The sequence below is a fragment of the Caulobacter hibisci genome (assembly GCF_016135805.1).
GTDB classification, from domain to species: Bacteria; Pseudomonadota; Alphaproteobacteria; order Caulobacterales; family Caulobacteraceae; genus Caulobacter; species Caulobacter hibisci.
Window position 1 is genome coordinate 56,458 of the sequence record NZ_JADWOX010000022.1, and the last position, 41,125, is coordinate 97,582.

Here is a 41,125-nt window from a genome sequence, read left to right on the forward strand (position 1 = left end):
GTCGAGAAACTGCTGGAGATCCTGCCCACCGCCGCCATCGCCCGCCGGGCCTGGGAAAGCTTCGGCCAGGTGATCCTCGCCGACAGCGACGACGAGATGGTCGAGATCGCCGACCGCATCGCCTCCGAGCACGTGCAGGTGATGACCAGGGACCCGGACTACTTCCTGAAACACATGACCAACTACGGCGCGCTGTTCCTGGGGCCGCGCACCAACGTCTCCTATGGCGACAAGGTCATCGGCACCAACCATACCCTGCCGACCAAGCTGGCGGCCCGCTACACGGGCGGCCTGTGGGTGGGCAAGTTCATCAAGACCTGCACCTACCAGAAGGTGTTGACCGACGAGGCCAGCGCCCTGGTCGGGGAATACTGCTCGCGCCTGTGCGCCCTGGAAGGCTTCGCCGGTCACGGCGAGCAGGCCAATATCCGCGTGCGCCGCTATGGTCATCGCGAGGTGCCCTACGCCGGCGCGGCCGCGCCCGTGCTGGCGGCGGAGTAGGGCGTGGACCTGCCCCCTCTTGCCTTACCAAGCACGCCGTCGTTCCGGCTGGACGGCCGCCGGGCCCTGGTCACCGGCGCGGGCCGGGGCATCGGCCTGGCCGCCGCCGCGGCCCTGGCGCAGGCGGGGGCGGCGGTGACGCTGGTCGCCCGCTCGGCCGACGAGATCGAGGCGGCGGCGCAGGCGATCCGCGAGCAGGGCGGAACGGCGGAAGCCCTGGTGCTGGACGTGAGCGACGTCGAGGCGGTGAAGGCGGCGTTCGCCGCCCGGCCGGCCTTCGACATCCTGGTGAACAACGCCGGGACCAACCGGCCCAAGCCGTTCGGCGAGGTGACGGTCGAGGACTACGACGCCGTGCTCGACCTCAATCTGAAGGCGGCCTTCTTCGTCGCCCAGGCCGTGGCGGCGCGGATGGTCGAGGCCGAATGCAAGGGCTCGATCATCCACATGACCTCGCAGATGGGCCATGTTGGCGGGCCGCGCCGCAGCCTCTACTGCGCCTCGAAATGGGCGCTGGAGGGCCTGTCCAAGGCCATGGCGCTGGACCTCGCCCCGCAGGGGATCCGCGTCAACACCATCGCCCCGACCTTCATCGAGACGCCGCTGACCAAGCCCTTCTTCGAGGACAAGGCGTTCCTGGCCAGCGTGCTGGCCAAGATCAAGCTCGGGCGCCTCGGCCGGGTCGAGGACCTGATGGGGGCGGTGGTGTTCCTGGCCTCCGACGCCTCGGCCCTGATGACGGGCTCTTCGCTGGTCGTCGACGGCGGCTGGACGGCCGACTAGATCGCTACTGCAGCGGCGTGACGTTCAGCGCGCGGCCGAACGAGCGCTTCTCGGCCAGGATCCGCTCGGCCTTCATCTGGGCCTCGATCTCTGCGGCCACCGCCTTGGCGTCCAGCGTGGCGACATGCTGATTGAGGATGTTGGCCAGTTCCCGCAGCGTGCGCAGGCTGATGACCAGCCGGGCGACTTCGGCGTTGGTGACCACGCCCTGTTCGATCGGCCCGCTGGGCGTGGCGACCCGGATCATGGCGGTTTCGTCCGCGAGCGAGACCTCCAGGCGGCTGGCGTAGGTGGCTTGAACCATTGTGCTGTTTCCCTTGCGTCAGGGGTGACGTTATGACGCATCGGTTGCAAAGCTCTGAACAAGCGTCGCCATACGCGCAGGAGGTTGCGTCGGTCCCAGGGGGCGGGCTCGACGGACAAAGCCCTCTGGGCTAATCGTCGCTGACCAGCGCGGGCATGGCGAAACTGGTAGACGCAGCGGACTTAAAATCCGCCCGGAGCAATCCGATGCCGGTTCGACCCCGGCTGCCCGCACCAAACAAAATCAATGGCTTAGTGCGGGGTTAGCGATATGGAATGGCCCATCTACCCATTTTGTTAGCCTTCCCAGAGTTTTTACACAGATCCGAGCGCGCAGCCTCTGCACTAGGGTTCCGCTCAGGTCCTGCCTTGGACTCGCCTCCGGTTCAGCCGCAGACTTCATAGTACGGCATTGCCGTTGACACATATACGGCATTGCCGTATATGTGTGTGAATGGAAACCGTCGTAGAGACACCCGCTTATCTGCGCCAAGCCAAGGTCATCGGCATGACCAAGGCCGAGATGGATGAAGCGGTAGCGATCGTTTCGGTCAACCCTCTCGCTGGAGATCTTCTGGTCGGTTCGGGCGGGTGTCGGAAGGTTCGCGTTGGCGGCAAGGGTAAAGGAAAATCAGGAGGCTATCGTGTTGTCACCGTCATCGGCGGAGGCGACCTCCCCGTATTCATCCTCTGGGTTCTCTCCAAGGGCTCTACCAGCGCCCTGACGAAGGCCCAGACCAATGCTCTTAGCGCGGCAGTCAAGGACCTCCAGCAGAGCTATTCCACCAAGTCGGCTTAGCCGGCCTACTGCGTTTTCGCCGAACGCAACGGAGACACTCGATGAAAAATGACGACTTTAACGGGATCATGACGGGCTTGGCCGATGCGAAGGCCTTCGTCGACAATCCTGCATCTGCCGCTGGCTATCGGGTTCACGTGCCTCACGACGTCAATGTGAAGGCGATCCGCCAGCGTCTGGGGCTCAGCCAAGCGGGCTTTGCCGCTCGGTTCGGCTTTCCACGCGCTACGATCGCGGACTGGGAACAGCAACGGCGGAAGCCAGAGGCCAGCGCTCGTGTTCTGCTCACGATCATTGATCGCGAACCAGAAGCGGTCGAGCGTGCATTGACCGCCGCCTAACCGTCAGCGGGGGAGAACCCGCTCGCTGGCGCTGTGCCCCGCGCGGGCGGTGTGGCCGGTCGTCGTGGCCGACCTTCCCGACAATGAATCTAAACGGCGCCACGGTTCGATCGATCAGCTCAAACTCCGTGAGGTTGGCCAGCGCCAGACAGCTCGGCCGATCTGGCGCTGGCCCTAGCTCGTTGGTCTAGAGCTCGCCGTTGCGTACATGACGATGAACCGACGCCATCGAGCCACCGGTCGAACATTCGTGCCTGGTGACGACGGAACCATGTGCGCCCCCTCGAAAATTACGATTACCGCAATCCTCGCGACCTAAAGTCGCAATCGCTCCCGCCCGCCTGCCAGCGGTGGGAGCACCGGCCGGCTCCGTCGATCCCCAGAACCGGAGCCGGCCCCCCTCTGCCTCAAGCGCGGGCATCGGCATAGATGATGTCGGAGACGGCCGCTTTCCGCCGCGCTTGTGCGCCAGCGCACAGATGACAACGGCGAGTCCGGCGAGTTCGGCGTGTCTGTCCTCCACTCCACAACCCGGATGGACGTCGACCGGTCCGGCCGCTCCACGGTCGGGCCGGTCACCCTTCGCGGCGAACGCGTCTGCGCCATGCCAGGGCCGCCAGGCCGATGGCGAAGGCCACGAGTTCGGCGTAGCTCCACAGGTAATAGGCCGAGAAGAAGCCCCACTGCTTGAGCGAGCGGTCCATGGCGAAGGCTATGTGGGTCAGGACGATCAGCAGCTGGAAGGCGGCCATGAACAGCAGCCAGACGCGGCGGTCGAAGACGGCCAGGCCGGCCAGCACGCCCAGATAGACCACGTCGACGGCGAAGATGCCCCACTGGGTGATGCTGTGGTCCTGGATCTCGACGAAGGCCGAGCCAACCCAGGCCAGGATGGTGGCCACCGCGAGGCCGCGCTCCAGCCGGCCGCCGATCCACAGGGCGACCCCGCAGACGACGAACATGGCGCCCGCCCCGAGCTGGGTCGGCAGGATTGTGAACATGCGGCCCCCGAACACTGTCCGGGGGCCATCATCGCGACGAATCGTTTCGTCGGAAAGCCGACTGAGTCTTCAGGCCGACTTGACGATCTCCAGCTGGCCCGTGCGCGGGGTGTCCTCCTCGGCCTTGTCGCCGCCGCCGACCAGGGTGACGCGGCGCAGGCCGATCTGGTCCTTGGCGTCGGACAGGGCGCCGTGGGCGGCGATCAGCGAGCGGCGGACCTCGGCCAGGCCGGAGGCGGCTTCCATGACGTGGTCGACGGCCTGTTGGCCTACCCCGGCGGCGACCCGGGCCTGGAGGCGGGCGCGGGGCATGGCGGCGATCAGCTCGCCCATGGCGGCCAGCGTGTTGTCGACGGCCTCCTCGGCGGTGAACAGGCGGGTGGCGAGATGCTCGGCGACGATACGGCGGTTCATGTGGGGATCCCCTCGAAAGGGTCCGGCGGCCCCGGCAGGCCGCTGCGGACATGAGCGAAGGCGCCGGCCGAGCGCCTTCTTGGGGAAAGGCCGCTTCAGCCGTGGCGCAGGTTCTGGAAGAGCTCGACCACCTGGCGGGCGCTGAGCAGCCCGCCGATCAGCATGGCGAAGCCGAGCGCGATGGCCAGGACGGCCAGCAGGCGGAAGGCGGGGGTCAGAGCATGGTCGAGTCCTCCGCGCATTTCTCGCGAAAGCCCTCGTCCAGCACCGTCGCGGTGATGGTCAGGATCTCCCTCAACACCATCTCGGCCGGCTTGGCGGCCGATTCCTTGCGGATCGCCGAGACCAGGTCGGTCACCAGCGGGGCCAGCTCCGGCGGGGCCAGGTCGGTCAGCTGGCGCTGCAGCTGCGACCAGCCGAAGGCCGGGATCGGCGGTTCCGGCGGCAGGGGCGGCCAGGTCTGCTCGAAGGCCGTCACCGCCTGGCGAATCTGGCGCGCCTTCCAGACCAGCAGGCCCAGGCGATGCTCTTGAAGGTCGGTCAGGCTGGCGGTCTTCAGGTCGGAAATATCGGATGTCACGGTCGTCGTTCGCCTCGGTTCCTAGCGAGGTCGACGGTGGCGGGGCGGACGGGGCGCCGGACAGTCCCATTGGGTCGGGGTGGGATTGAATCCCATAGTCGCCGGGGGCGCCCGGTCCCCCCCGTTCGTGCTCGGTGAGCACCCGGGCGGCGGCCCGGCGGCCGTTGACGCCCAGCTTGCGGCAGGCGCTTTCCACCAGGGCGTCGGCGCGCGACTTGGAGACCCCCATCAGCGGGCCGATCTCCTTGGAGAGGCGGTGCTCGCCGACCAGGCGCAGGGCTTCGCGCTCGCGCTTGGTCAGCAGCTCCAGGCCGGCGGCGGGGGGGCGGACGGGTCCATCGGAGGCGAGCGAATGGAGGCTACTCGATCTAAGAGGGAAGTGCGTTGCGGCTTGTCACGGCCAAGTCGATAGATAGCCGAGTTCTTTGCACTTCGGACAAGCCTCGATGACGCCAGCCGGCCCTGACCCCATCGACCTCGCTGTCGGAACCCGCATCCGTATTCGCCGCCGCTATCTTAAAATCAGCCAGGACGACCTGGCCGAAGCCCTCGGCCTGACCTTCCAACAGATCCAGAAGTACGAGCGCGGCGAGAATCGCGTCTCGGCCTCGATGCTGGTGCGAATCGCCGCCCGGCTGGAGACCACGGTCGCCACCCTGGTGGGCGAGGACGCCCCGGCCGAGGAGAGCGCCGGCATGCTGGCAGCCCTGACCCTGCCGGGCGCGCTGGACCTGCTGAACGCCTACGCCAAGGCCGGCCCCAAGACCCAGCGGGCCATGGTGGGCCTGGCCCAAGCCATGCTCGAGGGCGGCGAGGAGGACTAGGCCTCCAGCCGCTCCACGCCGGTGACGCCAAGATCGGCCAGGGTCTTCTCCAGCTCGACCGCCGCGGCTTCCACCTCGGCCGGATCGCGGCCGCGGATCACCAGGCTGGCGCCGTAGACGTCCGGCGGGGCGAAGAACGGGTAGCTGCCGATCGACAGGTCCGGGTGGGCCTTGGCCACGGCTTCCAGCGGCGCGGCGATCGTGCCCTCGCCGGTGCCGGTGACGCGCACGGTGGTGGCGACCACCACGGCCCCGGTGCGCAGGCGCGGGCCGACGTCGTCGAGCATGCCGCGCATGATCGCCGGCACGCCGGCCAGCACGAAGACGTTTTCCTTCTGGAAGCCGGGCGGGCCCTGCACCGGGTTCTTCACCAGCGTCCCGCCCTCGGGCACGTGGGCCATGCGGCGGCGGGCGGCGTTGGGCTCGCCCCAGCGCTCGCGCAGCAGGGCCATGATCTCGGGATGCTCGGGCGCCGTCACCCCGAAGGCCTTGGCCACCGAGTCGGCGGTGATGTCGTCATGCGTCGGGCCGATGCCGCCGGTGGTGATGACGTAGTCGTACTTGGTGCGCAGGGCGTTGACCGCCTCGACGATCTCCTGCTCGATGTCGGGCACCACGCGGGCCTCGGCCAGGTCGACGCCGTAGGTCGCCAGGTACTTGGCGATGGCGTTCAGGTTCACGTCCTGGGTGCGGCCCGACAGGATCTCGTCGCCGATGATCAGCACGGCGGCGGTGACGCGATCGACCATACGTCAGGACTCCTTGCAGCGTCCTCGCCCTTCGACGGGCTCAGGGTGAGGACGAATGTGGCGGCCGTTCGTTCAAAGTCCTCATCCTGAGCTTGTCGAAGGACGAGGACTTTGCGCAAAGCAGCTCAGGTTCACGTTCCGACTTAGGCTCCGCATGCTTCTGCCGCAACCGCTTACCCACGGCCGCATCGTTCAGCGCTACAAGCGCTTCTTCGTCGACCTGGTGCTGGACGACGGGCGCGAGGTCACCGCGCACTGCCCAAACTCCGGCGCCATGCTGGGGGTGAACCTGCCGGGGCAGGGGGCGTGGGTGTCGTGGTCGGACGATCCCAAGCGCAAGCTGGCCTGGACGCTGCAGCTGGTCGAGGCGGCTGGGCCGGACGGGACCGGCCTGGTGGGCGTCAACACCATGCTGCCCAACAAGCTGGTCGCCGAGGCCCTGGCCACCGGGACGATCCCCGAACTGACCGGCTACGCCAACATCCGCCCCGAGGTGAAGTACGCCGCCGCCAGCCGGGTGGACTTCCTGCTCACCGATCCCGACCGGCCGCCGTGCTGGCTGGAGGTCAAGAACGTCCACCTGTCGCGCACCGCCGGCCTGGCCGAGTTCCCCGACTGCAAGGCCGCCCGCTCGACCCGCCACCTGGAAGACCTCGCCGCCCAGGTCGCCGAAGGGCACAGAGCCGTGGCCCTGCTCGTGGTGCAGCGCGAGGACTGCGAAGAATTCACGGCCTGCCGCGAGCTGGATCCAGCCTTCGCCCGAGGGCTGGACGTCGCCGCCGAGGCGGGGGTGGAGGTGATGGTCTGGGCCTGCGCCATGAGCACGGAAGAGATCAGGATCGCGCGGCCGATCGCCTGGCGGCGCTAGCGGGAGGCGGGCATGGGCGCGGCCGGGCACGATCCATACGGGGCCTTTCCGTTTCGCCTGATGATCGAAGGCGTCACGGTCGCGGCCTTCACCCGCGCCGCGCTGCCCGTCGCCGAGGCCGGCGTTCTGACGCTGTCGCTGGGCGTGGCGCTCTCCTCCTATCTGCATGACTGGCGGGCCCTGGCGGTTAAGGCCGGTCCCGACGCGCCGGGCGTCCGCAGGTCCGGCGTCTTGTGTCTGATCGACCATGACGGCGACGAGGGCGCGCGGTGGACGGTGCGCGACGCCTGGCCGATCAGGTGCGAAGCGGCGTCTGGCCTTGGTTCGGACGGCGCGGCCGCGATCGAGGCGCTCGAGCTTGGCCTCTCCAGCCTCAGCCGCATCGTCTAGGCGAACTTGCCGGGGCGGACGCGCATTGAACTTTCGTGCTATAGTGGCGACATAAGCCCGACCGACACCCGTATCCCGGCGCGCCCTCGCGGCCGCGCCGCCGCTTTGAGACCGGACCGCCCATGACCCTCGACGACGCCTTCGAGATCGAGACCGAGACCCGCACGGGCCAGATCAAGATCCACAAGCCCGAAGATTTCGAGGGCATGCGCAAGGCTGGCCGCCTGGCCGCCGAGTGCCTGGACATGCTGATCCCGCACGTCGTGCCGGGCGTCTCGACCGATCACCTGGATACGCTGGCCCGCGAGTTCATCCTCGACAACGGCGCCCTGCCGGCCTGCCTGTTCTATCGCGGCTATCCCAAGACCGTCTGCATCTCGCGCAACCACGTGGTCTGCCACGGCATCCCCGGCGACTGGACCCTGCGCGAGGGCGACATCGCCAATATCGACGTCACCGTCATCGTCGACGGCTGGCACGGCGACACCTCGCGGATGTACGGCGTCGGCGACGTCGGGCCGCGCGCCCGTCGTCTCGTGGACATCACCTATGAGAGCCTGGCCCGCGGCCTGGCGGTGGTGAAGCCGGGCGCGACCCTCGGCGACATCGGCCACGCCATCCAGTCCTATGTCGAGGCCCAGCGCTGCAGCGTCGTGCGCGACTTCTGCGGCCACGGCCTGGGCAAGGTGTTCCACGACGCCCCCAACATCCTGCACTTCGGCCGTCCGGGCCAGGGCGCGGTGCTGAAGGCGGGCATGTTCTTCACCATCGAGCCGATGGTGAACCTGGGCAAGCCGGCGGTGAAGGTGCTGGGCGACGGCTGGACGGCCGTGACCCGCGACAAGTCGCTGTCGTCGCAGTGCGAGCACTCGATCGGCGTCACGGAAGACGGCTGCGAGGTGTTCACCGCCTCGCCGACCGGCCTGTTCCAGCCGCCGATGCAGGGCGTTTAGAACCCGCGCGCCCTTACGGGTGCGTAGCCACTAGGCGAAACTGACATTTCAGCTTACCTATCAGTCCGAAGACACAACCTTCGGGAGCCTTTTCGTGCGCCAGCCCTCGGTCCCTCGCGCCCCTGACGACGCCCCTTACAACGTCGCTGGGGGCGGCGCCCGCTCGCGGATGCTGGTGCTGGACGTCTGCTCGTCGTCGGGCCTGGAAGACTGGTCGCCCGACCTGCAGAAGGCCAAGGTCTACGAGAAGATCCTGCTCGACCTGATCCTGGGCGAACTGGCGCCCGGCGCACGGCTGGACGAGCAATCGCTGGCGGCGCGCTACGACGCCGGGCTCGCCGGTGTGCGCGACGCTCTGGGGCGCCTGGCCCTGGAAGGCCTGGTCATCCGCCGCGCCCGCTCGGGCACCACGGTGGCGCCGCTGGACCTCGTCGACCTGCGCCAGGGCTACGAGGCCCGGGCCCTGATCGAGCCGCACTGCGCGGCCCTAGCCGCCCGCAACGCCTCCAAGGCCGACATCGCCGCCCTCAAAAGCGTGTTCGACGGCGCCGAAGAAGCCGCCAAGGCCCGCGACCTGCCGGCCCTGGTGGCCATGGACCAGCGCTTCCACGCCGCCGTCGCCCGCGCCGGCGGCAACCTGGCCCTGGCCCGGATCCTGATCCCCCTGCAGCACAAGGCCGCCCGCTTCTGGGTGTTCTCGTTCGGCGGGGCCACCGAGGCCGAACTGATGGCCGACATCGACCAGCACCGCGAGGTCGCCGCCATCATCGCCAGCGGCGACGTCGAAGGCTCCAAGGCCGCGATGATGCGGGTGCTGAGCGTGACGCCCGAGGCCGTGCAGCGGCCGCAGGTCGAGGCCTGACCCGTATCCCATAAGGGGAAACCAGCGCGCCCTTACATCCAGTCCAGATTTGGACTATATTCCGATCTGGATGGAGACTTGGATGCCCGTCGCCAAACGCCAACCCGTCGAAGTCGCCGCCGGTCCGGACGTGCTGGACCTGTCGCGCTTCTCGCCCGCCAACCGCCGCCGGCTGAGCGGCCCGGGCTTGCGCACCTTCCTGGCGATCGCCGACCTGTGGGGCCTGTCCGAGGACGAGCGCCTGCTGGTGCTGGGCCTGCCGTCGCGGTCGACCTACTACAACTGGGTGAAGGCGGTGCGCGCGCATCGCGACGTCACGCTGGACCTGGACATGCTGGTGCGGATCTCGGCCGTGCTCGGCGTTCATCAGGCCCTCGGCGTGCTGTACGCCAGCGAGCGGGACGGCGTCGCATGGCTGCGCGCGCCGCATGCCGCGCCGCTGTTCGGAGGGCGGCCGCCGCTGGCGCTGCTCGCCTGCGGAACCCAGGACGGGCTGATCAGCGTGCGCCGCTTCCTCGACGCCGCCCGGGGCGGGCTCTACATGCCGCCGGGCGAGCTCGACCGCGACTTCCGCCCCTATGACGACGCCGAGATCGTCTTCTCGTGAGCGAGCCCCACGCGGCGCCCCAGCCGAGCTATCGCCTGATCCCGTCGCGCTTTCCGCCGATCGGCCTGTTCGACACGGTGGCGACGACGGCCGACCTGGAGGCGGTGATGGAACTGGCCGGCTGGACCAACGACCGGCTGGTGGCCGAGCGCATCGCGCGGCTGCCGGTGGCGGAGCGGGTCTATGGCCGGCTGAACGCCAGCATCGTCATGGCGTCGTTCCTGCACGTGGCGCCAGGCGGCATGCGTTTCAACGGTCCTGACCTTGGCGCCTGGTACGCCGCCGCCAAGCTGGTCACGGCGGTGGCCGAGGTGGCCCACCACCTGCGGCGCGAGGCGGTCGCTACCGGAGCCGGCGTGCTCAGCCGCCAGTACCGCGTCTATTCGGCCAGGCTGGAGGGTGACTATCTCGACCTTCGCGGCCTGCGGGCGGCCCGGCCGGACATCTATGCCAGCGACGACTACGCCGCCGGCCAAGTTCTGGGGGAGGCCGTGCGGGCGTCCGGCGGGGCGGGGATCCTGTTCGACAGCCTGCGGCACGCGGGCGGCCTCAACGTGGTCGCCCATCGCCCGCGCAATGTTCAAGACGTCGTCCAGGGCGATCACTACGACCTGCGGGTCGAGGCCGGCTCGCGCCGCATAGAGGCCCGTCGGCTGGCGGCCTGAGGCCCGGTGTGGCGCGCCGGCGACAGCCGGCGGAACATCCCGCCAACAGTGAGGCTTTCGCGACACAGGGCATTCGCAATCTAATGTAAAATGTCAGAACGCATTTTGACGAACGGCGTATCGCCACCATTTGGTGCGGTGCAGCGGGGCTTCCCGCTCGCCGGAGTTCGCCCACCATGTCGCCTCGCGCCGTCCTTCTCGTTTCCGTAGCCCTCGGCGCGCTGGCCCTGGGCCAGGCCGCCCAGGCCGCCGACCAACTGACGGAAGTCGATGCGGTGGTGGTGACGGCGCGTGATCGCAATGCGGGGCTGCTGGAAAAGCGCCCCAACGACACGGTGTTCGGGCTGGACAAGCCGCTGATCGAGACGCCGCGCTCTGCCAGCTTCGTCTCCGACCTGACCCTGCAACGCTATGGCGTTGCCACCATCGACGACCTGACGGCGGTGTCGCCGGGAACCTACACGGCCAGCTTCTACGGCGTGCCGGGCGCCCTCAACATTCGCGGCACCCTGGCGGAAAACTACTTCCGCGGCTTCAAGCGCATCGAGAACCGCGGCACCTATTCGACGCCGATCGGGGCTGCCGAGCAGATCCAGATCGTCCGCGGCCCGCCGACCCCGATCTACGGCTCGGGCAAGGTCGGCGGCATGCTGAACTTCATCCCCAAGTCCGGGAAGGGCGAGGGCGGCTATCTGGAGCGGCCCGAGGGCGAGGTCACCCTCACCTACGGCAGCTACAACGCCAAGGACGCCACCGCACAGGTCGGCCTGCCGGTGAACCTGGGCAAGGTGATCGGCGGGGTCCACCTCTATGGCGAGGTCGAGGACAGCCACAGTTTCTACCACGGGATCTATCCCAAGCGCCGGACTGGGCAGGTCTCGGCCGACTTCGACCTGGGGAACGGCTGGAGCACGGCGCTGGGCGGGATGATCTATCGCTCCAACGGCGACGTGCAGACCGTCGGCTGGAACCGCCTGACCCAGGACCTGATCGACAACGGGACCTACATCACCGGGCGGGATACGAGCCTGGCCGACAGCGACGGCAACGGCCGGCTGACGCCCAGCGAGATCGGCTACTACCCCTACGCCAGCGCCCTGTACCTGGCCTATTTCGGCTATCCCGACAGCGACGCCAAGCACACGCTGGACACCGGGTTGGGCACGACCAAGCTGTCGCCGCGCACGGTCTATGTTTCCAAGGCCGACTTCTCGAAGACGGCGACCGACACCCTCTATTTCGACATCGGCCGCAAGCTGTCGCCCGACAGTTCGGTCAAGCTGCAGCTGTTCTACGACGCCCTGGAGAACAAGCGCTTCGTCTCCTACGGCTATCCGGCCTGGTTCGACAGCGACGTCTGGGAGGCTCGCCTGACCTGGGACTTCCGCAACGAGGCCTTGGACGGTGCGGTGCGGGCCCAGTCCTTCGTCGGCGCGTCCTATCACAGCTTCGACGGCCGCCGGCGCGAGAGCTTCAACAGCGGCCTGATCGCCCTGGACCGCCGCGACCTGTCGGCCGGCGCATCCGCCACCGACATCATCGGCAGTCCGTTCAATCCCGGCGACGGGGTTCAGTGGGAGAACGACAACCACTCCAACTGGACGCAGGCCGGCGTGTTCTTCACCACCGACATCGCTATCGGCGACAAGCTGAACCTGATGCTGGGTGGCCGCTACGACGACTACGACGTGACGTCGGAAGACACGGGCTTCCTGTCCTACACCGTCGCAGGCGTGCAGAAGGCGGCCAAGGGCAAGGGGACCTATACGGCCAGCGCCAGCTACAAGGCGCCCTTCGGCCTGATGCCCTACATCACCTACGCCGAAACCTCGGCGCTGGAGATGAGCCAGGCCGGCGACATCGCGCCGGGCCTAGTCGCCGACGCCAGCGACGCCTGGCTGTCGGACAGCGACCTGGCCGAGGCGGGCGTCAAGTTCCAGTGGCTGAAGGGGGCGCTGATCGGCTCCCTGGCCGGCTATCGCCAGAACCGCACCCAGCTGACCGGGATCAACGCGACGCCCACCGGCACGCGGGCCAAGGGCGTCGAGCTGGAGGTGCGCTGGCTGGCCAGCGACCATTTCAGCTTCACCTTCTCGGGCAACAGCCAGCACACGACGGTGAAGGGGCCGGACAAGTCGTTCCAGTACATCCCGGTCTATACGGCGGGCGTCAGCGGCGCGAACGGCTATGGCGGGGCCTATGTGGTCTGGGACTTTTCCAGCATCCGGCCGGGCGACTACGACTACACCCTGATCCCCAAGTCGGTGGTCAGCCTGTATGGCGCCTACACCTCGGACCAGCATGACTGGGGCAAGATCTTCGCCACGCTCGGCGTGACGCACGTGACCAAGACCTCGGGCACGGTTCCCGACGCGGTGGTCTATCCGGCCTATGCCGTCGTCAGCGGCTCGGTGGCCTACGAGTACGGCCCCTATACGGCCACGCTCAACATCGACAACCTGTTCGACGAGCTCTACTTCACCCCTGTCGCCGACACCTACGCCAACCTCGCGGCCTTGCCCGGCAAGGGGCGGGAGTGGCGGGTCACCCTCGCGAGGCGCTTCTGATGGCCCACGTCCGGATCCAGCATCGCCCCTGGCTGCTGCTGGGCGCCTTTTCGCTGCTGCTGTTCCTGATCACGGCGGCGACCTATTCGTCGCTGGGCGTGGTGATCCCGTCCATGGTTCCGCAGCTGGGCTGGAGCTGGGAGCACGCCTTCCTCGGCTTTTCGGTGATGGGCGTGGCCACCGGGGCCTCGTCCTGGCTGCCGACGATGCTGATCCGCCGCTGGGGCGTGCGCGCGACGCTGGTGGCCGGGGCGGCGGTGATGGCCCTGGGCCTGGCCCTGCTGGCCAGGGTGCAGAGCCTGCCGGCCTATTTCCTGGCCACGGCCCTGCTGGGCGTCGGCTTCCAGGCCGCGGCCCTGATCCCGGGCACCTATGTGCTGTCGGCGATCTTCCGCCAGCGGGCCCTGCCGTTCGGCATCTATTTCACCAGCGGCGCCCTGGGCGGCGTGGCCGGACCGCTGATGGTGCTGGCCACGCTCGGCGCCTTCGACGGCCAATGGCGGGTCTATTGGGCGCTGCAGGCGGCGGTGATCGGCGTGCTGGGCCTGGTCTGCGCCGCCGTGGTCGGCGGTCCCAAGTGGCTGGAGGAAGCGGGCGCGGCCATGGACCGCCTGACCGCGGCCGAGGCCAAGTCGGCCCCGGCCCATCCGCGCGTCTATCGCACCGACCACGACTGGAGCGTCCGCGACGCGGTGCGCACCCCGCAGTTCGCGATCCTGGTGGCGGCCTATTTCAGCCATCTGCTGGCCGGCGTCACCGCCGCCAGCCTGACCCAGGCGCACCTCACCCAGTTGGGCGTGGCCGGCGTGGTGGCGGCCGGCGCGCTGAGCGCCGAGGGCCTGATGCAGGTTGTCGCGCGCCTGGCCGGCGGCGCCGTGGGCGACCGGGTCGATCCGCGCTGGCTGCTGGCCCTGGCCCAGGGCCTGCTGGTCGTCGGCCTGCTGGCCCTGTCGCGGGCCACGACCCTGCCGTTGCAGGCGCTCTACGCCGTGGGCGTGGGCCTGGGGTTCGGCCTGACGGTGCTGGCGGTCAGCCTGCTGCTGCTCAACTATTTTGGCCGCAGGAACAATGTCGAGCTGTTCTCGCTGGTCTGCCTGGTGGGCGCGGTGTCGGCGGCGGGCCCGTTCATCGGCGGCTTCATGCGCGACCGGCTGGGCGGCTTCACCCAGACCTTCGAGCTGTTCGCCGCCCTGACCGTGGTGATCTTCGTGGCCGCCCTGCTGATGCGTCCGCCCAAGCCCCGCGCGGCGACCGCGCCCGAGGCGGAGGCCGCCCCGGCGCCCTGAGCCTCGCCGGTCTCGCAACGTCATCCTTTTCGGCTATGGTCACCGCCGACTCGTCCCCCGATTGTCGAAGGGACGGCGGCGGGAGGCGACGATGGCGCACGAAGGCGGACGCAAGGAGTTCGGCGTCTTCCTGCCCGTGGCCAATGGCGGCTGGATCGTCTCGAAGACGACGCCGCCGATCGACGGCCTCTACGCCCAGAACCGCGCCGCCGCCGTGCTGGCCGACCAGATCGGCCTCGACTTCATCATGTCGATGGCCAAGTTCCGCGGTTTCGGCGGCGAGACCGATCACTGGGGCGCGGCCCTGGAATCGGTGATCCTGATGGCCGCCCTGGCCGAGGCCACCAGTCGCGTGAAGATCTGGGCCACCCTGCATCCGCTGCTGCAGAACCCGGCCGTGGCGGCCAAGATGATCGCCACGCTGGACCACATCAGCGGCGGTCGGGCCGGCCTCAATATCGTCGCCGGCGCCTATCGCGACGAGTTCGCCCAGATGAGCGCCTGGGACGACGCCCTCGGCCACGACGACCGCTACGCCCTGGCCGAGGAGTGGACGCGGCTGGTCAAGCGGCTGTGGACCGAGGACAGCGTCAGCCACGCGGGGCGCTTCTTCACGCTGGAGGACTGCCGCTCCAAGCCCAAGCCGGTCAGCGCGCCCCGGCCCGACCTGATCTGCGCCGGCGTCTCCGAGCGCGGCTTCGCCTTCGCCGTGGCCGAGGCCGACGCCTGCTTCATCGGCGGAGAGGACGAGGCGGCCCTGCGCGACGCCAGCCGCCGGGCCAAGGCGCGGGCGGGCGAGCTGGGCCGATCGATCCGCACCTACGCCATGTGCACCATCGTCCACGCCGACAGCGACGCCGACGCCGAGGCCCTGGCCGACCGCTATCGCGGCGGGGTGGACATGGCGGCGGTCACCACCATGTTGTCGCACTGGGGCGTGCCGCCCGAGCGCCTGGCCGCGGCCGCCGCCAAGCAGGGGGCGTTCATGACCCGGACGGTGATCGGCTCCCCGGCGACCTGCGGGGCGCGGATCCGCGACCTGATCGACACCTGCGAGCTGGATGGACTGATGCTGATCTTCCCCGACTACGAGGCCGGCTTGTCGATGTTCGGCGCGCAGATCCTGCCGGGCCTGCGGGAGGCCTATTCGTGACCAGTGACCGGGGCCTCGTCGACTGGATCGCGCCGTCGCGGACGGCGTTGCTGGTCATCGACATGCAGGTGGACTTCGCCGCGCCCGACGGGGTGATCGGCCGCTTCGGGGTCGACCTGTCGGCGGTGGGCCGGGCCCTGGAAACGGCCGAATGGCTGACCGATCTGGCGCGGGAGGTCGGGGCGCCGGTGGTGTTCGTCGGGCTGGAGACGACGCCCGAGAGCGACCCGCCGGCGATGCTGGAGCGCATGCGCCGACGCGGCGGCGATCCCGAGATAGAGCGCGCCATCTGCCGCAAGGATACGCCGGGCGCCGACTTCTACGGCCCGCTGCCGCGGGCGGGCGAATTGGTGGTGGGCAAGCCGCGCTACAGCGCCTTCGTCGGCACCGACCTCGACGCCCAGCTGCGGGCGCGGGGCGTGGACACCCTGCTGGTCTGCGGCCTGACCACCGAATGCTGCGTCGACAGCACCGTGCGCGACGCCTTCCATCGCGACTACAACGTCTTCGTCATCAACGACGCCTGCGCGGCCTATGAGCCGGACCTGCACGAGGGGGCGTTGAAGAGCCTGGGCCTGTCCTTCGCCCTGATCCTCGGCTCGTCCGAGGTGAACGCGGTGTGGCGCTGAGGCCCACGAAAAAGCCGCCCGGGCGAAACCCGGGCGGCTCGTTCGTTCGGCGAAGGGCCTTGGCTTAGAAGGCGGCCTTCAGCGAGACGGCGACGCGCGACTTGTAGATGTCGCCGAAGTCATGCTCGCTGGTGTCCCAGTAGCGGACGTCCAGGGCCAGCTTTTCCGTCAGGGCGTAGCCGACGCCGACGTTCCAGGTGGTGTAGTCGGCGGCGTCTTCGATCGATTGCTTGCCCAGGGCGGCGCTCAGCGAGAACTTCTCGCTCAGCGGAACCGAGCCGTTCACTTCGGCGTAGGTCGCGCTGCCCAGGTCGCCCGGCCATTCCGGCGACCAGTAGACGGCGGCGCCGAGGGTGACCTTGCCGACCGGCTTGGAGACGGCGGCCTTCAGCTCGGTGTAGCTGAACTTGCCGGGGGTCAGGCCCTTGTCTTCGCTGTAGCCGTAGTAGAGCACGCCGAAGTCGAGGGTGGCGTCGCCGACGGTCGGCTTGATGCCGCCGTACAGGTCGACTTCGATCGACGGGTCGCTGGTGCCGAAATCGACGTTCGAGGCCCAGACGCCAGCGTAGCCGATGCCGTAGCCCAGATCGACGCCGCCGAACACTTGCGGGTCTTCCTGGGTCTGGCTGACGCCGCGGAACACATAGTCGCTGGCGATGCCGACGTTGTACGAGAGGCTGACTTCCTCGGCCATGGCGGCGCCGCTGAGAGCGGCGGTCGCGGCGGCGGCCGCCAGCGCAAGCTTGAAGAACTTCATCCGTGCTATCCCCTTTTTGTTAGCCCGCCGGGAGTTTGGTCCCAACATGTGCGGCGCCTGCAAGCGCGTCAGTTCACAAGTCAGGATTAACTGCGGGCCGAGCTCTAGTTGCAATCCGCAGGACGACAGCGCCAGCGTTAAGAACAGGGGTCGGCTAAAGTTTGAGCAAGTGTGACGAATTTGCTTCATTCGCGGCCCTCAGGGCCACAGTTGCCGTTCTTCGACTGTTTTCGTTTACCTGCGGCTTCAGCGCATCGCCAGCGACGCCGCGCCCAAATGCAGGCCGGCGTCGACCAGCAGGGTTTCGCCGGTGACATGGCGCGCGGCGGGCGAGGCCAGGAACACCGCCGCCCCGGCCACGTCCTCGGCGCTGGAGGCCACCTGCAGGGGCGTGGCCGCCGCCGCGCCGGCGCGCAGGCGATCGACGCGGGCCTCGTCCATGGCCTTGCCGAACCACGGGGTGTCGATGAAGCCGGGGCAGATGGCGTTGACCCGGATCCTCGGCGCCAGGGCGCGGGCCAGCGACAGGGTCATGGTGGTCATCGCGCCCTTGGAGGCGGCGTAGGGCACCGACGAGCCGTTGCCCATCACCCCGGCGATCGAGCTGGTGTTGACCACGGCCCCGGGCTGGGGCGCGGCCTCCAGCAGGCCGCGGGCCGCCCGCACCATCTGGAAGGCCCCGACCACATTGACCGAATAGAGCCGCAGGAAGTCCTCGGCGTCGACCGCGTCGAGGTCTTCGTGGCGCGGGGCGAACTTGGTGACGCCGGCATTGTTGAACAGGGCGTCGATGCGGCCCGACGGCGCGGCGGCCTCCGCGATCCGCCGGCAGTCGGCGTCGTCGGCGACGTCGCCCTGGGCCAGCACGGCCTTGGCGCCTAGGGCCTCGACCTGGCAGGCGGTCTCCTCGGCGGCCTCGCCGCTGCTGGCGAAGTTGATCACCACCAGGCCTGCCCCGCGGCGGGCGGTCTCGACCGCGATCGCCCGTCCAAGGCCCGTGGAGGCGCCGGTGACCACCACCGTGAAGCCGTCGAAGTCCCGACCCGTCATGACCATCCTCCCGCGTTCGAACGCCTGTTTGCGACACCGTAGCCGGGGCCTCGGCGCTTGTCTCGCGGGGGGAGGGAGCCTAAATCGCCGCCATGACCGAACTTTCCGTGACCCAACTGGGCCAGACCGTCTCCGCGCCGGACAGCCCCGAGGCCGCCGTCCTCGAGGCCGTGCCCAACCCGCAGAGCGACGTGCTGTACCTGGCCCGCTTCGTGGCCCCCGAATTCACCTCGCTGTGCCCGGTGACCGGCCAGCCCGACTTCGCCCACCTGGTGATCGACTATGCGCCGGGCGACTGGCTGATCGAGAGCAAGTCGCTGAAGCTCTATCTGACCAGCTTCCGCAACCACGGCTCGTTCCACGAGGACTGCACCGTCAAGGTCGGCCGCAAGATCGTCGAGGTCGCCAAGCCCCGCTGGCTGCGCATCGGCGGCTACTGGTATCCGCGCGGCGGCATCCCGATCGACGTGTTCTGGCAGACCGGCCCGGCGCCGGAAGGCCTGTGGGTCCCCGAGCAAGGCGTGCCGGCCTATCGCGGCCGGGGGTGAACCGCCTTCGGCGGGCCCCCTCAGTCGGCTTCGCCGACAGCTCCCCCAGAGGGGGAGCATCTGCTCGGCATAGATCCTCCCCCTCTGGGGGAGGTGGCCCAGAGGGCCGGAGGGGGACGCCGCAGGCGTCCTAGTTCTCCGTCCACTCGCTGGTGATCGCCGCCACGTCCGGCCGCGGGCGTTCCTGGGGCTGTTCGGCGGTGGTGCCGACATAGAGGAAGCCGGCGACCTGTTCGCCCTCGGCCACGCCGAGGATGGCCAGGGCCCGTTCGTCGAAGCTGTACCAGTCGGTGATCCAGTTGGCGCCGTAGCCCATGGCCGAGGCGGCCAGCAGCAGCTGGGTGCAGACCGCGCCGGCGCTCATCACCTGTTCCCACTTGGGCACCTCGTCCGACAGCGGGCGGGCGATGACGGCGATGGCCAGGGGCGGGGTGGTCAGCTTGCGCATGGCGGCGGTGGCCTTGACCGGATTGGCCTGGTCGGCGGCCAGCGGCGCGATCTTCGCGGCGAAGGCGGCCTTGGCCTCGCCGCGCAGCAGCACGAACCGCCAGGGCGCCAGCTTGCCGTGGTCGGGCACGCGGACGGCCAGGCGCAACAGGTCGGCAAGCTCTTCCTCGCTGGGTCCCGGCGCGACCAGGGCCATGGCCGAGGCCGAACGGCGGCGGGCCAGGAAGGCCAGCACCTCGGGCGCGGGTTCGATCGTGATCGTTTCGCCGAATTCGGGGGCGGGGGGAACAGAACCGGCCAAGACGATCTCCTGAAAGCAAGCTAAGGCAAGGTCACCTATGGCCGCCGCGCGGCCGGCACAAGTCGAGAGCCCATCGAGAGCCCATGTCCGACGATCCAATCTGGTTGAAGCCGCACGGAAAGCCGTGGTCCGTCGCCAGCGCCGAGGTGGTCTATGACAATCCCTGGATCGCGGTGACGGAATACCAGGCCGTGGCGCCGACAGGGCGTCCGGCCCTGTATGGCAAGGTCTCGTTCAAGAACCAGGCGATAGGCGTCGTGCCGCTGCACGCCGACGGCACGGTGACCCTGGTCGGCCAGAACCGCTTCTCACGCGCCAACTACAGCTGGGAACTGCCCGAGGGCGGCGCGCCGATGGGCGAGGATCCGCTGGACGGCGCCAAGCGCGAGCTGGCCGAGGAAGTGGGGCTGGTCGCCGCCGACTGGCGACCGATCCTGACCATGGAGCTGTCCAACTCGGTCACCGACGAGATCGCCTACGGCTTCCTGGCCCTCAGCCTGTCGCCGACCGAGACCGCGCCCGACGAGACCGAGGACCTGGCCGTGGCCCGCGTGCCGTTCGGCGAGGCGCTGAACGCGGCGGTCACTGGGCGGATGCCGGATTCATTGACGGTGGCGTTACTGCTCCGGGTGCACCATATGGCGTCCGTGGGCGAGCTGCCGGCCGAGTTGGCCACGCTGGTCCTGGCGCGATAGCCGCGCCGACTGTTCGGCTAGGGCGTTTTGAATAAATATGCTCTAGTCTCCGCCGGGAAGGGAGAGCCCCGTGGCCAAGCATCTGGAAGTCGTGACCGAGCGCGCCGCGCCGCCCGTCTGGGCCGCCCTGCGCAATCAGGCCGAACACGCCGCCAAGGCCGAGCCGGCCCTGGCCTCGCTGCTCAACGCCGTGATCCTCAGCCACGACAACCTGGCTGACGCCCTGACCTTCCAGCTGGCCCGCAAGCTCGGCGACCAGGAGATGCGGGCCATGACCGCCCGTGAATTCGCCGCCGAGGCCTTCGAAAGCGACCCGGCCCTGGTCGCCGCCGCCGAGGCCGACCTGCGCGCGGTATTCGAGCGTGATCCGGCCACCAAGGGCTATGTTCAGCCCTTCCTGTTCTTCAAGGGTTTCCTGGCCCTGCAGACCCACCGCGTCTCGCACTGGCTGTGGAATGGCGGTCGCGAGACCCTGGCCTTCTATCTGCAGAGCCGGGCGAGCGAGGTCTTCCAGGTCGACATCCACCCGGCCTCGCGCGTCGGGGCGGGCGTGTTCATCGACCACGGCACCGGCATCGTCATCGGCGAGACGGCGGTGGTCGGCGACGACGTCTCGATGCTGCACGGCGTGACCCTGGGCGGCACCGGCGCCGAGCGCGGCGACCGCCACCCGAAGATCGGCAAGGGCGTGCTGCTGGGCGCGGGCGCAAAGGTGCTGGGCAACATCACCGTCGGCGAATACGCCAAGGTGGCCTCGGGCTCGGTGGTGCTCAAGCCCATCCCGCCGCACTGCACCGCCGCCGGCGTGCCTGCCCGCCTGGTCAACTGCCCCACCTGCGAAGAACCGGCCCGGACCATGGACCACACCCTGGCCGACGTGGTGTACGACTACGTGATCTAGGGGCGTCTACCGGCACGCCACCAGCTGCGCCGTCTCAAGCTTTGGCGCCGGTTTGGCCGTCATCCCGTAGAGCGCCAGCGCCCACAGGGCCGCCACCGCCGCCCACTGCGCCGCGCCGATCGGCGACCGTTTGCCGTGCTTTTCCATGCTCCGCTTATCCGGCGGTTGCCTGGGCGCGGCTAACGACTTATCGGTCGAGGTCTGTGAGGTTTGATCACATGGCTCGACGTCCGCTGCCGCCGCTGAACGCCCTGCGCGCCTTCGAGGCCTTCGGCCGGCGCGGGCGCATGACCCTGGCCGCCGACGAGCTGTGCGTCACCCACGGCGCGGTCAGCCGCCAGATCCGCCAGCTTGAGGATCACCTGGGCGTGCCCCTGACCGAGGGGCCACGCAACCGCCTGGTCATGACCGAGGCGGGGCTCAAGCTGGCCGAGGGCCTGACGCGGGCCTTCGACATCCTCGACGAGGCCGTGCCGCGCCCGCCTGAGGACGAGCCCCGGCCGACCGTGGTCTCGTGCCTGCCGACCTTCGCCATGAAGTGGCTGATCCCGCGCCTGCCCGACTTTCTCGAACGGTTCCCCGACACCCCGGTGCGGGTGGCCGAGTCCAACGGGCCGTTCGACTTCCGCGCCGACGGCGTCGATCTGGCCATCCGGATGCGCGATCCCGGCGCGCCGGCGTCGGCGGACGCCGAGGCGACGCCGTTCCTGGAGACCTTCGTCGGGCCCGTCGTGGCGCCGGAACTGGCCGCGCGCGTGCGGACGGCGGCGGACCTGGCGGCGCTGCCGCGCCTGCACACCCGCACCTACCTGCACAGCTGGGACCAGTGGGCGAAGGCCGCGGGACTAGACCTGCCGGCGCCGGGCCTAGTGCGGGAGTTCGACCACTACTTCTACATGATCGAGGCCGCCGCCGCCGGCCTGGGCGCGGCGGTGGTGCCCTACGCCTTCGCCGAGCGGGACCTGGCGGCGGGACGCCTGACAGCGCCGTTGGGCATGGCGGCCGAACCGACGCTGCTGTGCGCCCTGACGCCCAAGACCGGCGCCTCGCGCGGGGCCCGGCGCTTCCGCGACTGGCTGGTGGAGCAGGGCCGGGCGACCGCGCCGCCGCCGTTTTCTCAACAGACCTGAGCCGGCCGCTGCGCAAAAGGCCTTACACTTTGCGCCCGAGACCTCTAGTTTCCCGCCATTCCGCCCCACGGGGGCGAGAGCCCCATAACAAGATCAGGAGCCCCCCGTGGACGCCGCCGCCATCGCCAAGCTTGAAGCCCACCTGAAGCGCACCTTCGGCAACCCGCACATCGTCGTGAAGGCCCGTCCTAAGCAGAAGGACTCGGCCGAGGTCGAGGTGAAGGGCGAATTCATCGGCGTCCTGTTCCAGGACGAGGACGAGGACGGCTCGTACATGTTCGAGATGGCCATCCTGGCCGAAGATCTCGAATAGGCTATTCGCGCCCGACCGGGCCCGCAAAGCGGCCGCTCCGATATCGTCGGGGCGGCCGTTTTCGTTTGGGGGCTACCCTAACCCCGTAAAATCCCCGCGAAAGCGGGGACCCAGGCTTTTTCTGAAAGGCTGGGCGCTCGACGATAAAACACCTGGGCCCCCGCTTTCGCGGGGGTTTTACGGAGTAGGGAAGGTCAAACCGCCGCCATCGCCTTGACCTCGCGGCGGATCAGCAGCGACGCCCCCGCCGCGATCAGGCCCGCGACGCCGGCCAGGACGAAGGCTTGCACGTACTGGCCCTGGGCCGCGCGGATCAGGCCCGCGCCGACGGCCGCCGTGGCCGCGCCGAGCTGGTGACCGGCGGCGATCCAGCCGAACACGATCGGGCCGTCGCGGTCGCCGAAGGCCTGGGTGGCCAGGCGCGCGGTCGGCGGCACGGTGGCGATCCAGTCGAGGCCGTAGAACACCGCGAACACCGACAGGCTGACGATCGAGAAGTCCGAATAGGGCAGGTAGATCAGCGAGAGGCCGCGCAGGGCGTAGTAGACGAACAAGAGCTTGCGCGGGTCGTAGCGGTCGGTCAGCCAGCCCGAGGCGGTGGTGCCGAAGAGGTCGAAGAAGCCCATCAGCGCCAGCAGGCCCGCGGCGCGGACCTCGGGCATGCCGCGGTCGCCGCAGAAGGCGATCATGTGCACGCCGATCAGGCCGTTGGTGGTCAGGCCGCAGATGAAGAAGCCCAGGAACAGCAACCAGAAGGTGCGGGTCTTGCCAGCCCGCGCCAGGGCCCCGAAGGCGCCGGCCAGGGCGTTCGAGGCCGAGCCGCGCGGCGGCTCCACCCAGTCGTCGCCGGCGCCGAACGGCTTGTGGCCGATGTCGGCGGGGCGTTCGGGGATCAGCAGCCAGGCGATCGGGGCCATGATCGCGGCGACGGCGGCGACGGTCAGCACCACCGGGCGCCAGCCGCCGTGCTCGGCGATGAAGGCCATGGCCGGCAGGAAGATCAGCGAGCCGGTGGCCGTGGCGGCGGTCAACAGGCCCAGCATCAGGCCGCGCCGTTCGACGAACCAGCGATTGACGATGGTCGCGCCGAGCACCATCGCGACGGCCCCGCTGCCGAAGCCGGCCAGCACGCCCCAGGTGGCGACGTAGTGCCAGCTCTCCGTCATGAAGGCCGAAAGCCCGGTGGAGACGGCCATCAGCACCAGCGACAGGGCCACGGTGCGGCGCACGCCGAACGACTGCATCAGGGCGGCGGCGAAGGGGCCCGTGAGGCCGTAGAGGAAGATGCCGATGGCGGCGGCCAGCGAGATCGTGCCCCGATCCCAGCCGAAGCTCTTTTCCAGCGGCAGGATCAGCACGCCCGGCGCGGCGCGCAGGCCGGCGGCGGCCAGCAGGGCCAGGAAGGTCACACCGGCCACGACGAAGGCGTAGTTGCGGCCGAAGGGGCGGCGGATCATGTCCTGACTCCGGATGTAACCGATCGGTACGGGTCTTGATGGTCTTGTACGTACCGGTTAGTAACATCGTCAAGAGGCCTTGTACCCGATGACGAAAACCGACGCCGACGCGCCCCTTCACCTCCAGCCCTACGCGCCGGCGGCGCGAGCGGCCGAGAAGATCTTCGAGACGGCCCGCGACCTGTTCTACCGCGAGGGCATCCGCGCCGTCGGGGTGGACGAGATCGTCAGCAAGGCCGGGGTGACCAAGCCCAGCCTCTATCGCAGCTTCAAGTCCAAGGACGACCTGGTCGCCGCGGTGCTGCGCGAGGTGGAGGAGGGGTTCTGGGATCGGTTCCGCTCGGCCGAAGACGCCTTTCCGGGCGACCCCAAGGCCCAGATGGTCGCCTATTTCGAGGGGCTGGCCGCGCGGTCGGTCGGCGACGACTATCGCGGCTGCGCGCTCAGCAACGCGGCGGTGGAATATCCCGATCGCCAGCATGTGGGCCGCATGGTCTCGCAAGCTCACAAGGAAGACCTGCGCCAGCGGCTGCGGGCCAAGGCCGCCGAGATGGGCGCGAGCGATCCGGCCTCCTTGGGCGACGCCTTCCTGCTGCTGATCGAAGGGGTCTTCACCTCCAGCCAGATGTTCGACGGCGACGACAAGCCGGCCAAGGCCTGCGTCGGCGCGGCCAGGGCCCTGATCGCGGCCTACTGCTGAGGCGGCTTGGCCTTGGCGCAGGCCTCGGCGGCTTTCAGGATCGGAATGACGAGGTCGCCGATCCGCCAGCTGTCGGTTTCGATCGTGGTGAGGCCTTTGTCGCCGCGAACGCTGAGGGTGTAGGTCCAGAAGTTCGAGTGCGGCGCGGGCGCCTTGCCGACCAAGTCGTCGCCGACGCCGGTCATGTCGAAGCGTAGGTCGATGCTGGACGTGTCCAGATTTGCGAAGGCCTCGGCCATGGCCGGGCAGTCGCGGGAATCCACCCGGTCGAGGCGGGCCGCGGCCTTCAGCGCGGCGTCGGGCGAGGGCGAGGCCGCGAACATCCGCGCGCGATCGACGCGCCACCAGTTCGCGCCCGGCTCGACCCCCTCGGCGCGCAGGTGGCGGGCGAGGGCTGGGGCGTCGAAATTGGCCTGCATCCACCGCGACAGGATGTTGGGACCGCCCAGTCCGCCGACGTCGTCGGGAATCTGCACGCGTCGCAGGACGACGTGGCACGTCGCCTGGTCGAAGCCGTAGGGCGACTTGGGCCGGCAGTAGACCTGGGCGTCGCCGGTGGTGAAGCGGCCGAGGTCCCAATGGGCCTTGAAGCGCAGCGGGGTCGCGCCGAACGCCTGCTCGCCGGGCGGCGGCGGTTCGGGCGCGGCCAGCAGGGCGTCCATCACCGGCCCCTTGCGCGCTTCGATCCAGTGCCGCCACAGCTCGTACGGGCCGCTCATGTCGTAGCCGTCGATGGGCTGCTTCAGTTCCGGCGGGGTCAGCATCGGCGGTGGCGGCACGCCGCGCGCCGAGGCCGGAGCGGAGGCGAGGGCCGCTAGGAGGCCGGTTGCGAGCGCGGGGAAGAGCTTCATCGACATCTTTCCGGGTGACGGGCGGGCGCTGCAATCCTAGATCGCTATGAGGGCGGCGGTCACCTCTGCAAAGCTTCCGCTTTCGTCCCGACCCTTCGGAATCGCCATGGCCGCTCACCCCCTCGACCGTCCCGTCTGGTCCAGCCTCACCGGCCGGCAGGCGCATCTGGCGATCGCTAGCGGCGGGGCCCTGCGGATGGATCCGAACTTCGGCTTGTTCGCCGCCGTGGCCGAGGAGACGGCGGAGAGCCTGGCGGACCTAGCCGCGCTGGTGCGCGCGCATGGGCCGTCCGGCTTCGTGGAGCTGGTCGAACCGCCGCCCATTCCCGGAACGACCGTGCTCTCCAGCGCCCTCTGCTGGCAGATGGCGGCCAAGGCGATCACGCCGCTCAAGCCCGTCGATTTCGAGATCATCGCCCTGTCCGACGCCGACGCGCCCGAGATGCTGGCCCTGGCCACCTTGACCAAGCCGGGGCCGTTCTTCTCGCGCACCCATCAGCTGGGCGCGTTCGTCGGCGTGAAGGTCGGCGGCGAACTAGCGGCCATGGCCGGCGAGCGGCTGCGGCCCGACGGCTTCACCGAGGTCAGCGGCGTCTGCACGCGTCCGGACTTCCGGGGCAGGGGCTATGCGGCCGGGCTGATGGCGCATGTGGCGAGCAAGATCCTGGCGCGCGGCGAGACGCCGTTCCTGCACAGCTACGCCGACAACGCCGGCGCCAACGCGCTCTACCAGGCCCTGGGGTTCGAGCGCCGCGCGGACCTGTGGTTCACGGTACTGTCGGCGGATTAGCTCTCATCTACCTGCCTCCCCACAAATCCGCCCGTCCCCGCGAAGGCGGGGATCCAAGCGGACTTTCAGGATGGGGCGCGGCCGTGGAGGATCTGCGAACTCGGCTTGGATCCCCGCCTTCGCGGGGATGCTCGGTGAAAAAATCAAAGCCTGCGAGTACCGGCGCCGGAATGAAAAAGACCCCGGAAGCGGCTGCTTCCGGGGTCTTGGTCTTCAGCGATGAAGCCGATCAGGCCTCTTCGGTTTTCCGCGCCTGGACGCGGCACCAGGCGTAGAGGCCGATCACCGTGATCGCCGCGACGACCAGGGCGATGATCATGCCCAGGTGCTCGGGCGGCGGGGTGGCGATGGCCAGGGGCGCGCCCTTGTTGGTCGAGACGATCAGCAGGGCCAGGGCCACGTTGAACAGGCTCTCGCCGACGATGAAGCCCGAGGCGATCAGCACGCCCAGGCGCTTGGCGACCTCGGCCTTGCGGTCCTTGGCGACCACGCGCTCGAAGATCCAGCCGGCGACCGCGCCCACCACCACCGGGGCGGTCACCGCGCTCGGAAGGTAGATGGCCAGGCCGACGCCCAGCGGCGGCAGGCTGAAGCGGTCCTTGCTGGCGCGGCGCAGGACGATGTCGACCACCACCAGGGCAAGGCCGATAAGGGCGCCGACGCCCAGCAGGTCCCATTGCAGGTTATGGCCGATGACGCCCTTGGCCAGGGTCGAGATCAGGGTCGCCTGCGGCGCGGCCAGGGGCTCGGCGCCTGGCACGACGTGCAGGTTGGGCGCGCCGACGAAGCCGTTGGAGCGGGCCAGCAGGTCCAGCACGAACGGGATGACCACGGCGCCCGACAGCACGCCGATGACCAGGGCCGTCTGCTGCTTCCACGGGGTGGCGTCGACCAGCTGGCCGGTCTTCAGGTCCTGCAGGTTGTCGTTGGCAACCACGGCCACGGCCAGGACGGTGGCGGTGACATAGAGGGCGAAGGCGACCAGGGCCTTGGCGGCGTCCGGGCCGATCAGGCCGCGGCCGATGGCCCCGACGAGCAGCGAGGCGCCCAGAACGGTCAGGATGGCGATGCCCGAGACGGGGCTGTTGGACGAGCCGATCAGGCCGGCCATGTAGCCGCAGACGGCGGCGGCCAGCAGGCCGGCGAACACCAGATAGGCCACGGCCATCAGGGTCAGCGGCAGGGCGATGCTCGCGGCAGGGCCGGCCAGGGCGAAGCTGGCCAGCAGCCAGCCGGCCGGCGCCAGCAGGGCGATCGAGACCAGGCCGACAATGGCCAGCGGGATGTCTTGTTCGACGCGCGGGATGTCGCCGGCGCCGCTGCGGCGGGCCTTGCCGGCCTCGAAGGCCGAGACCAGGCCGCGCCAGATCGGAACCACCAGCTTGCCCAGGGTCCAGATGGCGGCCGCGCCGATGACGCCGGCGCCCAGGAAGCGGACCTTGGTCGACCAGACCTTCAGGGCGTGGTCGGCGATGGTCATGCCGGCCTCGGCCGGGAACACGCCGGTCAGGATCGGCACCAGGACGGCCCAGGCGATGAACAGGCCGGTGAACATGGCCACGCCGACGGTGATGCCCATCAGGTGGCCCGCGCCCATCAGGGCCAGCGAGCTGGAGGCGCCCATGCCGGTCGCGCCCTTGCCGACCTTGAAATAGGTGGCCACTTCGGCGGCGAAGATCTTGGCCGCGCCAAGCGCCGCGAAGGCGGCCGAAGCCAGGGTGCCGGCGATGACGGCCCAGAGGCCTGCCTTACCCTCGGCCGCGCCTTCGCGCGAACCGGCCCCGACCTTCAGCACCTCGGCGGCGGCGACGCCTTCCGGATAGGGCAGGGGGGAGTTGGTGACAAGCGCCCGGCGCAGGGGGATCGTGTACATCACCCCCAGGATGCCGCCGACGGCGCAGATGCCGAAGGTGGCCACGAACGGGATGTTCGACCACCAGCCGATCATCAGCAGGCCCGGCAGCACGAAGATCACCGACGACAGGGTGCCGGCCGCCGAGGCGATCGTCTGGACGATGTTGTTTTCCTGGATGGTCGAGGTCTTGAAGGCCCGCAGCAGGGCCATCGAGATCACCGCGGCGGGGATCGAGGTGGCGAAGGTCAGGCCGACCTTCAGGCCCAGATAGACCTGGGCGGCCGTGAAGACGACGGTGATCAGGATCCCCAGGAACACGCCGCGGAGGGTGAACTCCGAACGTGGGGCGGCGGCGGCATCGGACATGAAGGGTCCCAAAACAGTTAAGGCGGCCGGACCTTGCAGTCCGACCGCCCCATACTCAAGCCCTAGAGGGCATGAAGTGTTATGAAATTACAGAATAAGGGTCACAGAACGCCGAGCATCTCGGCCACCAGGGGATGGCGGACGATGTCGCGGTCTTCCAGGCGGACGACGGCGATATTGGCCATCGCCTCGAAGCGGTCGGCCACGTCGCCCAGGCCCGAGATGCCCGGCAAGAGGTCGGACTGGTTCGGGTCGCCGGTGACGACCATGGTCGAGTGCCAGCCCAGGCGGGTCAGCAGCATCTTGAGCTGCATGTAGGTGCAGTTCTGGGCCTCGTCGATGACCACGAAGGCGTTGTTGAGGGTGCGGCCGCGCATGAAGCCGACCGGGGCGATCTCGATGGCCCCCTCGGCCATCAGGGCCCGCATGCGCTTGACCGAAAGGCGATCGGTCAGGGCGTCGTAGAGCGGGCGCAGATAGGGGGCCAGCTTGTCTTCCATGTCGCCCGGCAGGTAGCCGATCGACTCCCCGGCCTCGACGGCGGGGCGGGAGAGGACGATGCGGTTGACCCGGCCGGCCTCCAGGGCCTCGACGGCCTTGGCGATGGCCAGATAGGTCTTGCCGGTGCCGGCTGGACCCAGCGCCAGAACCAGGTTCTTGGCGTCCATGGCCTCCATCAGCTGGGCCTGGCCCGGCGATTTTGGTTTTATCGTCTTGATGTAGCTTTGATCCCTCGGCGCATTGTCGGCGTCGCCGAGCGGCGACCAGCCGCCGCGATGCTCCACCGGCAGGCGACGCACCTTGGCGTCGTCATAGCGGTCGTCCGCGCCCTCGCGCACCATCCGCTTCAGGGCTCGCTTGGTCATCAAAGCCTCCATTCAGGCATGAAAAAAGGACGAGGCCCGTGAGGCGTCGTCCTTGGGTCGATGGGAGGAGCAGAAGACGGAGCCGCAGGCGCGGCCGGGCGGCTCGGTGGAGCCCCAAGAAGGCGGTGCTGTACGCCGGAACGCCGAACGCAAGACCCTGTTCTCCGTCATCAGGAGGCCGCGGGCGGTATGGTCCGCGGCGGATACGGAGGGAATGTCCCCTCCACGAGGAGGTTCCCCACCGAATCACCGGATTTACAATGGGGACATTATGGTTTCTGACCGATTAAAATTCTGCGTAGCAAAAGAACACGGGGTGTACGGATGACTGTCTATTCGTTGGGCGACATGGCGCCGAAACTTCCGTCGGAAGACGAATACTGGATCGCCCCGAGCGCCAGCGTGATGGGCAATGTGGTGCTCAAGCAGAACGCCAGCGTCTGGTGGGGGGCGGTGCTGCGCGGTGACAACGATCCGATCACGATCGGCGAAAACAGCAACATCCAGGACGGTTCTGTTCTTCATACCGACGCCGGGATCCCGCTGACCATCGGCGCCAACGTCACCGTCGGCCACCTGGTCATGCTGCACGGCTGCACCATCGGCGACGGCTCGCTGATCGGCATCGGCTCGATCATCCTCAACGGGGCCAAGATCGGGAAGAACTGCCTGATCGGGGCCGGGGCCCTGATCACCGAGGGCAAGGAGATCCCCGACAACTCGATGGTCGTCGGCGCGCCAGGCAAGATCATCCGCGAGGTCAGCGAGCACCAGGCGATGATCCTGCAGGCCTCGGCCCTGCACTATGTCGAGAACTGGAAGCGCTACCGCGCCGGCCTCAAGGCGCTCTGAGCCGAGCTCCGGGCCAAAAGGCGCAGGAGCGCCGTCCTCCTGGGGGGGATGTGGGGACGGCGCTCCTGGCTATACCCGCGCGGGGGGCTCGGTGCGCGGGGCCTTCTCGCGGCGGCAGCGGGACTGAAGCCGCCGCGGAAGTCGGATGGACCGGCAACGCTCTCCACGAACCCGCCGATCAATCTGATGACCGTCATGATGGCGGAGAGGTTTGCAGATCGGATTAAGGTTGAGTCTGCGTAAATTACGTAACGTCGTTACGGCAGTTTCCGCGTGCCCTCTTGCGGGCGTCGCCGGCCTGGATCACTCTCTGTCTTAACAACGATAACCAACAAAAACATTGTGGGAGGCGAGGGCATGTCGAGCGCACGCTACGACTACGTCATCATCGGCGCCGGCTCGGCCGGCTGCGTGCTGGCCGCACGCCTGACCGAGGATCCGACGGTGAAGGTGCTGCTGCTGGAGGCCGGCGGCAAGAACGGCTCAGTGCTGGTGCGCATGCCCGCCGGCGTCGGCGAACTGATCAAGGCCAAAGGCGAAAGCAACTGGGGCTTCTGGACCGATCCGGAGCCGCACCTCGACGGCCGCAAGCTGTGGTGGCCGCGCGGCCGGGGCCTGGGCGGCTCCTCGGCGATCAACGGCATGATCTATATTCGCGGCCACGCGCGCGACTACGACCAGTGGCGCCAGATGGGGCTGTCGGGCTGGTCCTACGGCGAGGTCCTGCCCTACTTCAAGCGCTCGGAAACCTTCCACGGCGGGGGCTGCGACTATCACGGCGGCGACGGGCCGCTGCACGTCTCGGCCGGCGAGTCCGACAGCCCGTTCTACAAGGCGGTGATCGAGGCCGGCCGCCAGGCGGGCCACGCGGTGACCAAGGATTTCAACGGCTTCCAGCAGGAGGGCTTCGGGCCCTACGACCTGACCATCCGCGACGGCAAGCGCTGGAGCGCGGCGGCGGCCTATCTGGCCCAGGCCCTGGCGCGACCGAACCTGACCTGCGTGACCGAGGCCCGCACGACGCGGATCCTGACCGAGAAAGGCCGGGCGATCGGCGTCGAATATGTCGCGGGCAAAGGCGGCCAGACGGCGACCGCCCACGCCGACGCCGAGGTGCTGCTGAGCGCCGGCGCCGTGCAGTCTCCGCAAATTCTGCAACTTTCGGGGATCGGCGACCCCGAAGCGCTCAAGGCCCACGGTATTTCGACGGTCCATGAATCGCGCGGCGTCGGCCAGAATCTGCAGGATCACCTGGACGTCTGCCTGTCGTGGACGACCAAGGGGCTGAAGACCGCCTATTCCGCCAACAAGGGACTGAACAAGCTGGGCGTCGGCCTGTCCTACCTGCTGATGGGCAAGGGGATCGGGCGGCAGAACTTCCTGGAGTCGGGCGCCTTCCTGCGCTCGCGGCCCGACCTCGACCGGCCCGACCTGCAGATCCACGCCGTGCTGGCGATCATGCAGGACCACGGCAAGGTGGTGGTCGAGAAGGACGGCTTCACCCTGCACGTCTGCCAGCTGCGGCCGGAGAGCCGCGGCCATGTCGGGCTGCGCTCGGCCGACCCGTTCGACGATCCGACGATCCTGGCCAACTACCTGGCCGCCGACGAGGACCGCCGGGCCATGCGCGAAGGGGTGCGGATCGGCCGCGACGTCGCCGCCCAGGCCGCGCTCGATCCGTACCGCGACAGTGAATACGCGCCGGGGGCGGACGTCCGCTCCGACGCCGAGATCGACGCCTGGATCCGGGCCAAGGCCGAGACGATCTATCACCCGGTCGGCACCTGCCGGATGGGCGCGGCGGGCGATCCGCTGGCGGTGGTCGACGACCAACTGCGGGTGCAGGGGCTTGCGGGCCTGCGAGTGATCGACGCCTCGGTGATGCCGACCCTGATCGGCGGCAACACCAACGCTCCGACCATCATGATCGCCGAACGCGCCGCCGACCTGCTGCGAGGGAAAGCGACCCTGGCGCCGGTCGAGGTCCCGGTGTTCGACGGGGCGTCGGCGGTGGCGGCCTGAGCCTGGCTTCGACTCTTCACGGAAGCTTCCGGGCTGAAAACCTCGTCCTTCGACAAGCTCAGGATGAGGTTTTTCAATCGCCGGAGTCTGCCTTGGTCCTCAGCCTGAGCTTGTCGAAGGGCGGGGAACACGCACTAGCGCCGTTTCGGATAGATCCGCCGCTCGCGCCCAATAGGCCTTATTTCAAAGTTTGATTGGGCGGCGGGGCGCGAACCCGCCCACAGTTCCGGCCGTCTCCATCGAAGGATCCGCCCATGAGCCCACGTCCCCTCGGCCGCTCCGGCCTCTCGATCGCCCCGCTGGTGTTCGGCGGCAATGTCTTCGGCTGGACCGCCGACGAGAAAACCTCGCACCGGCTGCTCGACGCCTTCATCGACGGCGGCTTCGACGCGGTCGATACGGCCGACGTCTATTCGGCCTGGGTTCCGGGGCACGAGGGCGGCGAGTCCGAGGCGGTGATCGGCCGCTGGCTGGCGGCGGGCGGAAAGCGCGACCGGATCAAGATCCTGACCAAGGTCGCCAAGTGGCCCAAGCGCCCGGGCCTGTCGGCCGCAAACATCGTCGAGGCGCTGGAAGACTCGCTGCGCCGGTTGCAGACCGACTATGTCGATCTCTACCAGTCTCACGAAGATGATGCGGCCACGCCGATCGACGAGACGCTGGAGGCCTTCGACCGGCTGGCGAAGGCCGGCAAGGTGCGCGCCATCGGGGCCTCGAACTTCACGCCCGAGCGGCTGGAGGCCTCGCTGAAGACCTCGGCCGACAAGGGCCTGGCCCGCTACGAGTCGATCCAGCCGAAATTCAATCTCTACGACCGCGACGAGGTCGAAGGCCCGCTGGCGGACCTGGCGGCGCGCGAGGGGATCGGCGTCATCCCGTTCTACGGCCTGGCCGCCGGCTTCCTGACCGGCAAGTACCGCACCGAGGCCGACCTTGAAGGACGGGCGCGGGGCCGGACCATCGCGCGGGAGTATCTGAACGAAAAGGGCTTCCGGGTCCTGGCCGCGCTCGACGCTGCGGCCGAGGCGACCGGCGCGACGCCGGCCCAGATCGCCCTGGCCTGGATAGTCGCCCATCCGGCCATCACCGCCCCGATCGCCAGCGCCACCAGCGTGGCCCAGCTTGACGAACTGCTGGCCGGCGCGCGCCTGGCCTTGCCGGCCGAGGTGATCGCGGCGCTGGATGCGGCGCGGTAGTCGATCCTGTCGACAGGACCGGTGAGAGCAGCTACATCGTTTTGAGAATAATTCTCAACTGAGGGCGTCCATGACCGATCGCAACCTGCACCAGATCGCCGACTGGAACGGCCGCACGGGCGAGCGCTGGGTCGCCAACCAGGCGCGGCTCGACCGCATGCTTCTCGACTATGGCCGCGCGGCGATCGCCGCCGCCGCGCCGCGGCTGGGCGAGCAGGTGCTGGACATCGGCTGCGGGGCCGGCGCGGGCAGCCTGGCCCTGGCCTCTCTGGTCGGGGCCAAGGGCGGGGTGCTGGGCGTCGACGTCTCCGAACCGCTGGTCGGCCGGGCGCGGGAACTGGCCGAGGACCGACCCAACGCCCGCTTCCAGGTGGCCGACGCCAGCCGGGCCCTGTTGCCGGTGGCGCATTTCGACCTGCTGTTCTCGCGCTTCGGGGTGATGTTCTTCGACGATCCGGCCGGCGCCTTCGCTCATATGCGCAAGGCGCTGAAGCCGGACGGCCGCCTGACCTTCGTCTGCTGGCGCGGGACGGGCGAGAACGACTGGGTGCGGCTGCCGCTGAAAGCCATCGCCCCGATCGTCGGCCCGCCCGCCCCGCCGCCGCCCGAAGCGCCCGGACCGTTCTCGTTCGGCGACCGGGCGCGGGTGGAGCGCATTCTGGCGGAGGCCGGCTTCGTCGATGTCGTGCTCAAGCCGGTGGATCACCAGATCGTCTTCGGCGAGGGCAAGACGCGTGCGGCGGCCATCGACGATGCGGTGGACCTGGCCTTCCAGGTCGGGCCGCTGACCCGCGCCCTGGCCGACCAGGCCAAGGCGGTGGTCGAGGAGGCGAAGATCGCCGTCCGCGCCGCCTTCGCCGCCAAGGCCGGCGAGCGGTCGGTGGTCATCGACGGGGCGGGCTGGGTGGTCACGGCGCGCAACGGCGCGTCTTAAGATCCGGAAGGAGGGGGCGCCCACGCCTCGCGGCGCTCTCCCGGGCGTCCCCCTCTCTCCCTTCGGCGTCGCCCGCCAGACAGTCCGGGCGCCGCAAACCTCCCGCCAGAGATCGGGAGGGAAAATCTTTCGCCTCTAGGCGATCAGCCGGCCGTCCAGGCTGGCCAGCCGCAGGCGCGGGGCCTCGGCGTTGTTGCTGCCTAGGGCCTGGATCCGGCGCACGCCCAGCTCGTAGGCGGGACGGCCCATCAGGCGCTGCATCATGGCGATGGGCTGATAGAGGCCCAGGAACCGGTCGACCTCGCCGGCCGCGCCGGTCATCGGGGCCAGCAGCACCTCCATGCCGACCGAGGCCACGCCATGGGCGCGGATGTCGGCGGTGACCACCACCGGTTCGGCCCGGCGGCGGGCGACCTCGAGGGCCGACTTGACCTCCAGCCGGTGCGACAGCGCCCACATCTGCAACTGGTCTTCGCCGCGCAGGTCGCGGGCGTGCAGGTCGGTGACGAAACCGCCGGCCAGGCGGAACGGATAGCGCCCGACGTTGCGCCCCAGGATGAAGACCTGGGGCAAAAGATCGAGGAAATCGCCCGGATCGACGCTGGCGCGCGCCGGCATGCGATCACCGCCAGCCTGGGTTCGCCAATAGTCTATCAACCGTTCCGTGCTTGGATGGAACATCGTCGTCCCCTGGCGGGTCCATTTCGCGGTCCTATCGACCGCATGGGCCTTGCTAGGAGAACCGGGCCACGGGCTCGACCGTATCGTCTTGGCACACCGCCGGGCGGGTCGGACCCATGGCGCGCTTCTTGCTGATCAACCGGCTGGAAGACGACCGCTGTGTGAAGGGGAGACGCCATGACGTCGCCGAAACTGACCGTGTCGAAGCTGTGGATCGCCATCGGGGCGGCCATGGCCGGACTGTTCCTGGGCGGCGCGGCCTACGCCTGCACCAGCGGCTGCACCACGACGCCGCCGAGCTGCTGCACCCCGCCCTCGCCCCCGCCGCGTCCGCCCAAGCCGCCGACCGGCTGCAACGGCGGCTGCAACGGCGGCGGCGGCGGCAAGACCTCGGTCAACGTAAACGTCAACGTGAACGCCAGCGCCAGCGCGTCGGCCAGCGGCAGCGCCGGAGCCGGCGCCTCGGCCGGCTCGACCGTCTATTACGGCGGCGGCGCCCATGGCGGCTACTATTCGGGCCCGCAGCCCACCGGCTATATCGACGGCCTCAACGTTGTCGGCGCCGAAGCGGCCCGCCGCACGGCCTATGAAGCCACCCGCACCAAGTTCAAGCGCGTCGTCGTCCGCGCCGTCTGCCTGGACGACAAGGACGTGCCGCACCCGGCCTCGCAGGTGACGCCCGACCGCGAGATCGACGACGTTTATGACGGCGAGCTCTATCGCTGCATCGCCGGCAGCCGCATGCAGTACGTGATCGGCGAGTACGACAGCACGATCGACATCAGCACCGGCGGCCGCGGCGCCCAGACCTATATCTGCCAGAAGAACGAGGCGCTCTATCACACGCCCGGCGTTCGGGGCGGCGAAGGCGGGACCCTGGTCTGCCGTCCGCAGCGCCCGGCCCGCGACTGCAACGAGCGCTCGCTGCTGCGCCGCTACGGCGCCGGCCTGAAGGTCCTGACCATCCTGACCACCGAGACCTACACCGCCTATCGCGAGGAGACGGTCAAGGAATCGAGCTCGTCGCGGATGAGCCTCAGCCTCGACGGCGGCGTCGGCGGGGTGGTTTACTAACTGCCTAAGGCAGCGCTTTCCTAAAGCGAAGGCCTGCGTCCGAGAGGGCGCAGGCCTTTTCTTTTGGACCCTCTCCCTGTGGGAGAGGTGTCGCCGAAGGCGACGGAGAGGGGAGAAGCTGCGAAATCGGCTCCCTTTGGGGAAGCTGAAAACGGCCCCCCTCCGTCCGCTGCGCGGACACCTCCCCCAGAGGGGGAGGATCTTCCGATCTACTTCCCTTCCGGCTTGACCTCGAAGGTCCAGCTCTTGTCGTCGGCCAGGAAGGTGCGGGCGGCTTTCTGGACATCGGCGGCGGAGACGCGTTGCAGGCCGGCGATCACCGAGCGGGTGGCGTCGAGCAGGCGCGGGTCGGTCTGGGCGCCGGACAGGGCGCCGAGCCAGTACTCGTTGGTCTCGCGGGCCTTTTCTAACTGGTCGATGCGCGGCAGCTTGGCGCGTTCCAGCTCGTCGGCGCTGACCGGCTTGTCGCGCAGGTCGGCGGCGATCTTGCGGACGCTGGCGGCGACCTGGTCGATCTTCTCCGGCGGCACCTCGACCGACAGGCCGATATAGCCCCAGCCGGCGAAGGTGGCGTTGTGGGTCGCCGAGACCGACGGCGAATAGGTCGCCCCCTGCTTTTCGCGCAGTTCGTCGGTCAGGCGCAGCTGCATCACCTGGGCCAGGACCTGGGTGTTGCGCGAGCGCTGCAGGTCGCTGAACAGGTCGTCGGTCTTCCAGGCCATGAACAGCAGGCCCTGGTCGGCGCGGCCCTTGTGGGTGCGGATCACCGGGGTCTTGGACGGGGCGGGGAAGCCGATCTGCTTGGCCTCGTCCGGGGCGGGCGCGCCGGTGCGGACGGGCAGGGCGCCGAAGGTCTCGGCGACGGCGGCCACGGCCTTGTCGACCGTGGTGTCGCCGACCACGACGATTTCGATCTGGCCGGTCGACAGCGGACCGCCGACCACGGCCTTCAGCTGGTCGATCGAGCCGGCGGCGATGTCCTGGCGGCTGGGGAAGGTCCAGCGGCCGTCATTGGGGTGCATCAGCCCGGCCAGGTCGCGGCCGACCACGCCGCCGTTGGTGCGCTCCAACTGGTCGTGGATGGTGCCGTAATAGGTCTTGATGCGGTTGAAGGCCTCGGGCCGCCAGCCGGCCTCGGAGGCGTAGGCGGTCAGCACCTGAAGTTCGGTGGCCAGGTCTTCGGGGCGGGTGCGGCCGCTTAGCACGAAGGCGTCGTCCTCGACGCCGAGGCCCGCGTTCCACACCTTGCCGGTCAGCACCTGCTCCATGTCCTGGGCGGTGATCTGCTTGAGGCCACCCTCGATCATCGAAGAGGCCGACCACAGCGGGCTCTGGCCGGTTCGGGGCAGATCGAGCAGGCCGTTGCCGATGCGGGCCTTCACCAGGATCTGGTCGTCGCGGAACTTGGTCGGCTTGACGGTCAGGCGCACGCCGTTCTCGAAGCGGACGAAGACGGTGTCGAGGTCGGCGACGTCCTTCTGCTCGACCACCTTGCCGGTGGCGCCGATCACGGCATAGGGCCAGAGGGTGGTGGCCGGGGCGGCCGGCGGGGTCACCGGGGTCTTGGTCGACTCCACATAGGCGGCGGTCACCGTCGCCTCGCCGCCCTCGATGGCGGTCGGGGTCGGCAGGACGATCAGCGGACCCTGGCCGGCGAACAGCGCGCGGACGGCGGCCGAGACGGTTTCGGCCTTCAGGTCCTTGGTCACGGCCAGGTAGGCGGCCAGGTTCTGCGACGGGCTGGTCACCACCTCGCGGTCGCCCAGGGTGCCGACGATCTGGCCGGCCAGGGACGGGGTGCGCTGGGTGGCCTCGCCGGCGGCGGCGGCGGTGTAGCCCGAGCGCAGGGCGGCGATCTCGCGATCCAGCTCGTCCTGGCGCACGCCGAACTGCACCAGGCGGCGCTGTTCCTGGTCGAGGGTCTGCAGGGCGGTCTTCCAGCCGCCCGGCGTCACCTGGGCGAACAGGCCGTTGATCTGGACGGCATGGTACTGGTCGTTGCGCAGGGCGCCGGCCGAGATGAACGGCGGCGTCGCGCCGCGGGCCAGGGCCTGGAGGCGGCGGTTCAGCACCGCCATGCCCAGGGCCTCGATCATCGACTCGTTGTCGAGAGCCTTGGTCTCGACCCGCAGGTCGGGGGCTTGCGCCCAGCCGATCTGCACGGACTCGGCCGAGCCGGGCTCGACGATGACCTTGGCGGTCAGGCCGCGCTGGGCCACGGCGCCGAGGTCGGGACGCTTGCCCGGCTCGCCCTGGCCCTTCCAGTCGCCGAAGCGGGCCTTGATCTTGGCCTCCATGGCGCCGAGGTCGAAGTCGCCGACGGCCACGAACACCGCGTTCTCGGGGCGATACCAGGCTTGATAGAAGTCGCGGATGCGCTGGGCCGGGGCGGTCGAGATGACGTCGGTCGTGCCGATCGGCAGGCGCTGGGGCGGCCGCTGGCCTTGCAGGTTGAAGGCGAAGCCCTGCTTGAAGACGCGATACCCCGGGCTATCCCGGGTGCGTTCCTCCGACAGCACGACGCCGCGCTCGCGGTCGACGGCGGCGGGATCGATGGTCAGCTCGCCCGCGGCTTCGCGGAACAGCATCATGGCGTCGTCGACGGTGGGATCGTCGGTCTTGGGCAGGTCGAGCGTGTAGACGGTCTCGTCGAAGCTGGTCGAGGCGTTGGTGTCGGCTCCGAAGGCCAGGCCCCGGCGCTCGAGGATCTTGACCATCTCGCCTTCGGGCACGTTTTTCGAGCCATTGAACGCCATGTGCTCAAGGAAGTGGGCCAGGCCCTGCTGGTCGTCGGCCTCCATCAGCGAGCCGGCGTCGAACCACAGGCGCAGGGCGGCCTGGCCCGGCGGGGTGGCGTTCTTGCGGATGGCGTAGCGCATGCCGTTGGGCAGCACGCCGAAGCGGATCGACGGATCGACCGCGACGTCCGAGATCTCCTGCGGCCACTGGCCCGGCTTCAGGTCGGAGAACTGCGGGCCAGCGGTCTTGACCGGCGCGACGGGCGCCTTGAGCGCGGCCGGTGCGGCGGCGGAAGGCGCGTCGGCCTTCTTGCCGGAGCCGGGCAGGACGGAAGGCAGGGTGGAGCAGGCGGTGAGCGCCAGGCCGGCGGAGACGACGAGCGCCAGGCGCGAGACGGAAATCATGGCTACCGATCGATTGCGGAAGATGTCGAAGCTCAACTTGAGCGTCGCGCGTGGCGCAAGCAAGGCCGCGCGGCGGCGGATTCGGCTCCGACGGCTTCGAGGCCGCAACATCGTCGCGCCCGCCTGTGGGAAACTCGCGTCGCGGCCTTGCGAAACCTCCGCGCGCATTCCACTCCGTATATGGACCGGGCGTCCGGCGGCGAGGGAGTGCGGACATGCGTCGATGGCTTGCGGGCGTGGCCGCTCCCCTGGCGGTTTGGGCGATGCTGGCCGGTGCGCCGGCCGTGGTGCAGGCGCAGACCTCGCCAAAGGTTGCTCAGGCCCAGGCGCCCGACGCGGCGCTTGCCGCGCGCATCGACGCCGTGCTCGACCGCGCGGTGGCCCAGCAGCGGCTGGTCGGCGGCGTGGTCCTGGTCGCCCGTGACGGCAAGCTGGTCTACCACCGGGCCGTGGGCCTGGCCGACCGCGAGGCGGGCGCGGCCATGCGCGAGGACTCGGTCTTCCGCCTGGCCTCGGTCAGCAAGCCCTTCGTCAGCGTGGCGATCATGCGGCTGGTCGAGGAGGGCAAGCTGTCGCTGGCCGATCCGGTGACCAGGTGGCTGCCCGACTTCAAGCCGGCCATGGCCGATGGATCGACCCCGACCATCACCCTGGGCCAGCTGCTCGACCACACGGCCGGCCTGACCTACGGCCTGTCGGAGACGGCCGATCACCCCTACCACAGGCTCGGCGTCTCGGACGGGATCGACATCTCCGGCCTGAGCCTGGACGAGAACGTCGCCCGCATCGGCAAGGGGCCGCTGGCCTTCGCGCCGGGCGGCGCCTGGCGCTATTCCCTGGCCATCGACGTGCTGGGCCTGGTGGCGCAGAAGGCCGACGGCCGGCCGCTGCCCGAGGTGGTGGCCCGCACCGTCACCGGTCCGCTGGGCCTGAAGGACGCCGGCTTCCTGGCCAAGGACCCGGCCCGCCTGGCCACGCCCTACGTCAACGCCAGCCCGGCCCCGACCCGGATGACCGACAACCAGGACGTCTCGCTGGGGCGCACCGCCGTGCGCATGGCGCCCAGCCGCGCGACCGATCCGGCCGCCTTCCCCTCGGGCGGAGCGGGCATGGTCGGCGCCGCCGGCGACGTGCTGGCCCTGCTGGAAGCCGTGCGGACGGGCGGCGGGCCGGTGTTGAAGCCCGCCAGCGTCAAGCTGATGACCACCGACCAGGCGGGGATCAAGGCGGCGACCCAAGGTCCCGGCTGGGGCTTCGGCTACGGCTGGGCGGTGCTCGACGATCCGGCCATCGCCAAGACTCCGCAAGGCGTCGGCACCCTGGCCTGGGGCGGGGTCTACGGCCATAACTGGTTCGTCGATCCGAAGGCCGGGCTGACCGTGGTGCTGCTGACCAACACCGCCTTCGAGGGCATGAACGGCCAGGTGACGCGGGAGCTTCGGGACGCGGTCTACGGGCGATAGCGCCCTTCTCCCCTTGCGGGAGAAGGTGGCGGCCGAAGGCCGTCGGATGAGGGGTCTCTCAGATGTGAGACGCTCCGCCCGGCCTGACCTCACCGCTGCCCGCGGCTGTGAGTTTTGAGAGACCCCTCACCCGACCTGCTGCGCAGGCCACCCTCTCCCGCAAGGGGAGAGGGAACGGGGGCGCGGTCTCACGCGGCAGACCGCTGAGGGGATGGAGAGGGCGCGGGGCGTCCGGGCTGCGCCCGGATGTGTGAGTTTGAATACCGTTTCGACGAAGCTCTGACGCCCCGCGCGATCGTTGGACCTCAGGCCGGGGCGCGCGGGCCTCTTCCGCCCTGTGCCCCTTCCCCATGCAATGCGCCCCGTTTCTTGGCGGCCAGGCGTGCATGCGGCGCGGACCCTCGGACGGGCGGGAGCCCAATCAGGCAAGCCCCCGATGGATGGGTTTACGTCCCCCA

At 69.3% G+C, this 41,125-nt stretch carries 43 protein-coding genes, 1 tRNA gene and 2 pseudogenes (1 of these 46 cut by a window edge); 29 read left to right on the forward strand and 17 right to left on the reverse strand.

Annotated elements, in window-relative coordinates; genetic code table 11:
• Together hisD and I4Q42_RS22615 are read left to right on the forward strand one after the other, a co-directional pair.
• Window positions 1-501 carry the 3' end of a histidinol dehydrogenase gene (gene hisD / locus I4Q42_RS22610; protein WP_198578353.1) on the forward strand. 825 nt of this gene lie to the left of the window's left edge, so 501 of the gene's 1,326 nt are visible here — the last part of the coding sequence; its start codon lies beyond the left edge, outside the window; its stop codon occupies window positions 499-501.
• 3 nt (window positions 502-504) lie between these two features.
• Complete coding sequence (locus tag I4Q42_RS22615; RefSeq protein ID WP_332873135.1) at window positions 505-1,284, forward strand: SDR family NAD(P)-dependent oxidoreductase; 780 nt, start codon at window positions 505-507, stop codon at window positions 1,282-1,284.
• 4 nt (window positions 1,285-1,288) lie between these two features.
• Here the strand turns inward: I4Q42_RS22615 and I4Q42_RS22620 are convergent, their stop codons facing one another.
• Window positions 1,289-1,588, reverse strand: coding sequence for a hypothetical protein (locus I4Q42_RS22620; protein WP_198578354.1), 300 nt, complete (start codon window positions 1,586-1,588; stop codon window positions 1,289-1,291).
• 149 nt (window positions 1,589-1,737) lie between these two features.
• Here I4Q42_RS22620 and I4Q42_RS22625 point away from each other — a divergent pair.
• The 3 genes from I4Q42_RS22625 (at window position 1,738) to I4Q42_RS22635 (ending at window position 2,727) form a co-directional block, all read left to right on the forward strand.
• A tRNA-Leu gene (locus I4Q42_RS22625) sits at window positions 1,738-1,824 on the forward strand.
• Window positions 1,825-2,041: 217 nt separating this feature from the next.
• Complete coding sequence (locus I4Q42_RS22630; protein ID WP_198578355.1) at window positions 2,042-2,386, forward strand: type II toxin-antitoxin system RelE/ParE family toxin; 345 nt, start codon at window positions 2,042-2,044, stop codon at window positions 2,384-2,386.
• 41 nt (window positions 2,387-2,427) lie between these two features.
• Window positions 2,428-2,727 carry a helix-turn-helix domain-containing protein gene (locus I4Q42_RS22635; RefSeq protein ID WP_198578356.1) on the forward strand — a complete coding sequence of 100 codons (300 nt, stop codon included), beginning with the start codon at window positions 2,428-2,430 and terminating at the stop codon, window positions 2,725-2,727.
• Window positions 2,728-3,302: 575 nt separating this feature from the next.
• Here the strand turns inward: I4Q42_RS22635 and I4Q42_RS22640 are convergent.
• From I4Q42_RS22640 to I4Q42_RS22655, 4 genes are all read right to left on the reverse strand, one after another.
• Window positions 3,303-3,728: a hypothetical protein gene (locus I4Q42_RS22640; RefSeq protein ID WP_198578357.1), complete on the reverse strand. Its 426-nt coding sequence runs from the start codon at window positions 3,726-3,728 to the stop codon at window positions 3,303-3,305.
• Window positions 3,729-3,797: 69 nt separating this feature from the next.
• Window positions 3,798-4,142, reverse strand: coding sequence for a hypothetical protein (locus I4Q42_RS22645; protein ID WP_198578358.1), 345 nt, complete (start codon window positions 4,140-4,142; stop codon window positions 3,798-3,800).
• A 95-nt stretch (window positions 4,143-4,237) separates the two neighbouring features.
• Window positions 4,238-4,384 (reverse strand): hypothetical protein, encoded by a 147-nt coding sequence (locus I4Q42_RS22650; protein WP_198578359.1) that lies wholly within the window; start codon window positions 4,382-4,384, stop codon window positions 4,238-4,240.
• Window positions 4,357-4,722, reverse strand: a complete 366-nt coding sequence (locus I4Q42_RS22655; protein ID WP_332873136.1) for a hypothetical protein — start codon at window positions 4,720-4,722, stop codon at window positions 4,357-4,359. The genes I4Q42_RS22650 and I4Q42_RS22655 overlap by 28 nt, the downstream gene beginning before the upstream one ends.
• Before the next feature lie 446 nt (window positions 4,723-5,168).
• On the opposite strand from I4Q42_RS22655, the gene I4Q42_RS22660 reads away from it, so the two are divergent.
• On the forward strand, window positions 5,169-5,546 hold the full coding sequence (locus tag I4Q42_RS22660; RefSeq protein WP_198578360.1) for a helix-turn-helix domain-containing protein: 378 nt from the start codon (window positions 5,169-5,171) through the stop codon (window positions 5,544-5,546).
• Here the strand turns inward: I4Q42_RS22660 and I4Q42_RS22665 are convergent.
• Window positions 5,543-6,295, reverse strand: coding sequence for a competence/damage-inducible protein A (locus tag I4Q42_RS22665; RefSeq protein WP_198578361.1), 753 nt, complete (start codon window positions 6,293-6,295; stop codon window positions 5,543-5,545). The genes I4Q42_RS22660 and I4Q42_RS22665 overlap by 4 nt on opposite strands.
• An 18-nt stretch (window positions 6,296-6,313) precedes the next feature.
• Window positions 6,314-6,414, reverse strand: a pseudogene (locus tag I4Q42_RS26695) (hypothetical protein); the annotation flags it as partial.
• 35 nt (window positions 6,415-6,449) lie between these two features.
• Between I4Q42_RS26695 and sfsA the strand changes: the two are divergent.
• The 10 genes from sfsA (at window position 6,450) to I4Q42_RS22715 (ending at window position 16,275) form a co-directional block, all read left to right on the forward strand.
• Window positions 6,450-7,163, forward strand: a complete 714-nt coding sequence (sfsA, locus tag I4Q42_RS22670; protein ID WP_198578362.1) for a DNA/RNA nuclease SfsA — start codon at window positions 6,450-6,452, stop codon at window positions 7,161-7,163.
• A gap of 12 nt (window positions 7,164-7,175) precedes the next feature.
• Window positions 7,176-7,553: a phage tail protein gene (locus I4Q42_RS22675; RefSeq protein ID WP_198578363.1), complete on the forward strand. Its 378-nt coding sequence runs from the start codon at window positions 7,176-7,178 to the stop codon at window positions 7,551-7,553.
• Window positions 7,554-7,675: 122 nt separating this feature from the next.
• The gene (gene map / locus I4Q42_RS22680) at window positions 7,676-8,506 is read left to right on the forward strand and encodes a type I methionyl aminopeptidase (protein WP_198578364.1); all 831 of its coding nucleotides are present in this window, start codon (window positions 7,676-7,678) and stop codon (window positions 8,504-8,506) included.
• A 169-nt stretch (window positions 8,507-8,675) separates the two neighbouring features.
• Window positions 8,676-9,368, forward strand: a complete 693-nt coding sequence (locus I4Q42_RS22685) for a GntR family transcriptional regulator (RefSeq protein ID WP_198578395.1) — start codon at window positions 8,676-8,678, stop codon at window positions 9,366-9,368.
• An 82-nt stretch (window positions 9,369-9,450) separates the two neighbouring features.
• Window positions 9,451-9,975, forward strand: a complete 525-nt coding sequence (locus tag I4Q42_RS22690; RefSeq protein ID WP_198578365.1) for an MbcA/ParS/Xre antitoxin family protein — start codon at window positions 9,451-9,453, stop codon at window positions 9,973-9,975.
• Window positions 9,972-10,640, forward strand: a complete 669-nt coding sequence (locus tag I4Q42_RS26225; RefSeq protein ID WP_198578366.1) for an RES family NAD+ phosphorylase — start codon at window positions 9,972-9,974, stop codon at window positions 10,638-10,640. Before I4Q42_RS22690 ends, I4Q42_RS26225 begins: the two co-directional genes overlap by 4 nt.
• 176 nt (window positions 10,641-10,816) lie before the next feature.
• A complete protein-coding gene (locus tag I4Q42_RS22700) occupies window positions 10,817-13,207 on the forward strand; it encodes a TonB-dependent siderophore receptor (protein WP_198578367.1) in 2,391 nt (796 codons plus the stop codon).
• Window positions 13,207-14,493: an MFS transporter gene (locus I4Q42_RS22705; RefSeq protein WP_198578368.1), complete on the forward strand. Its 1,287-nt coding sequence runs from the start codon at window positions 13,207-13,209 to the stop codon at window positions 14,491-14,493. Before I4Q42_RS22700 ends, I4Q42_RS22705 begins: the two co-directional genes overlap by 1 nt.
• Before the next feature lie 91 nt (window positions 14,494-14,584).
• Window positions 14,585-15,646 (forward strand): LLM class flavin-dependent oxidoreductase, encoded by a 1,062-nt coding sequence (locus tag I4Q42_RS22710; RefSeq protein WP_198578369.1) that lies wholly within the window; start codon window positions 14,585-14,587, stop codon window positions 15,644-15,646.
• A complete protein-coding gene (locus I4Q42_RS22715) occupies window positions 15,643-16,275 on the forward strand; it encodes a cysteine hydrolase family protein (protein WP_332873137.1) in 633 nt (210 codons plus the stop codon). Before I4Q42_RS22710 ends, I4Q42_RS22715 begins: the two co-directional genes overlap by 4 nt.
• A 64-nt stretch (window positions 16,276-16,339) precedes the next feature.
• On the opposite strand, the gene I4Q42_RS22720 is transcribed toward I4Q42_RS22715, so the two are convergent.
• Window positions 16,340-17,032: a TorF family putative porin gene (locus tag I4Q42_RS22720; protein WP_198578370.1), complete on the reverse strand. Its 693-nt coding sequence runs from the start codon at window positions 17,030-17,032 to the stop codon at window positions 16,340-16,342.
• A 246-nt stretch (window positions 17,033-17,278) separates the two neighbouring features.
• Window positions 17,279-18,082 (reverse strand): SDR family NAD(P)-dependent oxidoreductase, encoded by an 804-nt coding sequence (locus I4Q42_RS22725; protein WP_198578371.1) that lies wholly within the window; start codon window positions 18,080-18,082, stop codon window positions 17,279-17,281.
• 92 nt (window positions 18,083-18,174) lie between these two features.
• Between I4Q42_RS22725 and queF the strand changes: the two genes are divergently transcribed.
• Window positions 18,175-18,630, forward strand: coding sequence for a preQ(1) synthase (gene queF / locus I4Q42_RS22730; RefSeq protein WP_198578372.1), 456 nt, complete (start codon window positions 18,175-18,177; stop codon window positions 18,628-18,630).
• Window positions 18,631-18,760: 130 nt separating this feature from the next.
• On the opposite strand, the gene I4Q42_RS22735 is transcribed toward queF, so the two are convergent.
• Window positions 18,761-19,378, reverse strand: coding sequence for a nitroreductase family protein (locus I4Q42_RS22735; protein WP_198578373.1), 618 nt, complete (start codon window positions 19,376-19,378; stop codon window positions 18,761-18,763).
• A gap of 37 nt (window positions 19,379-19,415) precedes the next feature.
• Here I4Q42_RS22735 and I4Q42_RS22740 point away from each other — a divergent pair.
• Together I4Q42_RS22740 and cysE are read left to right on the forward strand one after the other, a co-directional pair.
• Window positions 19,416-20,073 (forward strand): annotated as a pseudogene (locus I4Q42_RS22740) (NUDIX domain-containing protein).
• A gap of 70 nt (window positions 20,074-20,143) precedes the next feature.
• Window positions 20,144-20,974 carry a serine O-acetyltransferase gene (gene cysE / locus I4Q42_RS22745; RefSeq protein ID WP_198578375.1) on the forward strand — a complete coding sequence of 277 codons (831 nt, stop codon included), beginning with the start codon at window positions 20,144-20,146 and terminating at the stop codon, window positions 20,972-20,974.
• Window positions 20,975-20,980: 6 nt separating this feature from the next.
• Here cysE and I4Q42_RS22750 read toward each other — a convergent pair whose 3' ends face one another.
• Window positions 20,981-21,121: a hypothetical protein gene (locus tag I4Q42_RS22750; RefSeq protein WP_198578376.1), complete on the reverse strand. Its 141-nt coding sequence runs from the start codon at window positions 21,119-21,121 to the stop codon at window positions 20,981-20,983.
• A gap of 71 nt (window positions 21,122-21,192) precedes the next feature.
• On the opposite strand from I4Q42_RS22750, the gene I4Q42_RS22755 reads away from it, so the two are divergent.
• Together I4Q42_RS22755 and I4Q42_RS22760 are read left to right on the forward strand one after the other, a co-directional pair.
• Complete coding sequence (locus I4Q42_RS22755; RefSeq protein ID WP_198578377.1) at window positions 21,193-22,104, forward strand: LysR substrate-binding domain-containing protein; 912 nt, start codon at window positions 21,193-21,195, stop codon at window positions 22,102-22,104.
• A gap of 106 nt (window positions 22,105-22,210) precedes the next feature.
• Window positions 22,211-22,417: a DUF3126 family protein gene (locus tag I4Q42_RS22760; RefSeq protein WP_198578378.1), complete on the forward strand. Its 207-nt coding sequence runs from the start codon at window positions 22,211-22,213 to the stop codon at window positions 22,415-22,417.
• Window positions 22,418-22,611: 194 nt separating this feature from the next.
• Here I4Q42_RS22760 and I4Q42_RS22765 read toward each other — a convergent pair whose 3' ends face one another.
• Window positions 22,612-23,874 carry an MFS transporter gene (locus tag I4Q42_RS22765; RefSeq protein ID WP_198578379.1) on the reverse strand — a complete coding sequence of 421 codons (1,263 nt, stop codon included), beginning with the start codon at window positions 23,872-23,874 and terminating at the stop codon, window positions 22,612-22,614.
• An 88-nt stretch (window positions 23,875-23,962) separates the two neighbouring features.
• Here I4Q42_RS22765 and I4Q42_RS22770 point away from each other — a divergent pair, with 88 nt between their 5' ends.
• Window positions 23,963-24,574, forward strand: coding sequence for a TetR/AcrR family transcriptional regulator (locus tag I4Q42_RS22770; protein ID WP_198578380.1), 612 nt, complete (start codon window positions 23,963-23,965; stop codon window positions 24,572-24,574).
• Here I4Q42_RS22770 and I4Q42_RS22775 read toward each other — a convergent pair.
• A complete protein-coding gene (locus I4Q42_RS22775) occupies window positions 24,565-25,425 on the reverse strand; it encodes a hypothetical protein (protein WP_198578381.1) in 861 nt (286 codons plus the stop codon). The two genes, I4Q42_RS22770 and I4Q42_RS22775, sit on opposite strands and share 10 nt — an antisense overlap.
• Before the next feature lie 106 nt (window positions 25,426-25,531).
• Between I4Q42_RS22775 and I4Q42_RS22780 the strand changes: the two genes are divergently transcribed.
• On the forward strand, window positions 25,532-26,215 hold the full coding sequence (locus I4Q42_RS22780) for a GNAT family N-acetyltransferase (RefSeq protein ID WP_198578382.1): 684 nt from the start codon (window positions 25,532-25,534) through the stop codon (window positions 26,213-26,215).
• A 229-nt stretch (window positions 26,216-26,444) separates the two neighbouring features.
• On the opposite strand, the gene I4Q42_RS22785 is transcribed toward I4Q42_RS22780, so the two are convergent.
• Both I4Q42_RS22785 and I4Q42_RS22790 read right to left on the reverse strand, forming a co-directional pair.
• Window positions 26,445-28,436 (reverse strand): OPT family oligopeptide transporter, encoded by a 1,992-nt coding sequence (locus I4Q42_RS22785; protein WP_198578383.1) that lies wholly within the window; start codon window positions 28,434-28,436, stop codon window positions 26,445-26,447.
• A gap of 101 nt (window positions 28,437-28,537) precedes the next feature.
• Entirely contained in the window at window positions 28,538-29,314 is a 777-nt protein-coding gene (locus I4Q42_RS22790; protein ID WP_198578384.1) for a PhoH family protein, read from the reverse strand.
• A gap of 312 nt (window positions 29,315-29,626) precedes the next feature.
• Here I4Q42_RS22790 and I4Q42_RS22795 point away from each other — a divergent pair, with 312 nt between their 5' ends.
• The 4 genes from I4Q42_RS22795 (at window position 29,627) to I4Q42_RS22810 (ending at window position 34,306) form a co-directional block, all read left to right on the forward strand.
• On the forward strand, window positions 29,627-30,154 hold the full coding sequence (locus I4Q42_RS22795; RefSeq protein WP_198578385.1) for a gamma carbonic anhydrase family protein: 528 nt from the start codon (window positions 29,627-29,629) through the stop codon (window positions 30,152-30,154).
• A 357-nt stretch (window positions 30,155-30,511) separates the two neighbouring features.
• The gene (locus I4Q42_RS22800; protein WP_198578386.1) at window positions 30,512-32,176 is read left to right on the forward strand and encodes a choline dehydrogenase; all 1,665 of its coding nucleotides are present in this window, start codon (window positions 30,512-30,514) and stop codon (window positions 32,174-32,176) included.
• Window positions 32,177-32,430: 254 nt separating this feature from the next.
• Window positions 32,431-33,372, forward strand: a complete 942-nt coding sequence (locus I4Q42_RS22805; RefSeq protein ID WP_198578387.1) for an aldo/keto reductase — start codon at window positions 32,431-32,433, stop codon at window positions 33,370-33,372.
• 70 nt (window positions 33,373-33,442) lie between these two features.
• Window positions 33,443-34,306, forward strand: a complete 864-nt coding sequence (locus I4Q42_RS22810) for a class I SAM-dependent methyltransferase (RefSeq protein WP_198578388.1) — start codon at window positions 33,443-33,445, stop codon at window positions 34,304-34,306.
• A gap of 135 nt (window positions 34,307-34,441) precedes the next feature.
• Here the strand turns inward: I4Q42_RS22810 and I4Q42_RS22815 are convergent, their stop codons facing one another.
• Window positions 34,442-34,987, reverse strand: coding sequence for a PAS domain-containing protein (locus I4Q42_RS22815; RefSeq protein ID WP_198578389.1), 546 nt, complete (start codon window positions 34,985-34,987; stop codon window positions 34,442-34,444).
• Window positions 34,988-35,164: 177 nt separating this feature from the next.
• Here I4Q42_RS22815 and I4Q42_RS22820 point away from each other — a divergent pair, with 177 nt between their 5' ends.
• The gene (locus I4Q42_RS22820) at window positions 35,165-36,061 is read left to right on the forward strand and encodes a hypothetical protein (protein WP_198578390.1); all 897 of its coding nucleotides are present in this window, start codon (window positions 35,165-35,167) and stop codon (window positions 36,059-36,061) included.
• A gap of 209 nt (window positions 36,062-36,270) precedes the next feature.
• Here the strand turns inward: I4Q42_RS22820 and I4Q42_RS22825 are convergent, their stop codons facing one another.
• A complete protein-coding gene (locus I4Q42_RS22825; protein WP_198578397.1) occupies window positions 36,271-39,204 on the reverse strand; it encodes a M16 family metallopeptidase in 2,934 nt (977 codons plus the stop codon).
• Between the two features lie 215 nt (window positions 39,205-39,419).
• Between I4Q42_RS22825 and I4Q42_RS22830 the strand changes: the two genes are divergently transcribed.
• A complete protein-coding gene (locus I4Q42_RS22830) occupies window positions 39,420-40,667 on the forward strand; it encodes a serine hydrolase domain-containing protein (RefSeq protein WP_198578391.1) in 1,248 nt (415 codons plus the stop codon).
• Window positions 40,668-41,125 lie beyond the last annotated feature (458 nt).

Coding starts and splice junctions, on each gene's coding strand:
- I4Q42_RS22620 (WP_198578354.1), bottom strand. CDS start 1,588: ATGGTTCAAGCCACCTACGCCAGCCGCCTGGAGGTCTCGCTCGCGGAC.
- I4Q42_RS22630 (WP_198578355.1), top strand. CDS start 2,042: ATGGAAACCGTCGTAGAGACACCCGCTTATCTGCGCCAAGCCAAGGTC.
- I4Q42_RS22635 (WP_198578356.1), top strand. CDS start 2,428: ATGAAAAATGACGACTTTAACGGGATCATGACGGGCTTGGCCGATGCG.
- I4Q42_RS22640 (WP_198578357.1), bottom strand. CDS start 3,728: ATGTTCACAATCCTGCCGACCCAGCTCGGGGCGGGCGCCATGTTCGTC.
- I4Q42_RS22645 (WP_198578358.1), bottom strand. CDS start 4,142: ATGAACCGCCGTATCGTCGCCGAGCATCTCGCCACCCGCCTGTTCACC.
- I4Q42_RS22650 (WP_198578359.1), bottom strand. CDS start 4,384: ATGCGCGGAGGACTCGACCATGCTCTGACCCCCGCCTTCCGCCTGCTG.
- I4Q42_RS22660 (WP_198578360.1), top strand. CDS start 5,169: ATGACGCCAGCCGGCCCTGACCCCATCGACCTCGCTGTCGGAACCCGC.
- I4Q42_RS22665 (WP_198578361.1), bottom strand. CDS start 6,295: ATGGTCGATCGCGTCACCGCCGCCGTGCTGATCATCGGCGACGAGATC.
- sfsA (WP_198578362.1), top strand. CDS start 6,450: ATGCTTCTGCCGCAACCGCTTACCCACGGCCGCATCGTTCAGCGCTAC.
- I4Q42_RS22675 (WP_198578363.1), top strand. CDS start 7,176: ATGGGCGCGGCCGGGCACGATCCATACGGGGCCTTTCCGTTTCGCCTG.
- map (WP_198578364.1), top strand. CDS start 7,676: ATGACCCTCGACGACGCCTTCGAGATCGAGACCGAGACCCGCACGGGC.
- I4Q42_RS22685 (WP_198578395.1), top strand. CDS start 8,676: ATGCTGGTGCTGGACGTCTGCTCGTCGTCGGGCCTGGAAGACTGGTCG.
- I4Q42_RS22690 (WP_198578365.1), top strand. CDS start 9,451: ATGCCCGTCGCCAAACGCCAACCCGTCGAAGTCGCCGCCGGTCCGGAC.
- I4Q42_RS22700 (WP_198578367.1), top strand. CDS start 10,817: ATGTCGCCTCGCGCCGTCCTTCTCGTTTCCGTAGCCCTCGGCGCGCTG.
- I4Q42_RS22705 (WP_198578368.1), top strand. CDS start 13,207: ATGGCCCACGTCCGGATCCAGCATCGCCCCTGGCTGCTGCTGGGCGCC.
- I4Q42_RS22710 (WP_198578369.1), top strand. CDS start 14,585: ATGGCGCACGAAGGCGGACGCAAGGAGTTCGGCGTCTTCCTGCCCGTG.
- I4Q42_RS22720 (WP_198578370.1), bottom strand. CDS start 17,032: ATGAAGTTCTTCAAGCTTGCGCTGGCGGCCGCCGCCGCGACCGCCGCT.
- I4Q42_RS22725 (WP_198578371.1), bottom strand. CDS start 18,082: ATGACGGGTCGGGACTTCGACGGCTTCACGGTGGTGGTCACCGGCGCC.
- queF (WP_198578372.1), top strand. CDS start 18,175: ATGACCGAACTTTCCGTGACCCAACTGGGCCAGACCGTCTCCGCGCCG.
- I4Q42_RS22750 (WP_198578376.1), bottom strand. CDS start 21,121: ATGGAAAAGCACGGCAAACGGTCGCCGATCGGCGCGGCGCAGTGGGCG.
- I4Q42_RS22755 (WP_198578377.1), top strand. CDS start 21,193: ATGGCTCGACGTCCGCTGCCGCCGCTGAACGCCCTGCGCGCCTTCGAG.
- I4Q42_RS22765 (WP_198578379.1), bottom strand. CDS start 23,874: ATGATCCGCCGCCCCTTCGGCCGCAACTACGCCTTCGTCGTGGCCGGT.
- I4Q42_RS22770 (WP_198578380.1), top strand. CDS start 23,963: ATGACGAAAACCGACGCCGACGCGCCCCTTCACCTCCAGCCCTACGCG.
- I4Q42_RS22775 (WP_198578381.1), bottom strand. CDS start 25,425: ATGAAGCTCTTCCCCGCGCTCGCAACCGGCCTCCTAGCGGCCCTCGCC.
- I4Q42_RS22780 (WP_198578382.1), top strand. CDS start 25,532: ATGGCCGCTCACCCCCTCGACCGTCCCGTCTGGTCCAGCCTCACCGGC.
- I4Q42_RS22785 (WP_198578383.1), bottom strand. CDS start 28,436: ATGTCCGATGCCGCCGCCGCCCCACGTTCGGAGTTCACCCTCCGCGGC.
- I4Q42_RS22790 (WP_198578384.1), bottom strand. CDS start 29,314: ATGGAGGCTTTGATGACCAAGCGAGCCCTGAAGCGGATGGTGCGCGAG.
- I4Q42_RS22795 (WP_198578385.1), top strand. CDS start 29,627: ATGACTGTCTATTCGTTGGGCGACATGGCGCCGAAACTTCCGTCGGAA.
- I4Q42_RS22800 (WP_198578386.1), top strand. CDS start 30,512: ATGTCGAGCGCACGCTACGACTACGTCATCATCGGCGCCGGCTCGGCC.
- I4Q42_RS22805 (WP_198578387.1), top strand. CDS start 32,431: ATGAGCCCACGTCCCCTCGGCCGCTCCGGCCTCTCGATCGCCCCGCTG.
- I4Q42_RS22810 (WP_198578388.1), top strand. CDS start 33,443: ATGACCGATCGCAACCTGCACCAGATCGCCGACTGGAACGGCCGCACG.
- I4Q42_RS22815 (WP_198578389.1), bottom strand. CDS start 34,987: ATGTTCCATCCAAGCACGGAACGGTTGATAGACTATTGGCGAACCCAG.
- I4Q42_RS22820 (WP_198578390.1), top strand. CDS start 35,165: ATGACGTCGCCGAAACTGACCGTGTCGAAGCTGTGGATCGCCATCGGG.
- I4Q42_RS22825 (WP_198578397.1), bottom strand. CDS start 39,204: ATGATTTCCGTCTCGCGCCTGGCGCTCGTCGTCTCCGCCGGCCTGGCG.
- I4Q42_RS22830 (WP_198578391.1), top strand. CDS start 39,420: ATGCGTCGATGGCTTGCGGGCGTGGCCGCTCCCCTGGCGGTTTGGGCG.